54 protein-coding genes (2 of these 54 running past the window's edge) are annotated in these 55,733 nt (G+C 63.7%); 33 read left to right on the top strand and 21 right to left on the bottom strand.

All coding sequences use genetic code 11. The features are described from left to right. Both AC1DYC_RS16020 and AC1DYC_RS16025 read right to left on the bottom strand, forming a co-directional pair. Positions 1-405, bottom strand: the 5' portion of a protein-coding gene (locus AC1DYC_RS16020; protein ID WP_477407748.1) for a hypothetical protein. The gene continues 12 nt to the left of window position 1, outside the view; the window shows 405 of its 417 coding nt (coding positions 1-405); the start codon lies at positions 403-405; the stop codon falls past the left edge of the window. A 41-nt stretch (positions 406-446) separates the two neighbouring features. Continuing rightward, positions 447-2,003 (bottom strand): winged helix-turn-helix domain-containing protein, encoded by a 1,557-nt coding sequence (locus AC1DYC_RS16025; protein WP_477407750.1) that lies wholly within the window; start codon positions 2,001-2,003, stop codon positions 447-449. A gap of 220 nt (positions 2,004-2,223) precedes the next feature. Between AC1DYC_RS16025 and AC1DYC_RS16030 the strand changes: the two genes are divergently transcribed. From AC1DYC_RS16030 to AC1DYC_RS16050, 5 genes are all read left to right on the top strand, one after another. Next, on the top strand, positions 2,224-2,934 hold the full coding sequence (locus AC1DYC_RS16030) for an alpha/beta fold hydrolase (RefSeq protein ID WP_477407752.1): 711 nt from the start codon (positions 2,224-2,226) through the stop codon (positions 2,932-2,934). Positions 2,935-3,121: 187 nt separating this feature from the next. Continuing rightward, positions 3,122-3,298, top strand: a complete 177-nt coding sequence (locus tag AC1DYC_RS16035; protein WP_477407754.1) for a hypothetical protein — start codon at positions 3,122-3,124, stop codon at positions 3,296-3,298. 132 nt (positions 3,299-3,430) lie between these two features. Then, entirely contained in the window at positions 3,431-6,031 is a 2,601-nt protein-coding gene (locus AC1DYC_RS16040) for a caspase family protein (RefSeq protein ID WP_477407756.1), read from the top strand. A gap of 14 nt (positions 6,032-6,045) precedes the next feature. Then, a complete protein-coding gene (locus tag AC1DYC_RS16045; RefSeq protein WP_477407758.1) occupies positions 6,046-7,182 on the top strand; it encodes a hypothetical protein in 1,137 nt (378 codons plus the stop codon). Between the two features lie 160 nt (positions 7,183-7,342). Next, the gene (locus AC1DYC_RS16050) at positions 7,343-8,332 is read left to right on the top strand and encodes a GlxA family transcriptional regulator (RefSeq protein WP_352559622.1); all 990 of its coding nucleotides are present in this window, start codon (positions 7,343-7,345) and stop codon (positions 8,330-8,332) included. Here the strand turns inward: AC1DYC_RS16050 and AC1DYC_RS16055 are convergent. From AC1DYC_RS16055 to eglC, 3 genes are read right to left on the bottom strand one after another with little or no spacing between them, the layout of a single operon-like run. Continuing rightward, positions 8,319-9,638 carry an HlyD family type I secretion periplasmic adaptor subunit gene (locus AC1DYC_RS16055; protein ID WP_477407760.1) on the bottom strand — a complete coding sequence of 440 codons (1,320 nt, stop codon included), beginning with the start codon at positions 9,636-9,638 and terminating at the stop codon, positions 8,319-8,321. The genes AC1DYC_RS16050 and AC1DYC_RS16055 overlap by 14 nt on opposite strands. Before the next feature lie 3 nt (positions 9,639-9,641). Then, the gene (locus AC1DYC_RS16060; RefSeq protein ID WP_477407762.1) at positions 9,642-11,393 is read right to left on the bottom strand and encodes a type I secretion system permease/ATPase; all 1,752 of its coding nucleotides are present in this window, start codon (positions 11,391-11,393) and stop codon (positions 9,642-9,644) included. 31 nt (positions 11,394-11,424) lie between these two features. Continuing rightward, positions 11,425-12,849, bottom strand: coding sequence for an endo-1,3-1,4-beta-glycanase EglC (gene eglC / locus AC1DYC_RS16065; protein ID WP_477407764.1), 1,425 nt, complete (start codon positions 12,847-12,849; stop codon positions 11,425-11,427). Positions 12,850-13,266: 417 nt separating this feature from the next. On the opposite strand from eglC, the gene AC1DYC_RS16070 reads away from it, so the two are divergent. Next, positions 13,267-13,710, top strand: coding sequence for an SRPBCC family protein (locus AC1DYC_RS16070; RefSeq protein ID WP_477407766.1), 444 nt, complete (start codon positions 13,267-13,269; stop codon positions 13,708-13,710). Positions 13,711-13,781: 71 nt separating this feature from the next. Here the strand turns inward: AC1DYC_RS16070 and AC1DYC_RS16075 are convergent, their stop codons facing one another. The 3 genes from AC1DYC_RS16075 to AC1DYC_RS16085 all read right to left on the bottom strand — a co-directional run bounded on the left by AC1DYC_RS16075 (position 13,782) and on the right by AC1DYC_RS16085 (position 17,143). After that, complete coding sequence (locus AC1DYC_RS16075; RefSeq protein WP_477407768.1) at positions 13,782-14,747, bottom strand: hypothetical protein; 966 nt, start codon at positions 14,745-14,747, stop codon at positions 13,782-13,784. Between the two features lie 113 nt (positions 14,748-14,860). Continuing rightward, positions 14,861-16,363, bottom strand: coding sequence for a helicase HerA domain-containing protein (locus AC1DYC_RS16080; protein ID WP_477407770.1), 1,503 nt, complete (start codon positions 16,361-16,363; stop codon positions 14,861-14,863). 138 nt (positions 16,364-16,501) lie between these two features. Continuing rightward, positions 16,502-17,143, bottom strand: coding sequence for a glutathione S-transferase family protein (locus tag AC1DYC_RS16085; RefSeq protein ID WP_477407772.1), 642 nt, complete (start codon positions 17,141-17,143; stop codon positions 16,502-16,504). A gap of 147 nt (positions 17,144-17,290) precedes the next feature. Between AC1DYC_RS16085 and AC1DYC_RS16090 the strand changes: the two genes are divergently transcribed. Together AC1DYC_RS16090 and AC1DYC_RS16095 are read left to right on the top strand one after the other, a co-directional pair. Then, entirely contained in the window at positions 17,291-17,521 is a 231-nt protein-coding gene (locus AC1DYC_RS16090) for a hypothetical protein (RefSeq protein ID WP_477305286.1), read from the top strand. Between the two features lie 132 nt (positions 17,522-17,653). Further along, positions 17,654-17,908, top strand: coding sequence for a DUF982 domain-containing protein (locus AC1DYC_RS16095; RefSeq protein ID WP_477407774.1), 255 nt, complete (start codon positions 17,654-17,656; stop codon positions 17,906-17,908). Between the two features lie 17 nt (positions 17,909-17,925). Here the strand turns inward: AC1DYC_RS16095 and AC1DYC_RS16100 are convergent, their stop codons facing one another. Further along, on the bottom strand, positions 17,926-18,411 hold the full coding sequence (locus AC1DYC_RS16100) for a hypothetical protein (protein ID WP_477407776.1): 486 nt from the start codon (positions 18,409-18,411) through the stop codon (positions 17,926-17,928). 187 nt (positions 18,412-18,598) lie between these two features. Here AC1DYC_RS16100 and AC1DYC_RS16105 point away from each other — a divergent pair, with 187 nt between their 5' ends. Then, positions 18,599-18,964 (top strand): RidA family protein, encoded by a 366-nt coding sequence (locus AC1DYC_RS16105; protein ID WP_477407778.1) that lies wholly within the window; start codon positions 18,599-18,601, stop codon positions 18,962-18,964. Between the two features lie 43 nt (positions 18,965-19,007). After that, positions 19,008-20,234, top strand: a complete 1,227-nt coding sequence (locus AC1DYC_RS16110) for an amidohydrolase/deacetylase family metallohydrolase (protein ID WP_477407780.1) — start codon at positions 19,008-19,010, stop codon at positions 20,232-20,234. A gap of 169 nt (positions 20,235-20,403) precedes the next feature. Here AC1DYC_RS16110 and AC1DYC_RS16115 read toward each other — a convergent pair whose 3' ends face one another. Beyond that, on the bottom strand, positions 20,404-22,194 hold the full coding sequence (locus tag AC1DYC_RS16115) for an NAD(P)/FAD-dependent oxidoreductase (RefSeq protein WP_477407782.1): 1,791 nt from the start codon (positions 22,192-22,194) through the stop codon (positions 20,404-20,406). Between the two features lie 403 nt (positions 22,195-22,597). Here AC1DYC_RS16115 and AC1DYC_RS16120 point away from each other — a divergent pair, with 403 nt between their 5' ends. The 7 genes from AC1DYC_RS16120 to AC1DYC_RS16150 all read left to right on the top strand — a co-directional run bounded on the left by AC1DYC_RS16120 (position 22,598) and on the right by AC1DYC_RS16150 (position 30,798). Beyond that, on the top strand, positions 22,598-22,687 hold the full coding sequence (locus AC1DYC_RS16120) for a K(+)-transporting ATPase subunit F (RefSeq protein WP_023669708.1): 90 nt from the start codon (positions 22,598-22,600) through the stop codon (positions 22,685-22,687). A gap of 24 nt (positions 22,688-22,711) precedes the next feature. Continuing rightward, positions 22,712-24,415: a potassium-transporting ATPase subunit KdpA gene (kdpA, locus tag AC1DYC_RS16125; protein ID WP_477407784.1), complete on the top strand. Its 1,704-nt coding sequence runs from the start codon at positions 22,712-22,714 to the stop codon at positions 24,413-24,415. An 8-nt stretch (positions 24,416-24,423) separates the two neighbouring features. After that, positions 24,424-24,639: a hypothetical protein gene (locus AC1DYC_RS16130; protein WP_477407786.1), complete on the top strand. Its 216-nt coding sequence runs from the start codon at positions 24,424-24,426 to the stop codon at positions 24,637-24,639. Then, complete coding sequence (gene kdpB / locus AC1DYC_RS16135) at positions 24,636-26,729, top strand: potassium-transporting ATPase subunit KdpB (RefSeq protein ID WP_477407788.1); 2,094 nt, start codon at positions 24,636-24,638, stop codon at positions 26,727-26,729. Before AC1DYC_RS16130 ends, kdpB begins: the two co-directional genes overlap by 4 nt. Positions 26,730-26,741: 12 nt before the next feature. After that, complete coding sequence (gene kdpC, locus AC1DYC_RS16140; RefSeq protein WP_477407790.1) at positions 26,742-27,305, top strand: potassium-transporting ATPase subunit KdpC; 564 nt, start codon at positions 26,742-26,744, stop codon at positions 27,303-27,305. A 68-nt stretch (positions 27,306-27,373) separates the two neighbouring features. Continuing rightward, on the top strand, positions 27,374-30,109 hold the full coding sequence (locus tag AC1DYC_RS16145) for a DUF4118 domain-containing protein (RefSeq protein WP_477407792.1): 2,736 nt from the start codon (positions 27,374-27,376) through the stop codon (positions 30,107-30,109). Continuing rightward, the gene (locus tag AC1DYC_RS16150; protein WP_477407794.1) at positions 30,106-30,798 is read left to right on the top strand and encodes a response regulator transcription factor; all 693 of its coding nucleotides are present in this window, start codon (positions 30,106-30,108) and stop codon (positions 30,796-30,798) included. Before AC1DYC_RS16145 ends, AC1DYC_RS16150 begins: the two co-directional genes overlap by 4 nt. Before the next feature lie 15 nt (positions 30,799-30,813). Here AC1DYC_RS16150 and AC1DYC_RS16155 read toward each other — a convergent pair whose 3' ends face one another. Continuing rightward, positions 30,814-31,392 (bottom strand): invasion associated locus B family protein, encoded by a 579-nt coding sequence (locus AC1DYC_RS16155; protein WP_477305263.1) that lies wholly within the window; start codon positions 31,390-31,392, stop codon positions 30,814-30,816. A gap of 226 nt (positions 31,393-31,618) precedes the next feature. Between AC1DYC_RS16155 and AC1DYC_RS16160 the strand changes: the two genes are divergently transcribed. Further along, positions 31,619-31,891 (top strand): hypothetical protein, encoded by a 273-nt coding sequence (locus AC1DYC_RS16160; protein ID WP_477407796.1) that lies wholly within the window; start codon positions 31,619-31,621, stop codon positions 31,889-31,891. A gap of 123 nt (positions 31,892-32,014) precedes the next feature. Continuing rightward, the gene (locus tag AC1DYC_RS16165; RefSeq protein WP_477407798.1) at positions 32,015-32,491 is read left to right on the top strand and encodes an NUDIX hydrolase; all 477 of its coding nucleotides are present in this window, start codon (positions 32,015-32,017) and stop codon (positions 32,489-32,491) included. A gap of 3 nt (positions 32,492-32,494) precedes the next feature. Here AC1DYC_RS16165 and AC1DYC_RS16170 read toward each other — a convergent pair whose 3' ends face one another. The 5 genes from AC1DYC_RS16170 to AC1DYC_RS16190 form a co-directional block, all read right to left on the bottom strand. Then, a complete protein-coding gene (locus AC1DYC_RS16170; RefSeq protein ID WP_477407800.1) occupies positions 32,495-33,340 on the bottom strand; it encodes a citryl-CoA lyase in 846 nt (281 codons plus the stop codon). Continuing rightward, positions 33,337-34,515 (bottom strand): CaiB/BaiF CoA transferase family protein, encoded by a 1,179-nt coding sequence (locus AC1DYC_RS16175; protein WP_477407802.1) that lies wholly within the window; start codon positions 34,513-34,515, stop codon positions 33,337-33,339. The genes AC1DYC_RS16170 and AC1DYC_RS16175 overlap by 4 nt, the downstream gene beginning before the upstream one ends. A gap of 15 nt (positions 34,516-34,530) precedes the next feature. Further along, positions 34,531-36,054 carry a tripartite tricarboxylate transporter permease gene (locus tag AC1DYC_RS16180; RefSeq protein ID WP_477407804.1) on the bottom strand — a complete coding sequence of 508 codons (1,524 nt, stop codon included), beginning with the start codon at positions 36,052-36,054 and terminating at the stop codon, positions 34,531-34,533. 4 nt (positions 36,055-36,058) lie between these two features. Further along, a complete protein-coding gene (locus AC1DYC_RS16185) occupies positions 36,059-36,595 on the bottom strand; it encodes a tripartite tricarboxylate transporter TctB family protein (protein ID WP_477407806.1) in 537 nt (178 codons plus the stop codon). A gap of 127 nt (positions 36,596-36,722) precedes the next feature. Continuing rightward, complete coding sequence (locus AC1DYC_RS16190) at positions 36,723-37,700, bottom strand: Bug family tripartite tricarboxylate transporter substrate binding protein (protein ID WP_477407808.1); 978 nt, start codon at positions 37,698-37,700, stop codon at positions 36,723-36,725. A gap of 306 nt (positions 37,701-38,006) precedes the next feature. Here AC1DYC_RS16190 and AC1DYC_RS16195 point away from each other — a divergent pair, with 306 nt between their 5' ends. Together AC1DYC_RS16195 and AC1DYC_RS16200 are read left to right on the top strand one after the other, a co-directional pair. Beyond that, the gene (locus AC1DYC_RS16195) at positions 38,007-38,759 is read left to right on the top strand and encodes an IclR family transcriptional regulator (protein WP_477407810.1); all 753 of its coding nucleotides are present in this window, start codon (positions 38,007-38,009) and stop codon (positions 38,757-38,759) included. Between the two features lie 333 nt (positions 38,760-39,092). Next, positions 39,093-41,579, top strand: coding sequence for an EAL domain-containing protein (locus AC1DYC_RS16200; protein ID WP_477407812.1), 2,487 nt, complete (start codon positions 39,093-39,095; stop codon positions 41,577-41,579). A 15-nt stretch (positions 41,580-41,594) separates the two neighbouring features. Here the strand turns inward: AC1DYC_RS16200 and AC1DYC_RS16205 are convergent, their stop codons facing one another. Together AC1DYC_RS16205 and AC1DYC_RS16210 are read right to left on the bottom strand one after the other, a co-directional pair. Beyond that, positions 41,595-42,695, bottom strand: coding sequence for an OmpA family protein (locus AC1DYC_RS16205; protein WP_477407814.1), 1,101 nt, complete (start codon positions 42,693-42,695; stop codon positions 41,595-41,597). Positions 42,696-42,831: 136 nt separating this feature from the next. Further along, positions 42,832-43,371, bottom strand: coding sequence for a GNAT family N-acetyltransferase (locus AC1DYC_RS16210; protein WP_477407816.1), 540 nt, complete (start codon positions 43,369-43,371; stop codon positions 42,832-42,834). Between the two features lie 248 nt (positions 43,372-43,619). Here AC1DYC_RS16210 and AC1DYC_RS16215 point away from each other — a divergent pair, with 248 nt between their 5' ends. The 5 genes from AC1DYC_RS16215 (at position 43,620) to AC1DYC_RS16235 (ending at position 48,113) form a co-directional block, all read left to right on the top strand. After that, entirely contained in the window at positions 43,620-44,075 is a 456-nt protein-coding gene (locus tag AC1DYC_RS16215) for a DUF2214 family protein (protein WP_477407818.1), read from the top strand. 178 nt (positions 44,076-44,253) lie between these two features. Then, positions 44,254-45,231, top strand: a complete 978-nt coding sequence (locus AC1DYC_RS16220) for a tripartite tricarboxylate transporter substrate-binding protein (RefSeq protein WP_477407820.1) — start codon at positions 44,254-44,256, stop codon at positions 45,229-45,231. 89 nt (positions 45,232-45,320) lie between these two features. Continuing rightward, positions 45,321-45,800: a tripartite tricarboxylate transporter TctB family protein gene (locus AC1DYC_RS16225; RefSeq protein ID WP_477407821.1), complete on the top strand. Its 480-nt coding sequence runs from the start codon at positions 45,321-45,323 to the stop codon at positions 45,798-45,800. 4 nt (positions 45,801-45,804) lie between these two features. Further along, a complete protein-coding gene (locus AC1DYC_RS16230; protein WP_477407823.1) occupies positions 45,805-47,313 on the top strand; it encodes a tripartite tricarboxylate transporter permease in 1,509 nt (502 codons plus the stop codon). A 152-nt stretch (positions 47,314-47,465) separates the two neighbouring features. Beyond that, positions 47,466-48,113: a glutathione S-transferase family protein gene (locus AC1DYC_RS16235; RefSeq protein ID WP_477407825.1), complete on the top strand. Its 648-nt coding sequence runs from the start codon at positions 47,466-47,468 to the stop codon at positions 48,111-48,113. A 31-nt stretch (positions 48,114-48,144) separates the two neighbouring features. On the opposite strand, the gene nth is transcribed toward AC1DYC_RS16235, so the two are convergent. Beyond that, positions 48,145-48,951 carry an endonuclease III gene (gene nth / locus AC1DYC_RS16240; protein WP_477407827.1) on the bottom strand — a complete coding sequence of 269 codons (807 nt, stop codon included), beginning with the start codon at positions 48,949-48,951 and terminating at the stop codon, positions 48,145-48,147. Positions 48,952-48,973: 22 nt separating this feature from the next. On the opposite strand from nth, the gene AC1DYC_RS16245 reads away from it, so the two are divergent. Then, on the top strand, positions 48,974-49,468 hold the full coding sequence (locus AC1DYC_RS16245) for a DUF2244 domain-containing protein (RefSeq protein ID WP_477407829.1): 495 nt from the start codon (positions 48,974-48,976) through the stop codon (positions 49,466-49,468). Between the two features lie 8 nt (positions 49,469-49,476). On the opposite strand, the gene AC1DYC_RS16250 is transcribed toward AC1DYC_RS16245, so the two are convergent. Beyond that, the gene (locus AC1DYC_RS16250; RefSeq protein WP_477407831.1) at positions 49,477-50,292 is read right to left on the bottom strand and encodes a class I SAM-dependent methyltransferase; all 816 of its coding nucleotides are present in this window, start codon (positions 50,290-50,292) and stop codon (positions 49,477-49,479) included. A 115-nt stretch (positions 50,293-50,407) separates the two neighbouring features. Here AC1DYC_RS16250 and AC1DYC_RS16255 point away from each other — a divergent pair, with 115 nt between their 5' ends. The 6 genes from AC1DYC_RS16255 (at position 50,408) to AC1DYC_RS16280 (ending at position 55,356) form a co-directional block, all read left to right on the top strand. Beyond that, a complete protein-coding gene (locus tag AC1DYC_RS16255) occupies positions 50,408-51,313 on the top strand; it encodes a methylated-DNA--[protein]-cysteine S-methyltransferase (protein WP_477407833.1) in 906 nt (301 codons plus the stop codon). A 153-nt stretch (positions 51,314-51,466) separates the two neighbouring features. After that, complete coding sequence (locus AC1DYC_RS16260; RefSeq protein ID WP_477407835.1) at positions 51,467-52,375, top strand: ribokinase; 909 nt, start codon at positions 51,467-51,469, stop codon at positions 52,373-52,375. Between the two features lie 5 nt (positions 52,376-52,380). Beyond that, positions 52,381-53,832: an amidase gene (locus AC1DYC_RS16265; protein ID WP_477407837.1), complete on the top strand. Its 1,452-nt coding sequence runs from the start codon at positions 52,381-52,383 to the stop codon at positions 53,830-53,832. Between the two features lie 115 nt (positions 53,833-53,947). After that, complete coding sequence (locus AC1DYC_RS16270; protein ID WP_477407839.1) at positions 53,948-54,562, top strand: LysE family translocator; 615 nt, start codon at positions 53,948-53,950, stop codon at positions 54,560-54,562. Between the two features lie 136 nt (positions 54,563-54,698). Beyond that, positions 54,699-54,971 (top strand): hypothetical protein, encoded by a 273-nt coding sequence (locus AC1DYC_RS16275; protein ID WP_477407841.1) that lies wholly within the window; start codon positions 54,699-54,701, stop codon positions 54,969-54,971. Positions 54,972-54,984: 13 nt separating this feature from the next. Continuing rightward, positions 54,985-55,356, top strand: coding sequence for a hypothetical protein (locus AC1DYC_RS16280; RefSeq protein WP_477407843.1), 372 nt, complete (start codon positions 54,985-54,987; stop codon positions 55,354-55,356). Positions 55,357-55,419: 63 nt separating this feature from the next. Here the strand turns inward: AC1DYC_RS16280 and AC1DYC_RS16285 are convergent, their stop codons facing one another. Then, positions 55,420-55,733: the 3' portion of a nucleoside hydrolase gene (locus tag AC1DYC_RS16285; protein WP_477407845.1), read on the bottom strand. 628 nt of this gene lie beyond the right edge of the window; the window shows 314 of its 942 coding nt (coding positions 629-942); its start codon lies beyond the right edge, outside the window; its stop codon occupies positions 55,420-55,422.

Consider the following 55,733-nt stretch of genomic DNA (forward strand, 5'->3'; position numbering starts at 1 on the left):
AGGGTTTTTCTCGCGTCGAGCGACGCGGATCAACTCCGCTAGCTCAACTGCAAAATCCCGCACATCGGGATCGGGGCTCGATACGATGATCTTTAGTTCGCGCTCAAGTTCACCGAAGCCAGGCTCCTCGATAACATCTCCGCAATGACTGCCGGAATAAAGCACAAGCCGTTCCAAGGCCGATCCTTCACCGATATTGTCGGCTATCCGCTCGCGCAGGTAGCCGACTTGGGCGATGTTTCCGACACGGAAATGGCAAGCCTTGACTGCGTCGAGGGTAAGATTCACACCCTCCGGATGGATCACTTCGCATTCGCCCGTCATCGGCTCTCGTTGAAAGCGGTAACCGGGAAACTCCCGCTCCATCGTCGGGACACTTTTGAAAACCGCTGCGTCGAGACCCATTCCGATCCTCCTGGCTACCCATCAAGCCGAGCAGGGGCCGCCTACTCCGGCAACCCCGCCAGCCGCATCGCGTCGGTCACCTCGCCGGCAATCTTCGGCGCCAGTCCGACCGCCGCCGACCAGCGGCCAATGGAAAAATGCGGGTCGAGCGCCATCAGGCGCGCGGCCGACGCCTTGGCCTCGTCGAGCCGGCCGAGCCTGGCCAGCGGCGCAGCCAGCCAGCCATGCAGCATGCTGAAGCCGGGGGTCATCTCCACCGCCCGCCGGCCTGCCGCGACCGCTTGCTCGTGGCGGCCGTTGAGAAAATTGCCGAAGCCGATAATGCCTTGCGGCACGCAGTTCATGGCATCCAGCGGGGAGAGCCTGATCGCCTGCTCGCCCCAGTCGATGGCGCGTGCCGCATCGCCGCCATAGGCCACCGACACGCAGCCAAAGGCGTAGACGAAGGAGCAGGAGGCGTTGAGCGAAAGCGCCGTCGCGAATGCCGCGTCGGCGAGCTTGCGGTCGTGCTCGACCATGCCGATGGTGAAGCCGGCGAGCGCCATCGCCATGGCGTCGCCCGGACCGTGCTCGATCGCCGCATGGGCATGGCGGGCTGCCTTGTCGCGATGCTCCGGCAGCAAGCCGCCGCGTAGGTAAAGGGTCTGATGCGCCCAGGCGGCAAAGCCGTGCGCTAGCGCGTAGTTCGGCTCGATGGCGAGTGCCTGGTCGAGCAGCGGCAAGCCCTTGGCGGCGCCCTGCGGCATGAAGGTGTAGACATCCGGCAGCGCGCGCAGCAGCAGATCGTAGGCATCGAGACTGTCGGGGCGCGTGCGCTTGACGCGCTCGATCTCGGCGCGGCGCAGATTGGGTTCGATCGCCGCGACGACGCTGACGGTGATCTCGTCCTGCAGCGCGAACACATCGGTCAGCTCGCGGTCGTAGCGTTCGGCCCACAGATGGCTGCCGTCCTCGGCGTCGATCAGCTGGCCGGTGATGCGCACGCGGCTGCCCACCTTGCGCACTGAGCCTTGCAGCACATAGCGCACGCCGAGCTCCTGCCCGACCTGCTTCACGTCCACCGCGCGGCCCTTGTAGGTGAAGCTCGAGTTCCGCGCGATCACGAACAGCCAGCGGATACGCGACAAGCCGGTGATGATGTCCTCGACCATGCCATCGGCAAAATAATCCTGCTCAGCATCGCCGCTCATATTGGCGAAGGGCAGCACGGCGATGGAGGGGCGGGCGGGAATGCCGTGGTCGGGCTTTGCTTGCTGCACCGGTGCCGATGCGGTCGTCTCGGCACCGCCTTCCTCGCGCACGGTGCCGACGAAACGAAAGCCCCGGCGCAGGATCGTGCGCACGAGACGCTGCTCCTCGCCGCTGTCCTGAAGCGCATTGCGCGCGGCGTTGACGCGGCTGGCAAGCGTTGCGTCGGAAACGATCCGCCCCTGCCAGACCGCATCGACCAGATCGTCCTTGCTCACCACCCGCTCGCGGTTGCGGATCAGAAACTGCAGCAGGTCGAACACTTGCGGCTCAACGGGGACCAGCTCATTGCCGCGGCGCAATTCGCGCCGCTCGCCATCCAGAGCAAAATCCTCAAAACAATACGACAAATTGCTGTCTCCAAATCGTCCGGAAATGGCCAGTCAGACACTTTAGCCGCGTCTTGAGCGCAAAATCAAAGCGATCTCAAGGGAAAATCAAGCGGTCCTGAATGTCCCCTCAAAGCACGCCCGCTGCTGCCGGCGCATAGTCCTCCTGCAACAAACGTTTACCGAACCCGACCAAACAACCAACCAACCCGCAACAACGCTTTTGAAAAGGAGAACTCAAATGTCGAACAACGCAGCAAATTCCGTCGTCCTCGTGCATGGCGGCTTCGTCGATGGCTCCGGCTGGGACGGCGTCTACCAGATCCTCAAGAAGGACGGCTATGACGTCACCATCGTCCAGAACCCGACGACTTCGCTCGCCGACGATGTCGCCGTCACCAAGCGCGCCATTACCGAAGCCAAGAGCGACGTCATCCTGGTCGGCCATTCCTATGGCGGCATCGTGGTGTCGGAAGCCGGCACCGATCCCAAAGTGGCCGGTGTCGTCTATATCGCGGCCTTCGCCGGCGATGCCGGTGAATCGGTTTCGACCCTGATCGCCAACCCGCCTCCCGGCGCTCCAGTGCCGCCGATCCTGCCGCCCGTCGACGGCTTCCTGATGCTCGACAAGGAGAAGTTCGCCGCGTCCTTCGCCGCTGACGTGCGCCCCTCGCTCGCCGCCTTCATGGCCGACTCGCAGGTTCCGTGGGGCATCCCGGCGCTCGAAGGCAAGGTCACCGCTCCGGCCTGGAAGGTGAAGCCGAGCTGGTATCTCGTCGCCAGCGACGACAAGATGATCCCGCCGCCGGCGCAGCGCCAGATGGCAACCCGCGCTGGAGCAACGACGGTCGAAGTGCCCGGCAGCCACGCCGTCTACGTCTCCGATCCCGCCGCCGTCGCCAAGCTCATCGAACAGGCCGCCGCCGGCGTCGCCAAGAAGCGAGCCGCGTAACACGAAACGGATTGCCCGGGCGCCTTACGGTGCCCGGGCTTTTTGCGTTGCGGAGTGGCTGCTAGCCGCGGGTGTCTTCTTCTGATCGTTCCCAGCCTTGGCCGGCCATTTCTACCATATTCAACTATATTGCCTGCGTATCTCAATCCAATATGGACGTTGATTGCTCAGGAGGCGAAGTCGGTGAATGCAGCCATCCAGCCGAAGAGGCTTGACCAGTCAAGCTCTGACCGCGCCTGCGCGCTTGTTGACCTATCGGGCTTCCAACATCCAGTTCATCGGTGGCTCATTGCAAAAGCTCGAAGCCGCCAATGAAAATTGCCTGAAATTTCTTCGTTACTTGGAGAATTACCTGCTTCCCTGAAGTCAAACCGAAGGGTATTGTTCAATCGCTTGGGTATTGATGACGTTCTGTCTCAGCGAACGCGGTGAATCAAATCGATCGTGTGTCGACGCGGTCGACCAGTTGCCATTCGCGTGACAATCGAGGGGGTGCATGAGTCAGCGAGCGATCTTGATCGGCGTGCAGGGCTATGACTTGAATCCGCTCACAGCTCCCGCCAAGGACGCTCGTGACGTGTGTGCCGCGCTGGTCTCCAACGGGATATTCGCGCCGCATGACATCACGGTGCTCATTGACGACGGTTCGAATGCAGATGGCCCGGCTTCGAGGGAGGCCATACTCGCCGCTCTGGAGCCTCTCTACTACCAGGAAGAACCTTGCGACCGTCTTCTCGTCTATTTTTCCGGACATGGTGCCAGCTGGCGGGTAAGCCCCGGAGCGTCGTCCTTAAAGCCGGTCTTGCTGTGCCATGGCATGCGCAATTTCGGGCGCGACGGCGGAAAAATGATCGACGTCGAGGAATTGCTGGAACGGTTCCGGATGCGCGGCCCGACTGAGCAGATCTGGATCATCGACGCATGCAGAAACTTGCCGGATGCGCCGGTTCGCCCGGTCGTGCCGCCGACGGCATGGGGCGACTTGGCAGCGATTGAGGTTCGACGCCGCGCCCTTCTTTACGCGGTAGCACCGCTGGCCCAGGCCGCGGCCATCAAGGGCCAGAACAGCGTGTTTACACGAGAGCTTCTCGAGGGGCTCACCGGCCAGGGACGAGCTGCGGTGTATGATCCGGAGGCAGGCTCGTGGGTTGTGACGCATCGTTCGATTTGCGACTACGCACGGGCCAGGCTCGAAGGCGGAATGGCGGAATGGGAAAGGGAGTTCAAGCTCCCGCGCATCGAGTTTGAATCGCATCCGCCTCCGCGACCCATCCAGGCGCTCACAGGCGCCCGTGCTCCTCAGCCCCGTGAAGTCTCGTTGAAAGTCGACCCTGCGGAGGCCCTGCAGGCGATTTCGGCGCGACTTGAACGGGAAGGAATGGTTGCGGCGCAATGGCCGCCTCACAGCAAGTCTCGCCCGCTTCCGCCAGCCGCGTTCCGTTTCGAGGCGAAGCTCACAGACACTGGAGACTGGGAGAGGCTTACACCGGCAAGCACCGTGATCGATACGCGAGAGGTGGACGAAATCACGGTCGCGGTCAGCCCGCGGCAGGCGGTGCTTGAATCGCTGTCAGAAGAGAATACCGCGCTCCTGGAGGACATCCCCGAACGGACGGGGCTGGTGGAGATCAAGCGCCGAGAAACGTCGATTTCGTGGATCAAGATCGAATGCGGAGAACCCACCATATCCTTTTCGGCGAGCCCATATGTCACTTCCATGGCTCCAATGACCCTTAGGCCTAGCGCGTTGGCAGGGGGGCGCAGTTGGCAGGCCAAAGCCAAATTTCAACCGGGCCTGTGGAAAGTCGAAGCGGAACTGGCAGGAGAACGGCTCGGCTCCATCGACGTTGATCTGCCTGCGCAGACCACGGTGACGCTGCGCCTGATCGCCTCCATGCCCGCCGCGCTTCAGGGGCAAAACTGGTCGCCGGCAGCACTGGTTGCCCCGTCGGCGAAGAACCCCGCTTTGGATTTGTCCGGAACAATGGGCCCGATCCAGGGAGCGGTTCTGACCAGCCTGCTGCCGTTGGTAGCGCTGAAGGCCTTCGATACAAACGCCCTGGAGAGACTTCGCATCCCGTGGCTAAGAACCACACCCATTGAAAGGAACCATACTCCAATCAGTGTCGCATTGGCCACCGACGGCAACTGGGGGGATTTACAGAGGCCGAGCATCAGGTCTGCGAGGTTGACAATCACGGAAACATCGACGGCAACCAGATATTTTGCGGAAAGCGAAGATCTCGCCGTCTTCTCGGTGCCTCATGTCGTGGAAAGAGACCATGATATCTTCAAGGGCGTACCCGACAGAAATCTCGCGCGGCTTCGGGTCCCGGGTTGGGGCGCACTCGAGTTTGCCGTTCCTCTCATTCCGAACCGCGTAGCGTGCGTTGGAATTGTTGTTCGGGCCGGCGGCCGTTTCGAACTCTCGATTGCCTCGCTGTCCCCCGGCTTCGACCGGACATATCATGGCCGGAGCGCCACTTCGCGTGCCATTGCGATCGGCGCCCGCATGCTAAATGCGGCGGCTTCTCCGGACGTTCACCTCATCCGCGAAGCTGCCTACGGCAAATGGATCGACCCGGTTCTTGGCGCGCTTGCATGGCATGCGATCGCGAGCCGGGAAACCGACTTCGGGGACCGAAATCGAGAGACCATTGCGCGAAACATGTACGCAGCATTCCCGAGTCTGTCCGACAGCGTTCTTTTCCTTCATTGGTTGACCGGGAGAGCGGATGCCGAGCGAGCCTTGCCGGTGCCACGGGCCAGCGCTCTGCATTTTCGGCTGAGCCGGAGATTGTTGGACGCAGGCCTGACTCCCATTGAAAGCAGCCTGGCATCGGTCCACCAGCGGCTTGTTGGTGCGTTGCCTCATCAGGAGCAGGAGCCTGCGTTACATCTCTGGCGGCCCCGCCGGCTTGGATCTGTTTTCCGAGATCAGCCGGTGCTTGCCGCCTCGGTGGATATGGTGGCGACATTCGCCCAAGAAATTGGAGCCAAAGATCATTGGGCTCTGCGGCGGCGCGCTGTGATACCGCCGGGAATGGTGTGGAATGCGGCATATTTCCACGAGAAAAACGATCGGAAAGACGACTGAACCAGGAGGAAACCATGGCAGGCATTGATCTATTCGGCATCCTCAAACGCTTGTTTGCCCGCGACGGGAAGTCTCTCGGGCATGTGTGGATACTTGATGGCCATGTGGTCGATCAGAACCACCAGCCCGTAAAATTCGCAGACTCGTATGCGGTCGAAGACGCCTATGTGATGATAAGCTTGGCGGAGATGTTCCTGAAACGAACCAGGGTGCTCTGGAGGGAGTTCTATCCGGTCGTTCATTCCTTCATTACCTACGGAAATCCGCAGGCGCCCCAAACGGTCGGCACAGTTGCAGGTCCGGGCCAACTGAAAGATCTCGGCACAGCGAATTTGGACAAGGTCATTCCGCTGGCTTTTCCCCTGGCCGGGCCAATCGTGTATGATGGCCAGAACATCGAGGCTCTCCTTGGCCTGTACGCCGTTCCCGCAAAAGACGGTGCTGCGATCCTCATCAACACCCTCTCGCAACTGTCCAGCATCGTACCGCAGCTCGCGGCGGCAACACAGGTTGCCGGCGTCCTGAAGACAGGCACGGAGCAGATGCTCGGAATTGATGGAACGCTGTTGAAATTGGGGCTTCACAACAGCTTCTTTCCAGTCACCGGCGGTCAAGGCTTCATCGCCCGACCGGGATTTGCAGTTGCCGTCAGCAAGCCTGCGAATGAAGTCGACCCCAAGAAACTATGGGTCGTGAGCGGCAGGCTGGTTGTCGGCGACAATCCTGTTTCAGCGCAGGCGCCCGACGACTTCGACTATATGCTCATCCAGTTCTACGCCGGTCCGCCACGGGTCAACATATGGGGCACCATCCCCAGCCTGGCGGAACACACGACAGCCTTCGAGAATGCATTAAAGGCCGATGCGGCGGGCCGCAGGGCAGCTATCGACCTTGCGTTCCACGTGTTTGAGAACGCGTTGGACAAAAGCCGCGATCTCACCAAAAGCGACAAGGCCGCGGTTCGCGCGCTGGTGGCCGAGGACCTGAAGAAGAGGGTCTTAGCGCTTGAAACAGGCAGTCTCTTTGAAACAAAGTCGATCGCAAACGATGCGTCGGAGAGAAGCGACCCGACCGCTTTCCGCCCGGCGGCGATTGAACTTCCCGAGGGTCAAATGCCGCAACGACCGTCCGGACTAGCGCTTTGGAAATAACGACGCGGTTTGGCAGCCTTCGCTCCGTCGAGCGAAGGCTGCCAAACCGATCTCATCTCCGACATCCGGCGGCCGCTCCTGGGGAGCATGGCGCGCAAGCTTTGTGCGAACCTTTGGCAATAATGGCTCCATCCATCTGAGGGACGGTTCCGGAACGACAATGGCCAGGCGGTTTGCGTTTCTCTTGGTTCGCGACTTCACTTTGTCGCCGCTGTCGCTGTTCATCGACACGCTGCGCCTGGCAGGCGATGAGGGCGACCGCAGCCGCAGGATCGAGTTCGACTGGGAGATCGTCGGCGAACGCGGCCTGCCGATCCGGGCGAGCTGCGGTGTCGAACTGCTGCCGACCAAGGCGATGGGCAATCCGGAGGAGTTCGACAATGTCGTCGTGGTCGGTGGCCTGCTCGACACCAACCGGTCACTCAGCTCCGAAAAGGAGGCCTTCCTGTTGCGCGCCGCCGAAAAGGGCGTGCCGCTGACGGCACTCTGCACCGGCAGCTTCGTGCTCGCGCGCTACGGCCTGCTCGACGGCTACAGCGCCGCTGTGAGTTGGTTCCACATCAAGGATTTCCGCAACCAGTTCCCTGACGTGAACGCCCATGCCGACAGCCTGTTTTCCGTCGACCGCGGCCGCTCGACCTGCGCCGGCGGCACCGGTGCGGCCGACCTTGCCGGCCATTTCGTCTCGCAGTTCATCGGCCGCAAGGCGGCGGAAAAAGCCGCCAAGATCCTCGTGCTCGACCGCATCCGCTCGAGCCGGGACGTGCAGCCCGTCGGCGACCTCTTTCCCGCGGCGTCGAGCCGCGCCGTGAAGCGGGCCTTGCTGCTGATGGAAAGCAATCTGCAGGAGACGCTGTCGGTCGCCGAGATCGCGAGCCGGCTGAATTTATCGCGGCGCCAGCTCGAGCGGCTGTTCGGCGCCGAGCTCGGCATCGGCCCGATGGCGGCTTATCTTGCGCTGCGCGTGCATCAAGCGAAGTCGCTGCTGGAAGGGAGCGACTTGGCAATCGGCGACATCGCCTACCGCTGCGGCTTTCCCAATGCCGGCCATTTCAGCCGCGTCTTCCGCCAGCAGACCGGCATCACGCCGACCCATCTCAGGCATCCCGGCCGAATGTCCGGTGGGGCACCCTCGCCTACCGCTCCGTGAACGCCCGCGCGAACGAATCCAGCATCGGCCGCGCCAGATATTCGAAGAAGGTCCGGTCGCCGGTGCTGATAAACGCCTCGACCGGCGTTCCCGGGTAAAGCTGCTCGGCTTTCACACCTTGCGGCAGCGTGTCCGTGATCTTCAGCCTGGCGCGGAAATACGCCTCATGCGTTGTTTCATCGATCAGCCGGTCGGCGGAGATTTGTGTCACCGTCGCAGCGACCTCAGGCGTGAGGCGCGCGTTCAGGGCCGACAGTCTGAGCTTTGCCGGCTGGCCGACGCGAACCAGATCCACGTCTTTCGGCCGCAGCTTTGCATCGACGACAAGGCCTGACGCGGTGGGCAGGATCTCCATGATCTTCTGCCCGGGCGCAATCACGCTGCCCTTGGAATTATAGGTCGACGACACCACGATGCCGGCCGCCGGCGCCTTGATCGTCGTGCGCCCCAGCACCGCTTCGGCCGCGGTGATCTGTTCGCCGATGTCGGCCAGCTTGGTGCGAACCTCGTCGAGCTTGGTCAGCGCCTCCTCGACGCGTTGCGTGGTCGCGCGCTCGACCTGCGCCTGGGCTTCGACGATCTGTGTCTTGGTCGCCGCAAGGTCGGCCTCCAGCGCGCCGGCCTGGCCGACCAGATCGGCCTCGCTGCGCAAAAGCTGCGAATATTCGCTGCGGTTGGTGAGGCCCTTGTCGAGCAGGCCGGCCTTGATGCCGAGCTCCTTCTTCACGATGGCGGCTTGTTGCTGGATGGCCAGTTTCTGCGCGTCCAGTCCCAGTGCCGACTCGCGATGCATGGCCACGCGCTGGCCCAGGATCGACTCCTCGGACTGGAACCGGGCAAGCCTGGCGTCGAACTCCTTCTGTTGTTCGCGCACCAGATCGTCGAAGTCGCGCTGGAACAGCGCGGGTGCGGCCTCGGTGATTGGCGCCAGCCTGTCCGACCCATCGCGCTCCGCTTCCAGCCGCGCGGCACTTGCCCTGAGCGCGATCGACTGTCTGGTCAGCCGGTTCAGGTCGGCCTCGGCCGCCGTGCGGTCGAGGAGGACCAGCGGCTCGCCTTGTTGCACGCGGTCGCCTTCGTGGACCAGCAATTGTTCGATGATGCCGCCCTCAGGGTGCTGGATGAGGATGTTGCCGCCGGTCGCCGAGATCGTGCCGGACGTGATCACCGCGCCCGAGAGCGGCGCACTTGCCGCCCAATAGCCGAAGCAGCCGGCGAAAAGCGCAATCGCCGCGTAACCGACAACGGCGGTGCGCCGGACGTCGGTGCGTGGTCGGCTGTCGAAGGCAAGGCTCTGCTGCATCATCGTCTATGACCCGAAGCGGACGCTGTGCGGGCGCACGGTCGGCACGAATGAGCCCGTTACCATGGCGCTCGCGGCGACGCCCTTGCCGGTTGCGGGTTGCCGCAGCACCTCGCTCGCCGAGCCGAAGGCTTCGATCGCGCCATTGCGCAGCACCATCACGCGATCGCAGGCCGCCGCGATCGACGGGCGATGCGTGATGACGAGCACCGTGACGCCCGCGCCGCGCGCGGCCGACAGCATCGCTTCGAGCGCCGCTTCGCCACTGCCGTCGAGATGGGCGTTGGGCTCGTCCAGCACCAGCATGCGTGGATTGCCGTAGAAGGCGCGCGCCAGCCCGATCCGCTGCCGCTCGCCGCCCGACAGTACGGTATGCGACGGGCCGATCATGGACTGATAGCCGTCGCGAAGCGTCAGCACCAGCTCATGCGCTTCGGCACGCCTCGCCGCTTCGACGATCGCTTTGTCATCGGCATCCGGGTCGAAGCGGGCGACGTTTTGCGCGATCGATCCGGGGAAAAGTTCGACCTCCTGCGGGAGATAGCCGATATGCCTGCCAAGCTGGGTTTCGTCCCAGCTCCTCAGGTCGGCGCCGTCGATCCTGACCGCGCCGCCAGTCGGCTGCAGTGCCCCGACGAGCAGTTTCGCCAGCGTCGATTTGCCGGCGCCGCTCGGGCCGACGATCGCCACCGCTTCGCCGGCGCCGATGGCAAAATTCAACCGCTTGAGGATGGGCTCCGTGCCAAAGGACGCATTCGGCGCGATGAAGAACAGATCCTGCACCGAAATCGCGCCGGATGGATCAGGCAGGACGAGTTTGCGCGCCTCAGCCGGTTGCGCCGCAAGTGCTGTGTCCAGCCGCTTCCAGCATCGCCTGGCGTCGACGAGCTGCCGCCACGATCCGATCAGCTGGTCGAGCGGCTGCAGCGCGCGTGACGACACCAGCGAGGACGCGAAGATCATGCCGGCGGTCATCTGCCCTTGCAGCACCAGCCACGCGCCGGCGCCGAGGATCGCCAGTTGCAGCATCATGCGCAGCGACCGCGAAGTCGCGCTGAAGATCGCGTTGGCGCTTCCGGAACGGTCGTGCAGCGTCAGCGCTTCGGCGACATGCTGTCCCCAGACCGCGGCGGCATTTTGCACCATGCCCATGGCGCGCAGAGTGTCCGTGTTGCGGACAAAGGCCTGCTCCGCCTGGCTGGCCAGGGCCGAGCGTTCCGCCGACAGGGCATCGTTCCTGCCGATGGCAGACTGGTTGGCGACGACCAGGAGAAACAGAAGCACGGCGCCGGCGAGCGTCAGCCAGAACAGAACGGGATGGATGAAATAGAGCAGGACGAGAAAGACGGGAGCAAACGGCAGGTCGAACAGCACCGCCACGCCGCGCGACCTGATGAAGGCGCAGGCCGTGGCAAGGTCGCTCAGCGGCGACAGCGCGCTGCCGGCATATCTGGCGCTGAGCGAGGCGGCGAATGTCCACGCACCGAGTTTCTGGTCGACGGTAGCCGCAACACGCTGCGCGTAAACGGCGCGGACAGCATCGAGCAGGCCGAGGAAGGCTAGCGCCACGACCGCCATGGCTGAGAGATAAAGCAGCGTCTCGACGCTGGAGGACGGCAGCACCCGGTCATAGACCTGCAGCAGATAGAGCGGGATCACCAGAAGCAGGATGTTGATCAGAAGCGAAAAGATGCCGATATCGGCGATGCCACGCAGGAAGACCGGGCGCAGGCCGGGTCGGATGGGCGCATCCCTCAATGGCGAATGGTCTCGCGGCATCGCGTCGGCCCTAGACAGCGTGCTCGGCTGTTGTGCTCAGATGGCTCTGCTGCAAATCGTTCAGCGTGTAGGCGTGGATATAGTCGATCTTCATCTGTGCGGGCGTGGCGAGATGGTCGGGCGGCGCGCCGGCTTGGCCGCCGACTGCAAGGTCGACCAGCATATACATGGGCTTGTTCATATCCGACGGCGTCGCCGCTTCCGCGACCTGTACGCCATCATAGGTCCAGACCAGCTTGTCCGGCGTCCACAACAGGCCATAGGTATGATAGCCGTCGGTGTTCGAGACATTCACCGTTGACCCGACCGTGGTGTGGGTTCCGGTCTCATTCGTGTGCGCCGTCATGAGAAGCGCATTCGGGTTCTGGCCATACATTTCGATCACATCGAGTTCCGGGGGCCAGGAACCGTCTTCGGGCAGAAGCCAGAAGGCCGGCCACGCGCCGGCGTTTTCCGGCAGGTCGGCGCGCATTTCGAAATAGCCGTAGGTCTGCGAGAAGGTGTCGTGCGTCGTAAGCAAGCCGGAGGTGTATTCGTAATTGTTGATGAGCGGCTTGATATCGTCCGCCGCCTGCGCGGCGGTGATGGTGAGCACGCCGTTTGTCACGCTGAACGGATGGACCGAGCTGGTCGGCGCATAATTGGCGTCGATATACCATTGCAGCTCGCCGTTCTGGGACTGCGAGCTGCCGTTCTGCGCCCCCCACCAGAAATTGGAATCCCAGGTGCCGCTCTGGCCGTTCCACAGGCTCAGCGTGTTGAAATCGTCGTTGAAAGACAGCGTCATGCCTGTCTTGTCGATCGGCAGCTCGAACTGGGCGGGCTGAAACTTGTCGATCGTGGTGTTGTTGAACACCAGCACCTCGCTCGAGCCGAGGTTCAGCTGCACGTTCGATCCCACCTGGACCATATTGGCCTGGACGGCCTCGAACGAGGTGAAGGCGTAGCCGTTGAGGCGCACCGTGTCGGTCGCGTCGAAATCGGAGATCAGGTCGCTGCCGTTGCCCTTGGTGATGATGAAGGTGTCGGCGCCGGCGCCGCCGATCAGCACGTCATTGCCCTTGCCGCCGTCCAGCGTCTGACTGCCGGCGCCGCCGGTGATGATGTTGTCCTGACCGTTGCCGAAGGCATAGTGGCCGTCGCCGGTGACGACCAGATTCTCGAAATTGGCGGGCAGCTTGTAGCTCATCCAGGTGTCGATGGTGTCGACGCCCGCGCCGTAGTTCTCGACCGCTTTGTTGATCGTCGAATAGAGATGGTAATAGTCGTCGCCCGCGCCGCCATACATGGTGACCTTGACGCCGGTGTCGCCCCAGAAGGAATCGTTGCCCGAGGTGCCATAGAGGTAAGGCGCGCCGCCGGCCCCGGAGAACCAGTGGGTGGAGGCGCCGGTGTAGGGAAGTGGAATGCCCTTGGCGTTCAGGACGGTGGTCATTCGGACGCTCCTTGCGCGTGCTGCCTTGGCCGCTCGACAGCCTCGAGAGACCACTCAGGATCAACTTTTAAATTAATCCATCGTTCCAGGGAATCATCCTATAGTACACGAAGAAGATCGTTGCCCATCATTTAATAGATCAGATCGAAGCTAATAAGCGGATCCTAATACAATTTAAGGGCGAGACTTTAAGAATTTTAATAAATATTGTGAATTATGTGCCAAAAGATTGGGCAGATTGTCAACAATGCATGCAATTTGTCGCGCCGCGGCTGCCTGCCTGAGGCAGCGGTTTGAAATCGCGGACCTATGGTCTCAGGCAAAGGGCCTAAAAAATTTGACAGGCTATGTCGGACCGGGTGAAGTCCACCCGTCCTTGGGGCATCGATCAACGATACCAAAAAGGATACCGAAGACATGCCCAGCACTGTACGTTTGCACCGCGTTCTGACGACCAGCCCGGAGAAAGTCTACCGCGCATTCACGGAAGCCGATGCGCTGGCGAAATGGCTTCCGCCGAACGGCTTCACCTGCACGGTGCACAGCCTCGACGCCAAGGTCGGCGGCAGCTTCAAAATGTCGTTCCGCAACTTCACCACGGGCGGCAGCCATTCCTTCGGCGGTGAATATCTCGAGCTCGTTCCCGGCGAGCGCCTGCGCTACACCGACAGGTTCGACGACCCCAATCTGCCCGGCGAGATCGAAGTGACCGTGATCTTGAAGAAAGTCTCGGTCGGCACCGAACTCGACATCACCCAGGCCGGCATTCCCGACCTCATCCCGGCCGAGGCTTGCTATCTCGGCTGGCAGGAATCGCTGCGCAATCTGGCAAAGCTCGTCGAACCCGAGATCAATCAGTAGAGCCGCCCGAAGCACCGTCGGCGGCGCGGCCTAGCCGGCGCCGCCGACAACGCCGAACCGCGCTCATCGCCTCACGGCCCGCTGCAGATCGGCAGCGGCTGCGGCGGCGGTGGCGGGTTGTCCTTCTTGTATTGCGCGATGATCGGCTCGAGGCGCTGGCGCGGCCAGAATTTCGGCTTGCCGATCTCCCTGAGGCACGACGCATTCCAATAGGCGCCAGATTTGCCGACCGCCGCGATATCACGCGATTCCGGATAGATGTAGAGCGTCGTCGGATTGCCCTTCACCATCGAAATGATCTGATCGGCGTCCGCCGGCGACCAGCTGGTGCAGCCATTGCTGCGGCCGCCGGCATAGTCGACCAGCTTGCCGTAAGGCACAAAGCCGTCATGGTCGGCGTAGGAACTGTTCGGCTTCTTGCGCAGGCACATGCCGCGCAGCAGACGCGCCGCGTGGCCGCCGATCACCCGCTGTCGGGCATTCGCCGTCTCGCCCTCGCCGTCGAACTGGATGAAGGTGCGTTGCAGAATCTGATCCTGCTTCGCGCCGACGCGATAGAAACCCTTGAATGACGTCTTTGCCTCGCTGGTCATATAGGCGCCGCCCATCGTCAACGACGAGTCCAGGGCGTTGCCGAAGTTTTTCGCGCAGCGTTTCCCGTTGGAGAAATCGACCACGCCCTTCAAATTGCGGCCGCCGCCATGCCCCGACGATATCGCGCGAAACGATTGTTTGGCTTCGCAGATGACGTAGTAACGCCGCCCCAGCGCACCACCGCCGAGATCGCCGGGGCGCGTCGCATCCATTGCGAAATAGCAACCATTGTGGACCGCGCCCTGCGACACCTTGTTCTGATAAAGCGCGCGCGCCCGCTCCAGCACCACTTGCGAGATTTCGCCGTCACCGTCGCCGACATGAGCCTGCAGCCAGTCCGGTATAGCGGAGGACGCGGCAAAGGACCGGGCCGACACCGTTATCGCAATGGCAACAACGGCGAGGATGCCAAGGACAAAGACAGCCAGAGATTTCAACCGCACCGGAGCAACCCTCCTGCCCAACCGTTCCGCGATTCTCGGGAACGATCATAAATCGCCGCGCGCCGAACGGCGAAACACATCTTGTTCAGCAGCGCCTACACCTATCGCGCCAGTTACAGCGCAAGGCTCCCCTGCTCCGCCTCCACGGCATTGGGGTCGCCCGGCGCCGTTGCCCAGGCGAGTTCGACCAGCGTCACGGTGCGGCGCCCGGTGCCGTCAAGCTGGCAGACGATGAGGCCTTGCTCCTCGATATAGGTGAGCAGCCGCCGGGCCCGGCGCAGCGAGTGCGAGCCGTAGGCGCGCGCGATCGCCGCGTCGCTCGGGCACGGCCAGCCTTCCTTCGCCGCGCGCGCAATCATCATGAAAACGCCCTGCATGTCCTCGGGCAGCAGCGAGGCGCGGACGGAAACGTCCTGCCAGGCGTCATCGCCTGCCATGTCGGCGCCCAGCCCGGCGCGGGCGCGCGTCAGCATGCGGCGGAATTCGGTCAAGTCCGGCACCACCGAACCGAGGCCCTCAATGCGGCAGCGGACCACGAACTCCTGGTAGAGCACGCCGATGACGCGAAAGCCGGCATCGGGCTCGGCCAGCACGGCGCGCAGCACGCGGTCGACACGGCCGCGCCGCTCGGCCAGATCCTCGGCGCTGATTTCCGGTTCCGCCGGTTCGGGGCGAATTTCCATCGCCGCCGACTTCGCCGCCATCAGCTGGTCGAGCAGGTCGGGCGATGCGACGCGGCGCGGCGTCCGCATCGTCTCGGGCGGCGGCGCCGCCAGGATGATGGCGCGCGCGTCCTCAAGCGCCGATTCCGGCATCGCCATCAGCCGCGGCGTGCCGTTGCGCGGGCTTGTCTCGGTCTGGCCGATGCGCACGCCGAGCGGACGGCGCGACAGCGCCGGGCCAAGCGCCATGAAGTGCCCGCGCTCCAGGTCGCGGAACGCCTCCGCCTGGCGCCGCTCCATGCCGAGAAGGTCGGCGGCGCGCGCCATGTCAATGTCGAGGAAGGTGCGGCCCATGAGGAAATTGGAGGCTTCGGCCGCGACATTCTTGGCGAGCTTGGCCAGCCGCTGGGTGGCGATGATGCCGGCCAGGCCGCGCTTGCGGCCGCGGCACATCAGATTGGTCATGGCGCCGAGCGAGAGTTTGCGCGCCTCGTCGGAAACTTCGCCGGCCACGGCGGGTGCAAACAATTGCGCTTCGTCGACCACCACCAGCATCGGGTACCAGTGCTCGCGGGCGACTTCGAAGAGGCCGCCGAGAAAGGCGGCGGCGCGCCGCATCTGGTTCTCGGCGTCGAGCCCTTCGAGATTGAGCACGGTGGAGACGCGGTGGATGCGCGCCCGCTCGCCGGCCGCCTGCAGACCGCGCTCGGTGTGCTCCTCGGCATCGATGACGAGATGGCCATAATGGTCGCCCAGCGAGACGAAATCGCCTTCAGGGTCGATGATGGTCTGCTGCACCCAGGGCGCGCTCTGCTCCAGGAGCCGGCGCAAAAGGTGCGATTTGCCGGAGCCGGAATTGCCTTGCACCAGAAGGCGGGTGGCCAGCAGCTCCTCGAGGTCGAGCGCCGCCGGCGCACCCGCCGTCGTCTGTCCCATCTCGATGGCTACGGTCATGTCACGACTCTCCTTGAGGAGAGGGCTTATCAACCTGACTGCAAGCCGTCGAGCGCGCGAAGGCAACAGTCCCGGTGTTCCACACCTATGCTGCCAAAGCGCCACACCTGACCCTGCCTGCCCCAGGGGGAGGTTGCATCAAGCAGGCTTCACCGGCGGCAGATGCGGCGCATCCAGCCCTTCGAAGGGATCGCGCCAGGCGTCGATGGCTTCGAGCCGGCGATACCAGCCGAGAACGGCAGGATAGTCAGCTAGCGGCAAGCCGGCGACTTCGTTGAAGGGCAGGAACGTCGCCATGCGGAAATCGGCATAGGAAGGCGACTTGCCGACCAGCCATTGCCGTAGGGACAGCTCGGCCTCGAGAATCCCTGCCGCCCTGCGGAACTCCGCCAGCCCTTCCTCAACCTTGGCCTGGTCGATCGGGCCAATACCGTAGCGTTGCTTGGTGCCGCGCTCGAAATGGACTGTGTCGCAGGCCCGGACGAAATTCTCCTTGCCCCAGCTCAGCCAGCGGATCATGTCGGGCTGGTCGTCGCCGCTGCGCCAGAAATCCGAACCCGACTCGCGCGACAGCTTGCAGGCTATGGCGTCGGCTTCCCACAAGCTGCCCCATGATCCCGTCAGGATCGGGATGGAAAGGTTCGGGTTGAGCGACCGGAAACGCTCCGCCTGCCCCGGTGCGAAAGGTGCCGCGAACTCAAACTCGACCTTGGCCTGGAGATGGCGCGCCGTTGCGACCGCGAGGCGCGGATTGGGATTGCGGCTGAAGTACAGTTTCATGTCGGTCCATGGACGCTGTTGGCTCGATCCCCATCAAACACGCAAACGTGCCCGCTCGGCAATCTGGTCGGACCACGATTCCGCTGGCGCAAACCGCCGTTCGGCGTATCATTCGCTTGGGAGAGGGTTCTTGGCAGGAGGAAGCCAATGAACGCAGTATCGAGCGTACCTGTCATCGATCTGACAGCACAAAATCTTGTTTCCTCAGTGCTTTCAAAATTCCGAGCCGGCGATACCGTCTCGACCAGAGCAGCGCTCGACGCCATCCGTCGCATGGATCCGACCTGTGTCGACAGCGACGACGATCTGGTCGAACTGATCGTCATGGCCGCAATTGGTAAGACCATGGCGGTTGTGTTCGACCACCGCCAGCAGTGACGCTGGAACGAAACGGGCATTGCGCCGTTTCTGACGTCTTCAAGTTCGAGCAACTCCAGGAAGCGGTTTTCCGTCCGGAATTGCGTCAAAACAAAGAGTCAAAACAAAGAGTTGAGTTCAGGAGTAGCGTCAATGCGCGATGAACAATTCGACGTTCCCGTGACCATAGAAAGTGAAGGCAGCGGTCTCACCGTTACCGGAACGGTTCAGGCAGCCTCCATGCTGGTCGACGGATGGCCGGACGAAGAGCGCGGCCCGAAATACCGGTCCGCCCTCAAAGCGATGATGGATGCGATGGAACAGCGCCGCGCGGTTGGCACGGCGCGCCGCGCCTTCACCGCCGCGGCCCGGGAAGCGCATTTGGTCGTGCGGGAAGGGCGGCATTAGGCGCACCTGGCTGCGCCTTAACTCCCCAAGGGGTGTGGCATGTAGCCGACGAAGCCGGCAATCCTCCAGCGTCCCGACACTTTCCGGCAGAAATACAGCGTCTGCCACTTCAGCCTGTCGACGCTGCCATCGGCCTTGGTCACTGAACCATTAAACTTCTTGTGCAGCACCGCGCGGTCGCCATCGACATCGATGTCGCGCATGTTGGTGACGCGAAACAGCGCCTCGCGCAGCGGCTCGGCGAACTTTGTCGCCGCCGTCTCCTTGGCCTGGCGCAACCACTCGTCACGATAGACGCCAAGCGACGGGAATTGCAGCCGCCAGGCGTCGGCATCGCTCAGGAAATGCGCGTGCATGCCGAAGAAACTGTCGGCGATGAAATCATCCTCGACCATCGCCCAGTCCTGGCCGATGAAGGCGTCGATGTCGCGCCGCACCAGCATTTCCCACAGCGCGTGACGATCGGCGTCGCCTTCCGGAAACGGGTTCTTGTCGAAGGTCATTTAAAAAATCTCCTGTCGGGAAAATGCGAGGCGCAAGATGCTGGCCGTCCCCCGATAAAGCAACACGCATCTGGAAAAATCTTGCTTTCCCAAAAGCCCCCTATGAGGATCACGGGGAGAGGCGTAGAGCGGTCGGCTGAAATTGAACCGCAGGCGTGATCCGCCAAGTCAGAACAGGAGCTTCCCCTTGCCCAAAGAGTGTTTTGGAACATCGCATGTGCCGCTGTCTCCGGCGGTGCGCGCTGGCGATTTCGTCTACATCTCCGGCCAGGTGCCGGTCGATGCCGACCGCATCGTGGTCACGGGCGGCATTACCGAGCAGACCGAGCAAGTGCTGCAGAATGTGAAGGCGGCGCTGGCATTGGCCGGCTGCACCATGGACGATGTCGTCAAGACCACAGTCTGGCTCGAGGACGCGCGCGACTTCGGCGCCTTCAATGCCGTCTATGCCAAGCATTTCCCGAAAGATCCGCCGGCCCGCACCACGGTCGAATCGCGGCTGATGATCGACATCAAGATCGAGGTCGAGGCCGTCGCCTACCGGCCGCTTTGATAAGCCGAGGCATATCCTAGACAAGACACGGAGGCAGGCGCCGATGCAGTTCGATCTCCTGATCAAGGGTGGCCGCCTGATCGATCCGGCCTCGGGCGTGGACGCGGTGCGCGATGTCGCCATCGCTGACGGCCGCGTCGCGGCCATCGAGGCCGCCATCGATGCCGAGCACGCCACACAAGTCGTTGACGCCAGGGATTGCATCGTCACCCCCGGCCTCATCGATTTGCACAGTCACGTCTACTGGGGCGGCACGTCGCTCGGCGTCGACGCCGACCGGCTGGCGGCCAAGAGCGGCACCACCACCTTCATCGACGCCGGCAGCGCCGGCGCCGGCAATTTCCTGGGCTTTCGCCGCCACGTCATCGAGCGCTCGAAGGTGCGCATCCTGGCCTACGTCAACATCTCCTTCGCCGGGATATTCAGCTTCTCGCAGACGGTCTCGGTCGGCGAATGCAGCGATCTCAGGCTCTGCGAGCCGCGCGAGACGGTGGCCGCGGTGCGTGAGCACGCCGACGTCGTCGTCGGCGTCAAGGTGCGCTCCGGCAAGCACGCCGGCGGCACCAGCGGCATTGCGCCGGTGGACCTTGCGCTGGAGGCGGCCGATCAGGCCGGCCTGCCGCTGATGGCGCATATAGACGAGCCGCCGCCCGGCCGCTCTGAAGTGCTGCCGCGCCTGCGCCGCGGCGACATCCTCACCCACTGTTTTCGCCCGTTCCCCAACGCACCGGTCTTCGCCTCAGGCGCCGTGCGCCCGGACATGCGGCTGGCGCGCGAGCGCGGCGTCATCTTCGACATCGGCCACGGCATGGGTTCGTTCGACTTTGCGGTGGCGAAAGCGATGCTGGCTGACGGCCTGGCACCCGACGTGATCTCGAGCGACGTGCATCTCTACTGCGTCGACGGCCCCGCCTTCGACATCCTGGTCTGCATGTCGAAACTGATGGCGCTCGGCATGCCGCTGACCGAAGTGCTACGCGCTGCCACGCAAAGGCCGGCCGAGGCGATCGCCAGGCCGGAGCTAGGTACGCTGAGGGTGGGCGGTGTCGGCGATGTCGCGGTGCTGCGGTTAACCTCCGGCCGCTTCACCTTCGTCGACGCCGTAGGTGCGGCGCTCGTCGCCAATCAGCGGCTGACCTCGGACGGCATCGCCATCGGCGGTGTCTGGTATCCGAACGAGGCGCCAGACCACAATGAGACGGAGAGGTTCGAGCCGCATGCGCCGCATACGCATGTCGAGGTTGCGGCACGGCATTTCGGGCGTGGGTGATGAACTGCGCGGCCTTCCCTTCTCCCCTTGTGGGAGAAGGTGGCCGAGCGAAGCTCGGTCGGATGAGGGGTGTTCCAGCTTGGCAAGGACGGCGATCCTTCGCGCACCCCTCATCCGTCTCGGCGCTGCGCGCCGATCCACCTTCTCCCACAAGGGGAGAAGGGAGAACCTACTGTCCCGAATTACTCACCGCCCCAAACACAGGCGTTTTGATCCCCTCCATCCGCGCCTTGATCTGCAGCGCCACATATTTCGAATAGAACCGCGACAGCGCCAGATTGCCGCCGTGGAACCACAGCGCGTCCTGCGCGGTCGGCTTCCACATGTTGCGCAATTCGCCTTGCCACGGTCCGGGGTCGCCCTTGACACCGGAGCCCAGGCCCCAGCATGGGCCGACCTTGTCGGCGACCTCGCGCGAGACGATGGCCGCCACCGTCTCGTTCATCGACTGGTAGCCGGTGCACGAGACGATCGCATCGACCGCCAACTCGCTGCCGTCGTCGAACAAAATACCCATCGGTGCCAGCGACTTGATGCCGACGCCGCTTTTCACCTTGATCTCGCCGCTGATGATCAGCTCACAGGCGCCGACATCGATGTAGAAGCCGGAGCCGGTGCGGTAGGCCTTCATCAACAGACCTGTCTCGTCCTCGCCGAAATCGATGGCGAAGCCGGTCGCGCGCAGCCGGTCGTAGAAGTCGGCGTCGCGTTCCTTGATCACCGCGTAGAGGTCCCGCTGGCCCTTTGGCACCAACGCGAACGGTGTCGAAGCGACGATCAAATCGGCTCTGTCGGTGGTGATGCCGCGCGCCAAGGCCTTCTCCGAAAAGATCTCGAAGCCGACTTCCATCAGCGTATCGGATTTGACCACCGTCGTCGGCGACCGCTGGATCATGGTGACGTCGGCGCCGCTCTCCCAGAGGTCGACGCTGACATCGTGCCCCGAGCTTGCCGCGCCGATGACGGCGACTTTTTTGCCTCGGAATTTCTCGCCGCTAGCATACTGGCTGGAGTGCAGCAGTTCGCCCTTGAAGGTCTCGGCGCCGGGCAGCGCGATCTGGCGTGGCGGGCCGTAGGCGCCGGTGGCAAAGACAATGTGCTTCGGCTTCAGCGTGATGTGCCGGCCGACGCGGTCGACCACCACCGTCCACACCTTCTCGGCTTCGTCATAGCTGGCGCTGACGCATTTGGTGGCGACCCAGTAGTTGAGCTCCATCACCCTGGTGTACATCTCCAGCCAGTCACCCATCTTGTCCTTGGGCGTGAACACCGGCCAGTTCTCGGGGAACGGAATGTAGGGCAGATGGTCGTACCAGACCGGATCATGCAGCACGAGCGAGCGGTAGCGGTTGCGCCAGGAATCGCCGGGCCGTGCGTTCTTCTCGATGATGATGGTGGGCACGCCGAGTTGCCTGAGCCGCGCGCCGAGCATGATGCCGCCCTGGCCGCCGCCAATGACCAGGCAATAGGGCTGCTCGGTGGCGCCAAGGTCGCGCGTCTCGCGCGCCCGCCCCTCCGCCCACGTCTCGCGCTCAGGATCGGCCTTGTGGCGAATGCCCAGCGGGCGCGCCGGACCCTTTTGTTCCTCGAACCCCTTGAGCTCGCGCATCGCCGTGAACAATGTCCGGCAACGGCCGTCCCTGAGACGCAGGATTCCTTCGCCGCGCGCGACAGACGTTTCGAAGGTGAACCAGGCTTCGACGGTGCCTTCGTGCGAGGTCGCATCTCCTGAAAGGGTCCAGTGTGAAGGCTTCGCAACCGCCAGCGTGGCCTGCAGCATGTCGCGGATGGCGTCGCGGCCCTCCATGGTCGTGATGTTCCAGGTGAAGGTCAGCAGATCGCGCCAGTAGCAGTCGTCGACGAAAAGGTTCGCGGCCGCCACGGCGTCATCAGCCTCAAGCGCCCGTTCAAGGGCGGAAAGCCATGTCTCCGCCTGTTTCGATGGGGCCATGTCGAGCATCTGTTCTTCCCTTGTTTTGCGCTCTCATTGTTTCGAAAGACGGCGCGACCGCAAGGGGGGTCGCGATATCAAGGCATCGGTTTTTGAGCGACCCGGAATCGAGGCTGCTGGCGCGAAATCTTTATAGGAATTTTATATCTTTCCTCCGCGGCCCGTCTCGAACCTTTATGGCGATCGGGTCCATATTCCACCACGAGCAAAACGCTCCGGCCGTCGTGACCGATCGAGGTACGGCGGGTCGTTCTCATGGAATTTCGGGCTCGCCAGTCGCTGGCGCCAAATACAGCAGAAGCAAGGACCCACACAATGGACATTGTCGTCATCGGGATAGACGTTTTGTTTTTCGCTCTTTCCCTAGCCTACATCAAAGCCTGCGACGCTCTTTAAGAGGAAGGATCACACCATGCTTGTCGATTACATTCTCGGTGGCGGCGTGACCTTGTTCCTGCTCGTCTACCTGACATACGCCCTCGTTCGTCCAGAACGCTTCTGACGCAAGGCACGGAAAGCTATTCTCATGACACTCAACGGATGGATACAGATCCTCGTCTATTGCGGGATCGTCGTTTTGCTGGTGAAGCCGCTCGGCGGCTACATGTATCGCGTCTTCAACGGCGATCGCACCTTTCTCTCGCCCATTCTCGGCCCGGTTGAGCGCGCCCTTTATCGCATCTCGGGAACCAGTGAACGCGAAGAGCAGCACTGGACGACCTATTCGGCAGGCATCATCTTCTTCAGCCTCGCCAGCTTTCTGGTGCTTTATGTCCTGCAGCGCCTGCAAGGCGTCCTGCCTTACAATCCGGCGGGCATGACCGCTGTCGAGCCCAATCTCGCCTTCAACACCGCCGTCAGCTTCGTCACCAACACCAACTGGCAGAATTACGGCGGCGAAAGCACGATGTCCTATCTCGTGCAGATGGCCGGCCTGACCGTGCAGAACTTCATGTCGGCGGCTGTCGGCGTCGCAATTGCGGTGGCGCTGATCCGCGGCTTCGCCCGGCACTCGGTCAAGTCGATCGGCAATTTCTGGGTCGATATGACCCGCTGCACGCTCTACATCCTGCTGCCGCTCTGCATCGTGCTCACCCTCGTCTATGTCTGGCTCGGCATGCCGCAGACGCTCGGGCCGTATGTCGACGCCACCACGCTGGAAGGCGCCAAGCAGACGCTGGCGCTCGGCCCCGTTGCCTCGCAGGTCGCCATCAAGATGCTCGGCACCAATGGCGGCGGCTTCTTCAACGCCAATGCCGCGCATCCCTTCGAAAACCCGGATGCTATCTCCAACCTGATCCAGATGGTGACGATCTTCGCGCTGGGCGCGGCGCTGACCAACGTCTTCGGCCGCATGGTCGGCAACCAGCGCCAGGGCTGGGCGATCCTGGCCACAATGGGTGTGCTGTTCATCGCCGGCGTCGCCGTCTGCTACTGGGCCGAAGCCGCCGGCAATCCGCTGGTTCACGCGCTTGGCATCGACGGCGGCAACATGGAAGGCAAGGAGAGCCGCTTCGGCATTGCCGCTTCGGCCCTGTTCGCGGTCATCACCACGGCCGCCTCGTGCGGCGCCGTCAACGCCATGCATGACTCATTCACGGCCCTTGGCGGCTTGATCCCGATGGTCAACATGCAGCTCGGCGAGGTCATCGTCGGTGGTGTCGGCGCCGGCTTCTACGGCATCATAATGTTCATCGTCGTCGCCGTCTTCGTCGCCGGCTTGATGGTCGGCCGCACGCCGGAATATCTCGGCAAGAAGATCGAAGCCAAGGAGGTCAAGATGGCGATGCTCGCCATCCTGTGCCTGCCGCTGGCGATGCTGACCTTCACGGCCATCGCCGTGGTGCTGCCAAGCGCCGTGGCCTCGATGGCCAATGGCGGGCCGCACGGCTTCTCCGAGGTTCTCTACGCCTACACTTCGGCGGCCGCGAACAACGGCTCGGCCTTTGGCGGCCTTTCCGGCAACACGCCCTGGTACAACATCACGCTCGGCATCACCATGCTGATGGGCCGCTTCCTGGTCATCATCCCGGCGCTGGCCATTGCCGGCTCGCTGGTGGCCAAGAAGACCGTTCCTGCCTCGGCCGGCACCTTCCCGACCGATGGTCCGCTGTTCGTCGGCCTGCTCGTCGGCGTCATTCTGATCGTCGTTGGCCTGACCTTCTTCCCGGCACTGGCGATCGGACCGATCGTCGAGCACCTGGCTGCCATCAACGGGCAGACCTTCTGAGGCTTGTCATGTCCTGGTTCAACCTCAAGCGCAGGAAGGGCCGGCCGCGAGCCGGCACCGAGGGGGAGGAAACTCCCCCTCCCTTCCCCAGCGTGTCCACCTTCCTCGGCCTCGCGGCAGTCATGATCGTGATCTGGCTGCTGGCCTATGGGCCGCCGCATCTCTTTTCGGCATCCGACCACTCGGTGCCGCCCAACACTTCAGATACTGGAGCCACCAAATGAGCCAGTCCAAATCCGCTGTCATCATGGATGCCAGCATCCTGTGGCCCGCCATCGGCGGCGCCTTCAGGAAACTCGACCCGCGCACCCTGATCAAGAACCCGGTGATGTTCGTCGTCGCCATCGTCTCAGCTCTGACCACGGTCCTCTTCGTCAGGGATCGCTTCACTGGTGGCGGCGATTTCGGCTTCACCCTGCAGATCATCATCTGGCTGTGGTTCACCGTGCTGTTCGCCAACTTCGCCGAAGCCGTTGCCGAAGGCCGCGGCAAGGCGCAGGCCGACTCGCTGCGCAAGGCGCGCACTGAAACCCAGGCCAAGCTGCTTGCCGGCGACGACCGCTCCAAATTCAAGCTGGTGCCCGGCACCAGCCTGAAGGTCGGCGACATCGTGCTGGTCGAAGCCGGCGACATCATCCCGTCCGACGGCGAAGTGATCGAAGGCGTGGCTTCGGTCAACGAGGCGGCGATCACCGGCGAATCCGCACCTGTCATCCGCGAATCCGGCGGCGACCGTTCGGCCGTCACCGGCGGCACGCAGGTCCTGTCCGACTGGATCCGGGTGCGCATATCGGCCGCTTCCGGCCACACCTTCCTCGACCGCATGATCTCGCTGGTCGAGGGTGCTGCCCGCCAGAAGACGCCGAATGAAATCGCGCTCAACATCCTGCTCGTCGGCATGACGCTGATCTTCGTGCTCGCCACCGCGACGATCCCGAGCTTTGCCTCCTATTCCGGCGGCTATATCTCGGTGACCGTGTTGGTGGCGCTGTTTGTCACCTTGATCCCGACCACCATCGGCGCCCTGCTGTCGGCCATCGGCATTGCCGGCATGGACCGCCTGGTGCGCTTCAACGTGCTGGCCATGTCGGGTCGTGCCGTGGAAGCCGCCGGCGACGTCGACACGCTGCTGCTCGACAAGACCGGCACCATCACGCTTGGCAACCGCCAGGCGACCGAGTTCCGCCCGGTCAAGGGTGTCACCGAACAGGAACTGGCCGATGCGGCGCAGCTCGCTTCGCTCGCCGACGAGACGCCTGAGGGACGCTCGATCGTCGTGCTGGCGAAGGAGAAATACGGCATCCGCGCTCGTGACATGGCGACCTTGCACGCCACCTTCGTGCCTTTCACCGCCCAGACCCGCATGAGCGGCGTCGATATCGATGGCTCGTCGGTGCGCAAGGGCGCCGTCGACTCGGTTCTCGCCTATGTCAACCAGTCGACATCGGCCACCCACAGCACGCGCCCCGGCACCGATACAGTCAAGGATCTCCAGGCAATCGCCGACGAGATCGCCAAGTCCGGCGGCACGCCGCTGGCGGTCGAGCGTGACGGCCGCCTGCTCGGCGTCGTCCACCTCAAGGACATCGTCAAGGGCGGCATTCGCGAGCGCTTTGCCGAACTGCGCAAGATGGGCATCCGCACCGTGATGATCACCGGCGACAATCCGATGACGGCGGCGGCGATCGCGGCCGAAGCCGGCGTCGACGACTTCCTTGCCCAGGCAACGCCCGAGGATAAGCTGAAGCTGATCCGCGACGAACAGGCCAAGGGAAAGCTGGTCGCCATGTGCGGCGACGGCACCAACGATGCGCCCGCCCTTGCCCAGGCCGATGTCGGCGTCGCCATGAACACCGGCACGGTTGCCGCCCGCGAGGCCGGCAACATGGTCGACCTCGATAGCGATCCGACCAAGCTGATCGAGATCGTCGAGATCGGCAAGGCGCTGCTGATGACGCGCGGCTCGCTGACGACCTTCTCGATCGCCAACGACGTCGCCAAATACTTCGCCATCATCCCGGCGATGTTCGCCGTCTTCTACGTCGCGCCGGGGCAGACCACCGGCCCGCTGCAGGCGCTCAACATCATGCATCTGGCGACGCCGCAGAGCGCCATCCTGTCGGCCATCATCTTCAACGCGCTGATCATCATCGCGCTGATCCCGCTGTCGCTGAAAGGCGTCAAATACCGCGCCATCGGCGCCGGCGCCCTGCTCAGCCGCAACCTGCTGGTCTACGGCCTCGGCGGCATCATCGTTCCCTTCGTCGGCATCAAGGCGATCGACATGATCGTCACCGGCCTCGGCCTCGCTTAAGGAAAAACCTCCATGCTCACCCAGATACGACCCGCGATCATCATGATCGTCTTCTTCACTGTCCTGACCGGCCTGATCTATCCGATCGGCATGACCGGCATCGCCCAGGCGCTGTTTCCGCACCAGGCCAATGGCAGCCTGATCGAGAAGGACGGCAAGGTTATCGGTTCCGAACTGATCGGCCAGGGCTTTGCCGGCGACAAATATTTCCATGGCCGCCCCTCGGCTGCCGGCGACGGCTACAACGCCGCGGCATCCAGCGGCTCCAACCTCGGGCCGACCAACCCCAAGCTGATCGAGCGCATCAAGGGCGACGTCGACAAGCTGAAGGCTGAGAACCCGAACCAGCCTGTGCCGATTGATCTGGTGACGACCTCCGGCAGCGGCCTCGACCCTCACATCCGCCCTGAGGCCGCCTACTTCCAGGTCGCCAGGGTGGCCAAGGCCAGGGGCTTTGACGAGGCCAAGGTCAAGGCGCTGGTCGACAGTCATGTCGAAGGCCGCGAACTCGGCTTCCTCGGCGAGCCGGTCGTAAATGTGCTGGCGCTCAACCTGGCGCTGGACGATACCAAGTGAGACACAGTCTTTTGAAGCCTGACGCCGGGGATCGACACTATCCCCGGCGCCGTTCATGATCGAGCCTGATGCCGGACGCCAGAAGCAACGACGCCAGACCCTCTCCGGACGCACTGCTCGAGCATGCGGAGCGGGAAGAGCGCGGCCGTCTGCGGATATTTCTCGGCGCCGCCCCTGGAGTCGGTAAGACCTATGAAATGCTGATGGCCGGTCGTGCCAGGCTGGCGGATGGCGTCGATGTGGTGATCGGCATTGTCGAAACCCACGGCCGCAAGGAAACCCTGGCGCTGGTCGAAGGCTACGAGGTCATTCCGCGCCAGAAGGTCAGCTACAAGGACCGCGTCCTCGACGAGATGGACATCGACGCCATCCTCGCCCGCCGTCCGGCACTGGTGCTTGTCGACGAGCTCGCCCACACCAACGCGCCCGGCAGCCGCCATCCCAAGCGCTATCTCGACGTCCAGGAACTCCTGACGCGCGGCATCGACGTCTACACCACGCTCAACATCCAGCATGTCGAGAGCCTGAACGACGTCGTTGCGCAGATCACCCGCGTCAGGGTGCGCGAAACGGTCCCGGACTCCATCATCGACCAGGCCGACGACATCGAGATCATCGACCTCACCCCCGACGACCTGATCAAGCGGCTGAAGGAAGGCAAGGTCTATTTCCCCAACACCGCCCAACGCGCGGTCGAGAACTATTTTTCGCCCGGCAATCTGACGGCGCTTCGCGAACTGGCGCTGCGCCGCACCGCCCAGCGCGTCGACGAGCAGTTGCTCAACCATATGCAGTCGCACGCCATCCAGGGTCCGTGGGCGGCGGGCGAAAGGGTGCTCGTCTGCGTCGACGCGCGCCCGGGCGGCGCGGCCCGCATCCGCTATGCGCGCCGGCTGGCCGACCGGCTGCGCGCGCCCTGGACGGCTCTGCATGTCGACACGCCGCGTTCGGCCGCCATGTCGGAGGAGGACAAGGACCGGCTGGCGGCATTGCTGCGGCTGGCCGAGCAGCTCGGCGCCGAGGTGACGACCATTCCGGGCCAGAACGTCGCCCAGGACATTGTGCGCCATGCGACGGCCAACAACTTCACTCATATCGTGGTCGGCAGGCCGACGCGCTCGCGCTGGCGCGAGCTGATCGAAGGCTCGCTCACCTACGATCTCATCCGCAACGCCGGCGACATCAGCGTCCATGTCATTTCGGGAACCGAGCGCGGCAATGAGGCGGCTTCGCGGAACGTCAAGGCGGCGGACGAACAGTGGCAGTTCGATGTCTGGCCCTATCTCAAGGCCACGGCCTTCGTTGCCGGCTCGCTCGGCTTCGCCGTGCTGCTCGACCAGTTTCTCGACGTTCGCAATCTCGCGATCATCTTTCTTATCGGCGTGCTGACTTCGGCAGTAGCCGGTGGTCTATGGCCGGCCTTGTATGCCTGCGTGGCCAGCGCCCTTGCCTTCAACTTTTTTTTCCTTGAGCCGCGCTACACGCTGACGATCCGGGATCCGGAGAGCATCGTCGCGCTTGCCGTCTTCCTCGTCGTTGCCGTCATCGCCAGCAATCTAACGGCGCGCGTGCAGCGCCAGGCGGTCGCTGCCCGCTCACGCGCCCGGGCGACGGAAGACATCTACCTCTTCTCCAAGAAGCTCGCCGGCGCCGGCACGCTCGATGATGTGCTGTGGGCGACCGCCTTCCAGATCGCCTCGATGCTGAAGCTGCGCGTGGTTCTGTTGTTGCCGGAGGACGGCACGATCACCGTCAAGGCTGGTTATCCCCCTGACGACACGCTGGCCGAGGCCGACATCGCCGCCGCTCGCTGGGCCTGGGAGCACAACCGTGCCGCCGGTCGTGGCGCCGACACGCTGCCCGGCGCCAGGCGCCTTTACCTGCCCTTGCGGACCGGCCGCACGGCCATCGGCGTCGTCGGTCTCGACAACGACAAGCAAGGGCCGCTGCTGACGCCTGAGCAGCAGCGCCTGCTCGATGCACTGGCCGACCAGGCGGCGGTCGCCATCGAGCGCATCCAGCTGGTCGCCGATGTCGACCGCGCCAAGCTCGCGGCCGAGGCCGATCGGCTGCGCTCGGCACTGCTGACCTCGATTTCCCATGATCTGAAGACGCCGCTGGCAGCCATCATGGGCGCGGCCGGCACGTTGCGGGAATTCGCACCGTCATTGCCCGAGAACGACCGGGCGGAGCTGCTAACCACGGTGCTCGACGAATCCGAACGGCTGAACCGCTTCATCGCCAATCTGCTCGACATGACCAAGATCGAATCCGGCGCCATGGAGCCGAATTTCGCTCTCCACTATGTCGGCGACATCGTCGGCTCGGCCTTGCAGCGGGCGCGCAAGATCACTGCCGGGCACAAGACCGAGATCGACATTCCAGCCGACCTGCCAATGCTGAAGCTCGACCCCGTCCTGTTCGAGCAGGCGCTGTTCAACCTTCTCGACAATGCCGCGAAATACGCTCCGATCGGATCGACGATCCGGCTGCAGGGCTGGGTCGACAATGGCTCCGTCGTGCTGCAGGTCATGGACGAAGGACCGGGCATTCCACCCGCCGATCTGGAGCGGATCTTCGACAGCTTCTACCGGGTGCGCAAGCGCGACCAGGTCCAGGCCGGCACCGGGCTCGGCCTGTCGATCTGCCGCGGCTTCATCGAGGCGATGGGCGGCACGATCACGGCAGCGAACCGCAGCGACCGGCCGGGCGCCGTCTTCACCATCCGCATGCCGAGGCCGTCACAATCGCCCGGCATGGACGAACAGAGTGCGGACGGGCAAACATCTGGTGATCCGGCATGACAAATTCCAATGTCAGCATATTGGTGGTCGATGACGAACCGCCGATCCGCAAACTGCTGCGCGTCGGCCTTGGCAGCCAGGGCTATGCGGTCAGCGAGGCGCCCAACGCCAGGGCCGCGATCGAGATCGTCGATACGCAAAAGCCGGATCTGATCCTGCTCGATCTCGGCCTGCCCGGCATGGGCGGCCTCGACCTCTTGCGCAAATGGCGCGACGACGGGCTCGACGTCCCCGTGGTCATCCTGTCCAGCCGCACCGACGAGGCCGGCATCGTTGCGGCGCTCGAACTGGGCGCTGACGACTATGTCACCAAGCCGTTCGGCATGAACGAGCTGGTCGCCCGCATCCGCGTCGCGCTGCGCCACAAATTCCAGCAGCAGGGCGAGAAGCCGGTCTTCCACACCGGCGATCTCTCGGTCGATCTGGTCAAGCGCGTCGTCAAGGTCGAGGGCAAGGAGATAAAACTGTCGCCGAAGGAATACGACATATTGCGCATTCTGGTGCAGCACGCCGGCAAGGTTCTCACCCACCATTTCCTGCTCAAGCAGGTGTGGGGCGATTCGACCGACGTGCAGTATCTCCGGGTCTATGTCCGCCAGCTCCGGCAGAAGATCGAAAAGTCGCCCGATCAGCCACGCTACATCACCACCGAAACCGGCGTGGGGTATCGGCTGCGCGAAGTTGAGTGACCGGGCGGGCGCTGCTCAGTCCGCCGACAATTCAGCTGTCCGGGCCAGCGCGCCGCCAAAGCCGTTGAGCGGGATGGTGAAACTCACCGCCTGGCCGGTGTCGGCCGCAAACGCGTCGATCTTCAGCGTCGTGCCTGCCTTGAGCAGTGGCGTCAGGCTGGCGTCGAATGCCACCGGCACCAGGCAGCCGACGGCCTGGCAGGTGTTGAAGGGCAGGCTGCCATCCAGCTTCTGGTCGTCGATGGTCAGGCTGACGCCCTTGGCCAGCGCCAGGCCGAACGGCAGCGCCAGCGTCCCGGCGGCATCCTCGCCGCTCTTGCTCGACAGCTCTATCGCCAGCAGGCGCTGGTTGGATTGCTTGTTGAACTGCTGATGCGACAGGCTGCAGGCCTTATTGGTGCCCGTTATCTGGCAATTGACCGTCCAGTCGCCATGGGTTTCGGACAGCGCCGACGCGCCGCCAGGCAGCGTCGGGCCGGCGGCAGCGGCGGCAGGTGCCGCCTTGTCGGTCTTGGTCTGCGCCGCAACCGCCGCCGGGCCAACAATACAGATGCTGCCCAGTAGCGCTGCGAAATATACTTGCCTGCTTTTCATCAATATGCTCCCGATTCTGCCTCGAGCCGCCCGCCATTGAACCCGAGGACCGCGCCCGATAGAGCGGTCATCAGGTGTTTTCTGTCAAGTGCGAGCCGGCCGCTTCGGCTCCTGGTTCTGCTGATTTCGACGGCATGGCAGATCGGGACGAACGCCCTATATAAGGAACGGTCATGTTTTGAACGGGAATGAACGGATGTTGGCGCTTCGCCTATCGACAGTTCTGATGTCGGCTATGCTGGCGGCGGTGACGCTGCCCGGCATGGTGCAATCTGTCGCGGCGCAGGCCGTCAATCCCAGCGCCAACCGGATGATCCAGCAGAACCAGCTACAGCAGTTGCGCAACAGCCTGGAGCGGCAGCAGTTTCAGCAGCAGCAGCAGCAATACCGCGACCAGGACCGCCGGATCGTGCCGCAGCCGCGCCCCGACGTGCCCGTCGTCAGGCAAGCTTGCCCGATTCAGATCGTCAACAACCAGATTGTGCGTGTTTGCCGTTGATATCGGTCGCTTGCGATTTACTTAGTCGACTTATCTACTAAAAATGCTTCATTGCCTCGCGGGCATTTCTAGGGGTTTGCAGGCGGCGTGCGGCGGTGCGCCCGTCGACCGGGTTTTCAGCAGATGGCAACGACGAAGAAAAAGGCGGTGCGCAAGGCAAGGCGAGGCGAACGCATTCGCCAGGTCGCCGCCATCCCGTTTCGCCTGGACGTTGACGGCAATTTCGAAGTCATGCTGGTGACGTCGCGCACGACGAAGCGCTTCATCGTGCCCAAGGGCTGGCCGATGAAAGGCAAGAGCGGCCGCAAGGCCGCCACCATCGAGGCGCGCGAAGAAGCCGGCGTGCTCGGCAAGACGCGCAAGGCGCCGGCCGGCAGCTATTCCTACTGGAAACGGCTGGAAACCAATTTCGTTCGCGTCGACGTCGTCGTCTATCTCCTCGAAGTGCACGAAGAGCTGGCCAACTGGCAAGAGGCCAAGAGCCGCCAGCGCGCATGGCTCAAGCCGAAAGACGCGGCATTGCTTATCGATGAGCCCGATCTTTCCACACTGATGGCAAACCTGGCGACTACGCAGCCAGCGGTGCCAGACCTGGACTGAGCCTCACTTGCCCTCGTCATCCGCTACTGGAAACGGCCGCACGGGCGTGCCGGTATAGGCCCACAGCCATTCGCGCGGCAGCGGTCCCTTGTTGCGGTCGCTCTGCTGCGACTGCTCCCAGGCATGCGCGAGGATGCCGACCGACCGTGACAGCACGAACAGCCCGCGCGTCAGCGGCGGCGGAAAGCCAAGCTCGCCATAGATGACGGCGGTGGCGCCGTCGATGTTGAGCGGTATCGTCTTGCCCTTGCGCCGCGCGACCTCCGCCTCGACAGCCTCGGCGATGTCGGCGAAGCGCCCGCTGACGACGCCGCGCGCCGCAAAATCGCGGGTCACTTCGATGAGGCGCGGCGCGCGCGGATCGACCGGATGGAAGCGGTGGCCGAAGCCCGGCACATAGCCTTTCTCCTCGGCGAAGAAGCGATCGAGCCGCGCCGAGACCGCCTCGTCCAGCGTCGCACCCGTGTCGAGCGCCACGGCGATGTCGCCATAGAAGGACAGCGCCTGTTCCCCGGCGCCGCCATGCACGTCGCCGAGCACGTTGACCGCCGAGGCCATGGCGCTGTTGATGCCGACGCCGCAGGTGATGGCCATGCGGGCAATGGCGATCGATGGCGCCTGCGGCCCGTGATCGACGGCAGCCCCGAGTGCAATGCCGAGCAGCGCCGCCTGATCCTCGCTCGGCAGCTCGCCGCGCAGCATCAGCCAGATCGTGGCCGGGAAGCTGACGCGGCCGATCAGATCCTGGATTTCATAGCCGCGCAGCCGGATGATGCCGGGGCTCATCTCGATGATGCCGGTCTGCCACCACTCCTCGCCGCGCTCGTGGCCGGTTTTTTTCTCGCTCACGCGCTTCTCCTAGCGCGCGGCGGCAAGGTGGAAAAAACCTCGTCCATATGCTCGCCGAGCACCGGCGGCGGCAGGACCGGCAAGGGTGCCGTGCCATCGACCAAAAAGCCGCCGCGCACCACGGTCAGCGGCTCACCCATGCCGGGCAGACCCTGGAAGCTGGTGGTCATGTCGCGCTCGACCACCTGACGCTCCTCCAGCACCTGCGGGATCGTCAGCACCCGGCCCGCAGGCACACCGGCGCGGTTGAACTTTTCTTCCCAGGCGGCGGCCGAAGCGCTGGCAAGCGCCGTCTCGATCAGTGCCTTCAGTGCGGCACGGTTCTGCTTGCGCGTCTCGCGTTCGGCAAAGCGCGGGTCCGATGCCAGCTCCGGCTGGCCGATCAGCTGGCAGAGCGTGACGAACTGTTCCTGCTTGTTGGCGGCGATGTTGAGCAGGCCGTCACCGGTGCGGAACGCGCCGGAGGGCGCAGCCGTCATGTTCTCATTGCCCATCGGCTTCGGCTCGACCCCGGCCGTCAGATAGTTGGAGACCGGCCAGCCGAGCGCCGACAGCGTGCATTCGAGCATGGAGACATCGAGAAATGCGCCCTCGTCCTTGGTCTTCTGCTTCACCAGCGCGGCGGCAATGGCAAACGCCCCGACCAGCCCGCCCAGCGTATCGGCGACGGGATAGCCGACCCGCAAGGGCGCCGTCTCCGGCGTGCCGGTGATGCTCATTATGCCGGACAGCCCCTGGATGATCTGGTCGTAGGCCGGATTGTCGCGCATCGGCCCGGTCTGGCCGAACCCCGATATGGCGCAATAGACCAGACCGGGGCGGACCGCCTTCAATGCTTCATAGCCGAGGCCGAGCCGCCCCATCACGCCGGGACGAAAATTCTCGACCAGCGCATCGGCCGAGGCGACTAGATCGAGAAAACGCTCGCGGTCTGCCTCTTTCTTCAGATCGAGCACCACCGATCGTTTACCGGCGTTCTGCGCCAGGAACGATGCGCCCATGCCGGCTTTGTTGAGCGCCGGCGAGGCGCCGAGCTGGCGCGCCAGATCACCGCCTTGCGGCGCCTCGACCTTGATCACATCGGCGCCGAGCAACGCCAGCTGGTAGGCGCAGTAAGGACCGGCCAACACATTGGTCAGGTCGAGAACGCGGATGCCGGCAAGCAGATCGGTCATGATGCTCCAGATCGCTCAGGCATCGCCCGGCACATGCTCCGGTCCACGCCGGCGCCGATGCTCGATAAAGGCCCAGATATGCGGCCCAGCCAACCCAATGAAGGCGAGGATCAGCAGCACCAGCGACAGCTTGTGGGTGTAGAACACCGACCAGTCGCCGTTCGAGATCGTCATCGCCCGGCGGAACTGGGTTTCGGCGAGCGGCCCGAGGATCATGCCGATGATCACCGGCGCGGTGGGGAAATCGAAGCGCCGCATCAGGAAGCCGGCGGCCCCCAGGAGATAGAGGATGACGAGATCGATCGGCGATTGCGAGATGCCGTATGTGCCGACGGTCGCGAACACCAGGATGCCGGCATAGAGCTGCGGCGCCGGAATTTTCAACAGCCGCACCCAGAGCCCGATCAGCGGCAGATTGAGGATGACCAGGATGACGTTGGCGATGAACAGGCTGGCGATCAGGCCCCAGACCAGATCAGCCTGCGTCGTCAGCAGCAGCGGCCCAGGGTTGATGCCGTAGCTCTGGAAGGCCGACAGCATGATCGCGGCTGTCGCCGAGGTCGGCAGGCCGAGCGTCAGCATCGGCACCAGCACGCCGGCGGCAGAGGCATTGTTGGCCGCTTCCGGGCCGGCGACGCCCTCGATGGCGCCGACCGTGCCGAACTCCTCCTTGTGCTTCGACAGCTTCTTTTCGATGGCATATGACAGGAAGGTCGGGATCTCGGCGCCGCCCGCCGGCATGGCGCCGATCGGGAAGCCGATGAAAGCGCCACGCAGCCATGGCTTCCACGAGCGCCCCCATTCGGCGGCGGTCATGTAGAGCGAGCCCTTGAGCGGCACGATCTCGTCCTTGCCGGCATAGCGGCGCGAAGCCATGTAGAGCGTCTCGCCGACGGCAAACAGGCCGACCGCGGCAATGATGACATCGACGCCATCGAGCAGTTCGTTCGTGCCGAAGGTAAAGCGCGGCTGTCCCGTCTGCAGGTCGACGCCGATCATGCCGATGACAAAGCCGATGAACAGGCTGGTGAGGCCGCGCACCGACGACGATCCGAGCACGGCGGACACCGTGATGAAGGCGAGCACCATTAGCGAGAAATATTCGGCCGGCCCGAACGCCAGCGCGAACTTCACCACCACCGGCGCCAGGAAGGCGACACCCATCGTGCCGATGGTGCCGGCAACGAAGGAGCCGATTGCCGAGGTCGCCAGCGCCGCGCCGCCGCGGCCGGAACGAGCCATCCTGTTGCCTTCCAGCGCGGTGACGATGGTGGCGCTTTCGCCGGGCGTGTTGAGCAGGATCGATGTCGTCGAGCCGCCATACATGGCGCCGTAATAGATGCCGGCGAACAGGATGAAGGAGGCTTCCGGCGCCACCTGGTAGGTGATCGGCAGGAGCAGCGCGATGGTGAGTGCCGGTCCAAGGCCGGGCAGCACACCGATGGCGGTGCCGAGCGTGGTGCCGACCAGGCACCACAGCAGGTTCATCGGCGAGAAAGCGACGGAAAATCCGTGACCGAGATGACCGAGCGTCTCCATGGCGTCAGCCCCTCACTGCGGTGATGATCGCGTCGATCACCGTGTTCAGCTGGTTTTCGATGAAGCCGGCGCCGATGTTGACGCCGAGCGCCCTGGCAAAGCCGAAATAGGCGGCAAGCGCCAGGATCAGCCCAGTCAGCGCATCACGCAGCGTGTGCTTGCTGCCGAAGCCGTAACAGACGAGCACGAACATGATGACGGAGGCGGCGGTGAAGCCGAGCGGCTGGATCAGCACCAGATTGGCGACCAGACCGGCAACGACGATGCCCATCGCCTTCCAGTCGGTCGGTGTTTCCTTTTCCTCCTGCGGCTGCCAGCCACCACGCACCGCGGCGACGATGAGCAGCAGCGACAGCACGATCATGCCGGTCATGGTGATGTAGGGAAAGACGGTCGGCCCGACCTTGGAATAGAGCGGCGACACCGGGATCGCCAGGGTCTGCCACGCCACCGCCGCGGCGCAGGCGAGAAGCCCGACGCCGATCAACAATTCGGGCATGGCAAGGCGCGTTGGCGCCGGCTGCTGGTCGCTGCTGCTCATCAATGTCCTCCCAATATGGCCGGCATCCTCCCGCCGGCCGCATCCGCAGTTTCACTCCCACCGCATGATATGTCCATGCCGCAGGCGAAAGTCGGAAGGGGCGGTGTTGGCCGCCCCTCTTGGAATGTTAAGCGAGGCCGAGATCCTTGAGGATCGCGGTGATGCGGGCGGTGTCGTCGGCGAGGAATTTGGCATAGTCGTCGCCGGTCAAGAGGATGGGCGTCCAGTTGCGGTTCTTGCACTCGGTTGCCCAGGCATCGCTCTTGGCCATGGTCTCGATCATCGTGACCATCGCAGCCTTGTCGGCATCCGAGACGCCGGGCGGTGCGAAGACGCCGCGCCAGTTAAACAATTCGACATCGATGCCGGCTTCCTTCATCGTCGGCGCGTCGATGCCGTCCTGGCGCTTGTCGGCGGAGATCGCCAACAGCCGAAGCGCGCCCGCCTTGATCTGCTCGGAGAACTCGCCGAAGCCGGAAATGCCGGCCGCGACCTGGTTGCCGAGCAGCGCCGACAGCGCCTCGCCACCGCCGGCGAACGGCACATAGGAGAGGTTGGTTGCCGGAACCCCGACCGTTTTTGCGATCAGGCCGAACAATATGTGGTCGGAGCCGCCAGCCGAGCCGCCGGCAACCGGCACCTTGGTCGGATCCGCTTTAAGCGCGGCAACGAAATCGCCGGCCGTCTTGAACGGCGAATCCGCCGGTACCACCAGCGCCTCGAACTCGCCGGTAAGGCGGGCGATCGGCGTCACTTCGGAGAGGTTGTTGGCGGATTTGTTGGCGATGATGGCGCCGACCATGACCATGCCGGCCACCATCAGCGAATTGCCCTTGCCCTTCCACTGGCTGATGAACTGCGGCAGGCCGACCGTACCACCGGCGCCGCCGACATTTGTGATCTGCGAGCCCGAGATCAGTTTTTCACTGCGCAGCACCTGGTCGATGGTGCGCCCTGTCTGGTCCCAGCCGCCGCCGGGCGCGGCCGGCACGAAAATCTGGATCTGCGGTGCATCCTGAGCGAAGGCGGGCGTCAAATGCGTTGCGACGAAACCGGCAGCGCCTGCGGCCGCGGTGCTCATCAAAAAATTGCGTCTGTTCAGCATGGGGATTCCTCCAAATCACGACACCTCCTCCGGTGCCTGCCAGAAACGTAGCCTGAAAACAGACCCGCTCGGCAAAAATTCATGCCGATTTCGATACGTTCTGTCAACAGGAACGGCGTTCTACTAGACAGAACACTTAATATGCGCCACAATCGCTCCGATCGGCCTAGAGCAATTCCAGGAAAAGTGTGATCGGTTTCCGTCCGGAATTGCGCAAAAACAAAGAGATAGAGTGGTTCGCCGTTTCCGTGAAACGGTGAAACGCTCTGGTCCGAGCGAGTAAACTGGAATGAAACCGTCCGTGAGATGACCGAAGCGCGATCCCAGCCGTTACAGGCCGATGGCGTTGCCGCGCTCGATCGCGCGATCGCCATTCTCGACGCTTTCGCGACCGCCGACCGCTCGCTCAGCCTGGCCGAAATCGCGTCGCGGACCGGGCTCTACAAGAGCACCATATTGAGGCTGGCGAACTCGTTGCTGCGCGGCCAGTTGCTGGAGCGGCTCGACGATGGCCGCTACCGCATCGGGCCGGCCACCTTCCGGCTTGGCGCGCTCTACCAGCGCTCGGTGGTGGCGGTCGACGTCCTGTTGCCGATCATGCGTGACCTAGCCGAAAGAAGCTGGGAAAGCGTGGCCTTCTATGTCCGCTCGGGTGACGCCCGAACCTGCCTCTATCGTGTCGAATCCAAGCATCCGATCCGCTACACGATCCGAGAAGGCGACCTGCTGCCCCTGCTCGCCGGTTCCGGCGGCCGCGTGCTCGCTGCCTTTTCCGGCCAGCAGGGCGAGCCCTACGAGACCATCCGCCAGACCTGCCACTATCTGTCGATCGGCGACCGTGACCCGGAGACCGCGGGCGTGTCAGCCCCGGTGTTCGGGCCCGGGCACATTTTGCTTGGGGCATTGACCCTTGCCGGTCCGTCGACGCGTGTCGACGCGGCGTTCCTGCGGCGCATGACGCCGACCCTTCTGGAAGCGGCGGCCCGTGCCACGCGTGCCTTCGGCGAGGATGCGTCAGCCCTTGAACGCGCAGGCGTGCAAGCAGGCAACCTCACCTAGCGCAATCGAGCCCCGAAACGCAATCAAGCCTGCGGTCATGGAGTGTTTCCACCGCTCTTGCAGGCCCCCGACCGCGGATGTATTCTTCTAGCTCACTCGAATACAATGCAGCTTTTGCGAAAGATTTCGCTCCTGACGCCGCGTAAGCACATTTTACAGAAATCGGGGCCAATCCGGAAGCAAATATCCAAAGAATTTATTGGCTGTTAATGCCGGCAGGCTAGTCAAACAAGCGTCGCCAGATATAGGCGACATAGAGAGGGGGCGTCGCTTGGCCAGCATCTGGTCGGCAGGCAATTCGCGAGGAGCCATGGCTATTCCCATGGAAGCTTGATGAGGCCGTCACCAACAGACACCAGCCCCCGTCTTCTCGGGCTGGTCTGGCCATTCATCCTCGTGGTTCTTGTCCAGGCCCTGGTTGCCAGCGGCAGCCTTTACACGCTCTCGGCGGTACGCGCCTATGTCGGCGGCGAGAGCCACTGGTCCAAGGGGCAGAAGCAGGCCATCTATTTTCTCAGTCTCTACGCCGAAACCGGCAAGGAAGAATTCTTCAACGAGTATCGCGGAGCCATCGCCGTTCCGCTCGCCGATCGTTCGGCTCGACTTGCCCTCGAGCAACCCGAACCCGACATCAGCGCCGCCCGCGCCGGCTTCCTGCAAGGCGGCAACCACCCTGACGATCTGACCGGATTGATCTGGCTGTTCCAGAACTTCCGGAACGTGAGCTATCTCGACATTGCCATCCAGCACTGGAGGGCCGCCGACAGCATGATCCTTGAAATCGATCGGCTCGGGACCACGATCCATCGAGGATTTGCGGAAGGGGCAGTTTCGGCTGCGCAAATCAACATCTGGAAAGCGCAGATCCATCAACTCAACCATCTGATCGGTCCCCTTTCCAAGGCCTTCTCCGACAGCCTCGGCGAGGGATCCCGCTTCATCAAAATGGTGCTGACGCTCGCCAACCTGGTTACCGCCGCCTTGCTCATCCTGCTCGCCGTGTGGCGCACCCGCAAACTGCTGGCGCAGCGCCGGGCTTTCCAATCCGCCCTCAACGCCGAACGCGAGCGCGCCCAGATCACCCTCGCCTCGATCGGCCAGGCTGTCATCAGCACGCAAGCGGACGGACTGGTGGACTACATGAACCCCGTCGCCGAGCGGCTGCTGGCACACTCGCTTCACACGGCCAGGGGCAAGCCGATCGCCTCGCTGTTCCGCTTGCTGGACAAGGACACCGGTATCGAGGAATTCGGGTTGGCGGAACGCCTGGTGGCTGGCGAGCCACGCCGCCCCAACGTCCGCCCGCAACTGCTGCAGCGCGCGGACGGCTCGGTCATTCCCGTGGCGCTGACCGGCGCGCCACTGCTCATTTCCGGCCATGTGGTTGGCGCGGTGCTGGTTTTCCACGATATGACGCGCGAGCAGGACTACATCGAGCGGCTATCCTGGCAGGCCTCGCATGACGCGCTGACAGGACTCGCCAACCGCCACGACTTCGAAAGCCGGCTGGAGTTGGAAGTCGCCGAATTGCGTCACAAGCCCCGCCAGCACGCGCTGATGTACCTCGATCTCGACCAGTTCAAGCTGGTCAACGATACCTGTGGTCATGCGGCCGGCGATCAGTTGCTGCGGCAGATTTCCGTTCTCCTCGGCAATGCGCTGCGGCCGGGTGACATGCTGGCGCGGCTGGGTGGCGACGAGTTCGGCGTTCTGCTGTTCGATTGCAGCCCGGATCTCGCTGCCGACATCGCTGAACGCCTGCGTGCAACCGTGCAGGACCTGCATTTCACGTGGGAAGCGAGGCCTTTCAACAGCAGCGTCAGCATCGGCATGGTTCAGATCACCAATGCCGAAATCACGCTTGAAGAGACCCTGCGGGCGGCGGATGTCGCCTGTTACATGGCCAAGGAAAAAGGCCGCAACCGGGTTCAGTTGCACAGCGACAGCGATGTCGCCTTGCGCGAACGCTTCGGCGAGATGGCCTGGGTTCAGCGCCTGCATGCCGCGCTGGAAGAAAACCGCTTCACGCTTCATGCCCAGGAGATCTGGCCGCTGAACGAGGCGGCCACCGAAGCCGGCGCACATATCGAGATCCTGCTGCGGCTGACCGACGAGGACGGTCTCGTCGTCTCGCCTGCCAGCTTCATTCCGGCGGCCGAACGCTATGGGTTGATGCCGTCGATCGACCGTTGGGTCGTGCGCAACACCTTCCGCGTCCTGGCGGCGCGCCTCGCCGATCCAACGGCCCCTCCCATCGCCACCTGTGCCATCAACCTTTCCGGCGCCAGCTTCGGCGACGAGACCTTCCTCGGCTTCCTGCGCGAGCAGTTTCTTGCCTATGGCATTCCGCCGAAAATGATTTGTCTGGAGATCACCGAGACCAGCGCCATCGCCGATCTCACCAATGCCATGCGCTTCATCGCCGATCTGCGCGGCTTGGGTTGCCGCTTCGCCCTCGACGACTTCGGCTCCGGCATGTCTTCCTTCGCCTACCTGAAGCACCTGCCCGTCGACTATCTGAAAATCGACGGCAGCTTCGTCAAGGACATGCTGGAGGATCGGATCGACCGCGCCATGGTCGAGATGATCCATCATATCGGCAAGGTGATGGGCAAGCGCACCATTGCCGAATTCGTCGAAAGCGACGGCATCATCGCGGCACTGAAGACCATCGGCGTCGACTATGCGCAAGGCTATGCGATAGCCAGGCCGCAACCTTTCAACGCTTCCACGACGCTGTTGAATTCGCCGGCTCCAGCACAGGGTGCCGACAAAGACCGCTGGAACGGCCTTGCGCGAAAATTGCGCAAGGCCGGATGACAGGAAAAGCCGTCGTCAGTTCGCCTTGACCAGCACCACGCGCCGGTTCTTGGCCCGGCCGGTTTCGTCGTCATTGCTGGCGACCGGCGCCATCATGCCGGCGCCGGCGGCAGTCAGCCGCCCGCCGTCTATGCCATATTTCGAGACCAGCGCTGCCTTCACCGACTGGGCGCGGCGCGACGACAGGTCGATATTGTAGTCGAAGGCGCCCTGGTTGTCGGTGTGGCCGACGACGATCACCGCCATGCCGGGTTCGTTGGTCAAAAGCGTCGAGATCTCCTTCAGCGTCGCTTCCGATTCCGGCTTGATGTCGGCCTTGTCGGTGTCGAAGAAGATGCCGTAGAGCGAGATCGACCCGGTGGCCGAGAGCGAATCCGCCATCTTGGCGGCCTCGACCACCACCATCTTCTTGTCGCGCGCCTTGGGCTCCAGCACCTGGACGACGGCGATGGTGCGGCCGTTGAGTTCCTTGCAGTAGAGGTCGTTGATCAGCGAATAGGCCTGCACGGTGACATAGGCGTCGCCGCCATCCTGCGGCACCTTGGCGGCGAAGAAGCGCTGGTCATTGATGCCCGAGGTCAGCGCACAGGCGCCGTTGGAAAAGGCGGCATCCTTGACGTCACTTTCGTGGAAGAAATACATCGTCAGGCTCATGTCGCCGCCGCCGCCGCTCGACGACCGGTCGGCCGCGCCACCGCAGTCTTCCTTCTTGCACTCGAACAGGACTTCGCCGCCGGCCGCTTCGACCACATCCTGGTAGTTGCGCAGCACTTCGAGCGGCGAGCGCTCGGCCGGCAGCACATAGGCGATGCGGGTGAGCGCGCCCTCGACCTCGGCCTTCTTCTCCGGCGCATAGATGCGATTGTTCATCGCATCGCGTGCATCCGCGTCGGCACTGGGCTTCAGCGGCGACAGCGGGACGGTGAAATCGGTGTAGGCGAATTTTTCGTAGGAGACGATGAACGACCCCTCATAGCGCTTGGCCAGATGATTGTCGGCGGCACCCTCTATGTCGGCGGTCGGCACCGTCGCATCGGCGCTCGCCAGCCGCACGGCTGCAAACAGCAGCAGCCCCGCCCAGACAAGCTTTGCAAACATCGCATTGATCGTACGCATGGTCAGCCTCCCCCAAGAGCAATTCCAGGAAACAAGCGCAATTCCAGGAAAAGTATGACCGGTTTCCCACGGAATTGCGCAGTTGGATCAGGATGGCAATTTTTCCGGAACGAGGCAATTGCGTCGATGAAGTGCTTCACACCCGCCGTTCGAGCAGGATCGTCGGCCCATCGTGATAGGTGGTTTCCAGCACTTTGGTGTAGCCGCACTTTGCCGCGACGTTCAGCGAGCCGGTGTTCTCCGGATCGATGATGCAGACAGTTCTGGCGCCGGCAAAGGTTTCGTCGCCCCAGGCCAGCGCCTGCCTGACGACTTCGCTGGCAAGACCCTTGCCATGCGCCTGCGGCGCCAGCGCCCAGCCGGCTTCGGGAATGCCCTCGAGCGACGGCTCGATATCGCGCTTGAGATCGTGAAAACCGGCTTCGCCGATGAAGCGGCCGCTGGCCTTGTCCTCAACCGCCCAGAAGCCGTAACCGAGCAGCGACCACAGGCCGGCATGCCGCAGGAACCGCATCCAGCTTTCCTCGCGCGTGCGCGGCTTGCCGCTGATGAAGCGAGTGGTGACGGGATCGGCCCACATGACGGCGTAGTCGTCGAAATCATCGATCCGGTGCGCCCGCATGATGGTCCGCTCCGTTTCGAGAACCGGAACGCCGGCCGCTTTTGGACTGCCCATGAAACTCTGCCTCCGTTGACGTGGCAGCGCTTAGCAAACCAGCGCGTCCGGACAAGGGCCAGGCGGTATCATCGTACGGCCAGGCAAACTATCTCGATCAAATCAAAGCCAGCTGTCAGGATGGGCGTCAGTGACACTGATGAATGGACCAGAAGCAGCCCGCCTCTGGGAATTCTGTCGAACGATGCTACCTTCCGCAACCGTCCGGCAAGCGCCGGTCTCGATACCGCCAATGGGAGGAGAACACCGTGGACACCACCGATCTTGTGCTTGCCATTTTCCATCATCTTCTGGTGTTCTCGCTGGCCGGCATCATCGGCGCCGAATTTGTCCTGATCCGCGGCGATCTGTCCGCCGCCACGCTCAAGCGGCTTGCCAACATCGACCGCCACTATGGCATCCTCGCCACGCTGATCATCATCATCGGCATCGGCCGCGTCATCTACGGCCTGAAGGGCTGGGAGTTCTACGTCTACAACTGGGTGTTCTGGGCGAAGATGGCGGCGTTCGGCATCGTTGGCCTGCTGTCGATCGTGCCCACCATCCGCTTCATCTCCTGGAACCGGCAGGCCAGCGCCAGCCCCGGCTTCCAGGTGCCGGCGGCGGAGCTCGCCTCGGTGAAGACCTGTGTGCGTGCCGAAGCCTTCATCTTCCTGCTGATCCCGGTCTTTGCGGCTGCGATGGCGCGCGGCTACGGTTATTGAAGCAACGCCAACACCAAACCCATCTTCGCCGGGCATACTCCGCGCTGATCGCCATGGTTGCGGACGGCTGTATTTAACAGTTTGCGTCAGGCGACAATCTGTTAGCTTGCTTTTGTTGCGCCATCGCTGCCTGACCTGCACAGCGATCGGAAATTGATATCCTGGGAGGAGAATTACGATGAGGAAATTTGTTGTCGCCCTGGCCGCCGCCGCGGCCGTCACACTCTATTCGTTCACCACCAGCGCTCAGACCTATCCCGAACGCACCATCACCGTCGTGGTGCCGTTTGCGGCCGGCGGTCCGACCGACACGGTCACGCGCCTTGTCGCCGAGGCCATGTCGAAGGATCTCGGCCAGCAGATCATCGTCGAGAATGTCGGCGGCGCCGGCGGCACGCTGGGCGCGGGCCGCGTCGCCAACGCCGACCCGGACGGCTACACGCTGCTCCTCCATCACATCGGCATGGCGACAAGCGCCACACTCTACAGGAAGCTCGCCTACGACACGCTGAACGCTTTCGAGTATGTCGGCCTCGTCACCGAGGTGCCGATGGCGATCGTCGCCCGCAAGGACCTCGAGCCGACAGACCTGAAAGGGCTGGTCGAATACGCCAAGGCCAACAAGGACTCCATCACGGTTGCCAATGCCGGCATCGGGGCGGCCTCGCATCTGTGCGGCATGCTGTTCATGAGCGCCATCGGCACGCCGCTGGTCACCGTGCCCTACAAGGGCACCGGCCCGGCCATGACCGACCTTCTCGGCGGCCAGGTCGACATCATGTGCGACCAGACCACCAACACCACCAAGCAGATTCAGGGCGGCACCATCAAGGCCTATGCCGTCACCACACCGGAACGCCTCGATGTTCTCAAGGACGTCCCGACGACCATCGAAGGCGGCCTGCCCGCGGTGCAGGTCGGCATCTGGCACGGCCTCTATGCGCCGAAGGGCACGCCGGCCGCGGTCACCGAGCGCCTGTCGAAATCGCTCCAGGTGGCGCTGAAGGACCCCAACGTCATTGCCCGCTTCGCCGAACTCGGCACCAAGCCGTCATCCGAAGCCGACGCGACGCCGGCGGCGCTGAAGGCCAAGCTGGAAGGCGAGATCACGCGCTGGAAGCCGATCGTCGAAGCCGCCGGCCAGTACGCCGACTGATGGCTTGAACGGGGCGCTTCCGGCGCCCCGTTTTCGCTTCGACCCGTTTCCATTCGCAACGGCAGGCCCGAAGGCCTGGGAGGACCGTCATGAAACCTTTCGCTATCGACAGGACAAATGGCCTGTGCGCCGCGCTGTTCATCTTTTTCGGCGCCTTTTTCGCCATACAATCGCTCGGCCTCGAAATCGGCACCGCCTTCCGCATGGGACCCGGCTATTTCCCGCTGGTGCTGGCGATCGTCCTGATCGTGCTCGGCGCCATCATCCTGGTCCAGGCGGTGCGCATCGAAGGCGAGCCGATCGGCCCCATCGCCTGGCGCGGCATGCTGTTCATCCTACCGGCGCCGATCTTCTTCGGCCTGACGGTGCGCGGCCTCGGCTTCGTCCCGTCGATCTTCCTGACGGCGCTGATCGCCTCTTTCGCCAGCGCCCGCATGAAGCCGCTGACGGCACTTCTGCTGTCGGCCGGACTGACGCTGTTCTCGGTGCTGGTCTTCAGCTACGCGCTCGGGCTGCCGTTCCAGCGCTTCGGCCCCTGGCTTGCCCCAATGGCCGGCATTCTGAGGTGACGAGATGGACCTCCTCAAGAACCTCGAACTCGGCTTTTCGACGGCCACCACGCCGGCAAATCTCGGTTTCTGCCTGATCGGCGTCCTGCTCGGCACGCTGATCGGCGTCCTGCCCGGCATCGGCGCCACCGCAACCATCGCCATGCTGTTGCCGATCACCTTCCAGATCGGCGACCCGGTCTCCTCGCTTATCATGCTCGCCGGCATCTACTACGGCGCCCAGTATGGCGGCTCGACCACCGCCATTCTGATCAACATGCCCGGCGAATCCTCCTCGGCTGTCACCGCAATCGACGGCTACCAGATGGCCAAGAACGGCCGTGCCGGAGCGGCGCTCGCCATCGCCGCGATCGGCTCGTTCTTCGCCGGGACAGTGTCGACCTTCCTGGTCGCCGTCTTTGCACCGCCGCTGACGGCGATCGCCCTGCAATTCGGCGCAGCCGAATATTTTTCGCTGATGATCGTCGGTCTCGTCTCGTCCATCGCGCTCGCCCATGGCTCGATCGTCAAGGCGCTGGCGATGGTCGTGCTCGGCCTGTTGCTCGGCATTGTCGGCACCGACATCTACACCGGCACGCCGCGCTTCACGCTCGGCATTCGCGAATATGCCGACGGGCTGAACTTCGTCGCGGTGGCCGTCGGTGTCTTCGGCGTCGCCGAGATTTTGCGTAACCTCGAAAACGAGCACGAGCGCTCGGTGCTGATCAAAAAGGTCTCCGGGCTGATGCCGACCCGCGAGGATTTCAAGGCGATGGCGGCGCCCATCGTGCGCGGCACCATCATCGGTTCGGCGCTCGGCATCCTGCCGGGCGGCGGCGCGGTGCTGGCCGCCTTTGCCTCCTACACCGTCGAGAAGCGCGTCTCGAAACATCCGGAGGAATTCGGCAAGGGCGCCATCGCCGGCGTCGCCGGACCGGAATCGGCCAACAATGCCGGCGCCCAGACCTCCTTCATTCCGATGCTGACGCTGGGCATTCCGGCGAACCCTGTCATGGCGCTGATGATCGGCGCCATGATCATCCAGGGCATCGTGCCCGGCCCCAATGTCGCGACCGAACAGCCGGCACTGTTCTGGGGCATCATCGCCTCGATGTGGATCGGCAATCTGATGCTCATCGTGCTCAACCTGCCGCTGATCGGGCTCTGGGTGAAGCTGCTGACGATCCCCTACTACGTGCTGTTCCCGATCATCATGGCGTTCTGCTCGATCGGCGTTTACAGCGTCAACACCAACGCCTTCGATCTGCATGCCGTCGCCTTCTTCGGCCTGCTCGGCTACGTCCTGACCAAGCTGCGTTGCGAAGCCGCTCCGCTGCTGCTCGGCTTCGTGCTGGGACCGCTGCTGGAGGAAAACCTGCGCCGCGCCATGATACTGTCGCGCGGCGACCCCTCGACCTTCGTGACAAGGCCGATCAGCGCCGGTCTGCTGCTCGTGGCACTGGCCGTGCTCGTCGTCGTCTTCCTGCCCTCGGTCAAGAAGAAGCGCGAAGAGGTATTCGTGGAGGAGAACTAGATCGTAGCCCTGGTCGTAGACCCTGGGCGCGGCCGTGCGGAGTTGGCCTCCGAGCAGCGAAATAGTTCAGGACCGCTGTCGTTTTTCGGCAGGCTCATTCGTCTTCATGTCAGGGGGCGGAAGAAATTCGCCCAGGCAAGGACGCAGAGACGATGACGATCACCATCACAGCCTTTGAACGATCGCCCGATGGCGGCAAGGGACTGGCGCGCGATACGCGCGTTCGCTGGGCGCTCGAAGAGGTGGGGCAGCCTTATGAGGTTCGTCTCGTTTCCTTCGCAAAGATGAAGACGCCTGACCATCTGGCCATCCATCCCTTCGGCCAGATCCCCACCTATGAGGACGGTTCCCTCTCGCTGTTCGAGACCGGCTCGATCGTCTTTCATCTTGCCGAACAGCATGCGGGCCTGCTGCCCAGGGATCGCGACGCGCGAGCGCGTGCGATCACGTGGATGTTTGCCGCACTCAATACCGTCGAGCCACCGATCCTCGACCTGACGACGGCTAGAATATTCGAAGCAGACAAGCCTTGGAGCGAGGAGCGCTTGCCGCTGGTAAAGGACCGTGTTCGCGCTCGGCTGGACCCGCTCTCGGCTCACCTGGGCGCCGCCGACTGGCTCGATGGTGCGTTCAGCGCCGGCGATCTGTTGATGGTATCGGTGCTGTTGCGCCTGAGAATGTCCGGCATTCTGGACGAATATCAAAACCTGGCAGCCTATGTCGCGCGCGGGGAAGCCCGGCCCGCTTACATCAGGGCGTTCGCCGCGCAATTTGCGATCAACGCCGCATCGATCAGCTGAAATCACCACGCGATCGGGATCAAGGTCCTCGCTACGGCGCTTGCTCACCAACCGGGCCGGGCGCCGCGATCTCCACCAGCGGCGCCGGCACATCGGTGGTCTTCTCCGCCGCCTTGCAGATATCGGCGATGACGCAGGCCGGGCAGTCCGGCTTGCGCGCCTTGCAGACATAGCGGCCGTGCAGGATCAGCCAGTGATGGGCATGGCGCATATACTCGTCCGGAATGATCCTGAGCAGCCCTTGCTCGACCTGTTCCGGCGTCTTGCCCGGCGCCAGTCCGAGCCGGTTGCCGATGCGGAAAATGTGGGTGTCGACCGCCATCGTATGCTGACCGAACGCCATGTTGAGCACGACATTGGCGGTCTTGCGTCCGACGCCGGGCAACTTGACCAGCTCGTCGCGCTCGCCGGGCACCTCGCCGCCATAATCGCGGATCAGCGCCTCCGACAGCGCAATCACGTTCTTGGCCTTGTTGCGCCAGAGCCCGATGGTTTTGATGTACTCGCCGACCCTGGCCCCGCCCAGCCCCAGCATCTTGTGCGGCGTGTCGGCGATCTTGAACAGCGCCCGCGTCGCCTTGTTGACGCCGGCGTCGGTCGCCTGCGCCGACAACACCACCGCCACCAGCAGGGTGAAGGCGTTGACATGCTCGAGTTCGCCCTTCGGCTCCGGCCGCTGCATCGAAAACCGCCGAAAAATCTCGTGTACTTCGGCCCCGCTGTAGAGCGAGCGAGCGCGTGCCGGCCGCGGTCGCGGCATCGCGTTCGGGCCGTCGCGCCGCCCGGGCGGCAGTTCACTTTTGGGTAGGGAAGAATCTTTGGACTTGGGGCTCGCCATTTCCCTCCTATAATATCCCGCCATGAGCGACACAAACGCCTCGTTTCAGGCTGACGAGCCCTTCTTTCACGCATTGCTGACCCCACACCGGTCGCTGGGCAGGACGGGCTTCCTGATCCTGATGGGCGCGCTGCTGTTCGGCTGGGTGGTGACGGGCGCATTTTTCCTGTCGCGCGGCGCCTGGCCGGTGTTCGGCTTCTTCGGCCTCGACGTCATCGCGGTCTACATCGCCTTCCGCGTCAACTACCGCGCCGCCCGCGCCCGCGAGGAAGTCTCGGTGTCCCGCACCAGCCTCGACATTCGCAAGACCGCGCCTTCGGGCAAGTCGGAAGCGCATCGCTTCAACCCGTTCTGGGCGCGCTTTTCCGTCGCCCGTCATGCCGAGATCGGCATCACGACAATGGCGGTGGAAGCACAGGGGCAGAAGGTTTCGATCGGGTCTTTCCTGGATCCAGAATCCCGCGAGAGTTTTGCCACCGCCTTTTCGCGTGCGCTGACAAAAGCCAGGACGCGCTAGAGCCGGCGTTAGAACCGGAAGCGCAGAATCCTGCCGACCTTGCGCAATGCGGGAATGTTTCTCCATAGCCCGATGAACAGTCGCGCGGACCAGCCCATGTGAGTGGTGCGTTCGGCGCTGTAGGCCGAGATGTCATCGACAAACCTTAGCTTCGGAACGGCGCGTTCCAGTTCGTGCGGGTCGTCGATCGCCCAATGGACCTCGGCACCCGTCGCCCTGATCGTCGGATTGAGGCGCAGCAGCTTCAGGCCGAAGCGGCTGTAGGCGTCGAAAATCAGCTCGCCGCCGGCGAGATGCGAGACGAGGCGCGACAACAGCCGCGGCCCCTCCTCTTCAGGGAGATAGGGCGTCAGCCCCTCCATCACCACGACTGCCGGGCGGTTGCGCGGCACTTGCGCCAGCCAGTCCGGTTCAGTGACCGATGACGCCACGAGATGATAATTGTCCCGGGACGGGTAGAGCTTGCGCCTGAGTTCGATGACGTCAGGAAAATCGACATCGAACCACTCGACGCCGTCGGGCGGATCGACGCGAAAAATGCGCGTATCGAGCCCGCAGCCGAGATGCAGCACGATGGCGCCGGGATTTCTGGCGACAAAATCCTGGACGCGGACGTCGTACGTTTTCGCCCGGATCGCCAGACCGATGCCGAGATTGCTGTCGACCTTCAGCCGTGAGAAATCATAGTCGATGGCGCGCACCGCCTCATCGGCGAATCGGTCTTTGAGCAGCGAATACGGCAGCCGGCTTTCCAGCGCCTTGCCATAGAGCGTCATCAGCAAGGTCTCCCTTGCCCCGGTCAGGGTTACCTTTTCGCCGGCCATCGGCATCTCCTGGCTCGCAATCCAGTCTCTATTTGGGAACGGGCGGCAACAAGGCAAGTTTCGGGTGGTTGCAAAGGGCGGAAAGACCGATATTCGCGGTCAAGGAGATATTGCCATGAACGCCCAGATGACCATGAATACGCAGATGAAACCGACAGCGATCCTGCAGCACGACATCACGCCCGAAGGCAGCGACTACGAGGTGGTCCGCCGCGCCATCGAGAAGATCAGCCTCGACTATCGCGACCAGCCCTCGCTGGAAGCCTTGGCCGCCGATGTCGGCGAGACGCCGACCGGGCTGCAAAAGCTGTTCACCCGCTGGGCCGGCCTGTCGCCAAAAGCCTTCCTGCAGGCGGTCACGCTCGACCATGCGCGCAAGCTGCTCGATTCCGGTATGCCGCTTTTGGAAACATCGTTCGAGCTCGGCATGTCCGGCCCCGGCCGGCTGCACGATCTGTTCGTCACCCATGAGGCGATGTCGCCGGGCGACTACAAGACGCGCGGCGCCGGGCTCACCATCCGCTACGGCTATCACATCTCGCCTTTCGGCATCGCCTTGATCATGGTCACCGACCGCGGCCTTGCCGGGCTCGCCTTCAACGATCCGGGCGGCGAGCGGGCAGCCTTCGCCGACATGTCGGGCCGCTGGCCGAACGCGACCTATGTCGAGGACATGAGCGCCACCCAGCCCTATGCCGCGCGCATCTTCGATCCCGCGCTGTGGCGCGCCGACCAGCCGCTGCGCGTGGTGATGATCGGCACCGACTTCCAGCTGCGCGTCTGGGACGCCCTGCTGCGCATCCCGATGGGCAAGGCCTGCACCTATTCCTCGATCGCAGCCCAGATCGGCGCGCCGAAGGCCAGTCGGGCGGTGGGCGCGGCGGTTGGCGCCAACCCGATGTCCTTCGTCGTGCCCTGTCACCGGGCGCTCGGCAAGTCCGGTGCGCTCACCGGCTACCATTGGGGCCTGACGCGCAAGCGCGCCATCCTCGGCTGGGAAGCGGGCCAGACCGCCTCCTGATGAAGCACCCCGCGTAAACAACACCGGCGAAAACCCTTCGCCGGTGTTTTTCTTTTCTGCGAGCTCCCGGAAATCGCGCAAAAATTCTGCCTGCTCTGGCAAGCCGCCGGCTTACAGGTTAGCTTCCCGCGCATTCCCGCAGGAGGCATTTTCTTGATCATCGTTGTCGGCTCGATCAACCTCGACCTTATCGCCAATGTCGACCGCTTGCCCTCGCCGGGCGAGACGGTTCGCGGCTCCGGCTTCACCACCGCGCCCGGCGGCAAGGGCGCCAACCAGGCGCTGGCCGCGGCGCGCGCCGGCGCCAAGGTGCGCATGGTCGGCGCGGTCGGCAAGGACAACTTCGCCACCGATGCGCTCGCCCTGCTTGTGGCCGGAATGGTCGATCTCTCCGGCGTCGGCCAGAGCTTCGCCTCCACCGGCACGGCGCTGATCCTGGTTGGCGCCGACGGCGAGAATGTCATTGCCGTGGTGCCGGGCGCCAACGATTCGGTACTGCCCGGCGATCTTGCCAAGGCGTTCCTTGCGAAAGGCGACGTCGTCCTGCTGCAACACGAAATCCCGCTGCAGACGGTCGATGCCGCGCTTGACGCCGCGCGCGCTGCCGGCGCCATCACCGTGCTCAACACCGCGCCCTTCCGCGGCGAGGCGGCGGCGTTTCTCGGCAAGGCCGATTACGCCGTCGCCAACGAGACCGAATTCGACCTTTACGGCGAGGCGCTGTCACTGAAGGGCCGCGACCGCCCGGCGCGCATGCGCGACTTCGCCGGCAAGACCGGCCGCACCATTGTCGTCACGCTCGGCGGCGACGGCGTGCTGGCGGCGACGCCGGACGATTTCCTGACCGTGCCGGCGCTGAAGATCACCCCGGTTGACACAGTCGGCGCCGGCGACACGTTTTGCGGTTATCTTGCGGCCGGGCTGGCGTCCAACCTGCCGCTCGAACAGGCTCTAACCCGCGCCGCCGCTGCCGGTTCGCTCGCCTGCCTGAAGCCCGGCGCCCAGCCGGCGATCCCGCTGGCTGCGGATGTCGATGCCGCCCTGCGCAGCAACGCCGGTTGACAGAAATGCGCCCCACGACAAAACACGCCGTGCCACCGGCCGGCGACATCTGCCGCCTGTCCGCCGTCGACCTTGCCGAAGCGATCCGGCTTAGCCGCCTGTCCGTGCGCGAGGTGGTGACCGCCTTCCTCGACCGCATCGACGCGGTGAACCCGCTGGTCAACGCAATCGTGTCGTTGCGCGAGCGCGCCGACATTTTGCGCGAGGCCGACGAGGCTGACGCGCATCTGGCGCAAGGAAAGCCGGCCGGCACCCTGTTCGGCCTGCCGATGGCGATAAAGGACCTCGCCATGACGCGCGGCTTGAGGACCAGTTCCGGCTCGCCGATCTTCGCCGATTTCGTGCCGCAGGAAGACGATTACTTCGTCGAGCGCATCCGCAAGGCCGGCGCCATCATCATCGGCAAGACCAACGTTCCCGAATTCGGGCTGGGGTCCAACACCTATAACAACGTGTTCGGCCCGACGTTGAACGCCTTCGATCCGGCGCTCACCGCCGGCGGCTCGAGCGGCGGCGCTGCGGTCGCCCTTGCCCTCGACATGGTTCCTGTCGCCGACGGCAGCGATTTCGGCGGCTCGCTGCGCAATCCGGCCGCATGGAACAATGTTTATGGCTTCCGCCCGTCGCAAGGCCTTGTCCCCGGCGGGCCGGACGTCGAGGTCTTCCATGCCCAGATGGGTGTCGACGGGCCGATGGGCCGCAGCGTGCGTGACATGGCGCTGCTGCTCGACGTGCAGGCGGGCTATCACCCTCAAGCGCCCTTGTCCTGGGAAAAGCCAGGCTCCTTCCTCGAAGGCCTGGCCACGCCGGCAAGCGGCGGCCGCATCGGCTGGCTTGGCGATCTCGGCGGCCATCTGCCGATTGAAGCAGGCATCCTCGATCTGTGCGAGGCCGCGCTCGGCCGCTTCGCCGAGGCCTCCTTCGTGAGCGAGCCCTTGCTGCCGGATGTCGATTTCGAGGCGCTGTGGCAAGCCTTTGTGTCGCTGCGCCAGTCGACCAGCGGCTCAGCGCTCAAAATCCACTATGACGACCCGCACAAGCGCGCCCTGCTGAAGCCGGAAGCCGTCTGGGAGGTCGAGAACGCCATGCGGCTGACGGCGCCGCAGATCCGCGCGGCATCGGTTATCCGCACGTCCTGGCACCGCACGCTGCTGTCGCTGTTCGATCGCTTCGATCTCATCGCGCTGCCGACGGCGCAGGTCTTTCCTTTCGACGTCGGAACGCACTGGCCGCATGAGGTCGCCGGACGCGCGATGGATAGCTACCACCGCTGGATGCAGGTTTCCGCCTTCGCCACGCTCGGCGGCTGTCCGGCGCTCAACGTGCCGGTCGGCTTCGATGCCAGAGGCCGGCCAATGGGCATGCAGCTGATAGGCCGGCCGCGCGGCGATCTTGCGGTGCTGCGTGCGGGCGCAGCTTACGAAGCGACGCTGCCGTGGCAGCCCGGAGCGTCCTGAAGTCAATTTGCGATCGCAGGTGACCTGTCCTGCCGGCTTGCACCGGCGTCGCTGTCGTGCATGATCAGGCCCTGACGCGCCCGTGCGAGGCGCATCCTGCCTGAGGAAATCCCCAATGTCGCTGGAACTCTACGCCGCCTATGTCCTTGCCTGCATCGTCATCATCCTGGTGCCCGGCCCGACCGTCACGCTGATCATCGCCAACAGCATCCGCCACGGCGCACGCGCCGGGCTTGCCAATGTCGCCGGCACGCAGGCCGGCCTTGCCGTGATGATCGCCATCGTCGGCATCGGCCTCAACACGCTGATCGCGGGCATGGGCCACTGGTTCGAATGGGTGCGCCTGATCGGCGCCGCCTATCTGATCTGGATGGGCGTGCAGATGTTCCGCTCCAAAGGCACGCTGAATGCCGACGGCACGGCGAGGAAGCCGCGCGGCGGCTTTTTCCTGCAAGGCCTGCTGGTGGCGCTGAGCAACCCGAAGACGCTGGTGTTCTTCGGCGCCTTCTTCCCGCAGTTCATCGCCCCGCAGGGCAACTACACGCTGCAGATCGTGGTCATGGGCTTCACCGCCATGATCTTCGCCGCCGTCTCGGATTCAACCTACGCGCTCGCCGCCAGCCGCGCCGGGCGCCTGCTCTCGGCCAGCCGCATCAAGCTGATGTCCAGAATCAGCGGCAGTTTTTTGGTCGGCGGCGGCCTGTGGCTGGCGTTCTCAAAGGCGAAGTAACAACCTCGGACGGGCGTTCTCAATGGAAAATGAGGGCTGATTGACAGTCAGCCTTCACGCCACCACATGAATCCGCATTGGGGGGTTCATGTCGATGTCTTGGACTTACGCTGACATAAAAAGGGACGCGCCCGGCGTGGTCCTGATCGTCGCCATGTTCGCGGCGATGGTTCCTTCGGCTGTCTACAGATGGACGAATGATGCGAGCCCTATCCGGTCGGTCGAGCCAATCGACGCAATAGTCAAAAGCGCCCATTCGGACGATGGCCGCACCCTCTATCTGGTTTCTCTCGAAAACGGATCGTCCATTCTTGTCGATGACGATCGACCGCATTTGATCGGCGCGCCGGCAATCATGGAGCGTGTCACACGCGAAAATAGCGTCGTCTTTTATCGATTTGCAGAGTGAACGGCGACGCGTCATGGCCAATGCCCGGCATTCACTTGCCTGGATAACCCTGCAGGAGAACCTCAGGGGCATCCTCATCACAATCCTTGTCTTGGGCGTCTGCGCCCTTGCAATTGGCATCCCGATTGCAAGGCAAAGCAGCCCCATCGTCAGTGTGGAACGCCTGACTGGTGCTGTGGTCAACGTTCTCAACACCACTCCGCACCCCGAAAGCTCGGCGGGCAGAGGGTTCACCTATTTGTATGGTATCCGCCTCGACGAAAATGACCGCCTGGTCTTCGTCTATGGCGACGCGGCGTCGCCGCGAGCCATCGGTGCAAAGATCTCGGTCGAGCGACAGCATCGCCGCAACGACACCGAAACATACCGCCTGCTGCGTGAATAGGCGCACAGGTATCGCCCGGAAGCGCTACGCCTCCAGGCGATGAAGTGCATCAAGGCATGGGTTTTACAGCCGCGCCAACCGCTCCACCAGCAGCGCGAAAAACGCGTCATGGTCGATGTCGCGCATCACCATGGCGTTCTTCGGCCGCTTGGTCACGCCCCACCAGTCGATGACGGTCATGCCCATGGTGAGTTCGGAGGCCGTTTCCACCGTCACGTTGCAGTTGCGGCCGGTGAACAGCTCCGGCTTCAGCAGATAGGCGATGACGCACGGATCGTGCAGAGGCCCGCCATCGGTGCCGTATTTCTCCTCGTCGAAGCGCTCGAAGAATTCCAGCATCTCGGCCGTCGCGGTGCCGACCTTGGTGCCGAGCTGGC

It is taken from the genome of Mesorhizobium sp. P2_E7, assembly GCF_056403855.1.

Coding starts and splice junctions, on each gene's coding strand:
- AC1DYC_RS16040 (WP_477407756.1), top strand. CDS start 3,431: ATGAGTCAGCGAGCGATCTTGATCGGCGTGCAGGGCTATGACTTGAAT.
- AC1DYC_RS16245 (WP_477407829.1), top strand. CDS start 48,974: ATGAGCGACACAAACGCCTCGTTTCAGGCTGACGAGCCCTTCTTTCAC.
- AC1DYC_RS16095 (WP_477407774.1), top strand. CDS start 17,654: ATGCGCGATGAACAATTCGACGTTCCCGTGACCATAGAAAGTGAAGGC.
- AC1DYC_RS16270 (WP_477407839.1), top strand. CDS start 53,948: ATGTCGCTGGAACTCTACGCCGCCTATGTCCTTGCCTGCATCGTCATC.
- AC1DYC_RS16085 (WP_477407772.1), bottom strand. CDS start 17,143: ATGAAACTGTACTTCAGCCGCAATCCCAATCCGCGCCTCGCGGTCGCA.
- eglC (WP_477407764.1), bottom strand. CDS start 12,849: ATGACCACCGTCCTGAACGCCAAGGGCATTCCACTTCCCTACACCGGC.
- AC1DYC_RS16030 (WP_477407752.1), top strand. CDS start 2,224: ATGTCGAACAACGCAGCAAATTCCGTCGTCCTCGTGCATGGCGGCTTC.
- AC1DYC_RS16200 (WP_477407812.1), top strand. CDS start 39,093: ATGAGGCCGTCACCAACAGACACCAGCCCCCGTCTTCTCGGGCTGGTC.
- AC1DYC_RS16045 (WP_477407758.1), top strand. CDS start 6,046: ATGGCAGGCATTGATCTATTCGGCATCCTCAAACGCTTGTTTGCCCGC.
- AC1DYC_RS16255 (WP_477407833.1), top strand. CDS start 50,408: ATGAACGCCCAGATGACCATGAATACGCAGATGAAACCGACAGCGATC.
- AC1DYC_RS16070 (WP_477407766.1), top strand. CDS start 13,267: ATGCCCAGCACTGTACGTTTGCACCGCGTTCTGACGACCAGCCCGGAG.
- AC1DYC_RS16050 (WP_352559622.1), top strand. CDS start 7,343: ATGGCCAGGCGGTTTGCGTTTCTCTTGGTTCGCGACTTCACTTTGTCG.
- AC1DYC_RS16155 (WP_477305263.1), bottom strand. CDS start 31,392: ATGAAAAGCAGGCAAGTATATTTCGCAGCGCTACTGGGCAGCATCTGT.
- AC1DYC_RS16055 (WP_477407760.1), bottom strand. CDS start 9,638: ATGATGCAGCAGAGCCTTGCCTTCGACAGCCGACCACGCACCGACGTC.
- AC1DYC_RS16150 (WP_477407794.1), top strand. CDS start 30,106: ATGACAAATTCCAATGTCAGCATATTGGTGGTCGATGACGAACCGCCG.
- AC1DYC_RS16210 (WP_477407816.1), bottom strand. CDS start 43,371: ATGGGCAGTCCAAAAGCGGCCGGCGTTCCGGTTCTCGAAACGGAGCGG.
- kdpC (WP_477407790.1), top strand. CDS start 26,742: ATGCTCACCCAGATACGACCCGCGATCATCATGATCGTCTTCTTCACT.
- AC1DYC_RS16110 (WP_477407780.1), top strand. CDS start 19,008: ATGCAGTTCGATCTCCTGATCAAGGGTGGCCGCCTGATCGATCCGGCC.
- AC1DYC_RS16180 (WP_477407804.1), bottom strand. CDS start 36,054: ATGGAGACGCTCGGTCATCTCGGTCACGGATTTTCCGTCGCTTTCTCG.
- AC1DYC_RS16185 (WP_477407806.1), bottom strand. CDS start 36,595: ATGAGCAGCAGCGACCAGCAGCCGGCGCCAACGCGCCTTGCCATGCCC.
- AC1DYC_RS16220 (WP_477407820.1), top strand. CDS start 44,254: ATGAGGAAATTTGTTGTCGCCCTGGCCGCCGCCGCGGCCGTCACACTC.
- AC1DYC_RS16080 (WP_477407770.1), bottom strand. CDS start 16,363: ATGACCGTAGCCATCGAGATGGGACAGACGACGGCGGGTGCGCCGGCG.
- AC1DYC_RS16120 (WP_023669708.1), top strand. CDS start 22,598: ATGCTTGTCGATTACATTCTCGGTGGCGGCGTGACCTTGTTCCTGCTC.
- AC1DYC_RS16190 (WP_477407808.1), bottom strand. CDS start 37,700: ATGCTGAACAGACGCAATTTTTTGATGAGCACCGCGGCCGCAGGCGCT.
- AC1DYC_RS16160 (WP_477407796.1), top strand. CDS start 31,619: ATGTCGGCTATGCTGGCGGCGGTGACGCTGCCCGGCATGGTGCAATCT.
- AC1DYC_RS16265 (WP_477407837.1), top strand. CDS start 52,381: ATGCGCCCCACGACAAAACACGCCGTGCCACCGGCCGGCGACATCTGC.
- AC1DYC_RS16230 (WP_477407823.1), top strand. CDS start 45,805: ATGGACCTCCTCAAGAACCTCGAACTCGGCTTTTCGACGGCCACCACG.
- kdpB (WP_477407788.1), top strand. CDS start 24,636: ATGAGCCAGTCCAAATCCGCTGTCATCATGGATGCCAGCATCCTGTGG.
- nth (WP_477407827.1), bottom strand. CDS start 48,951: ATGGCGAGCCCCAAGTCCAAAGATTCTTCCCTACCCAAAAGTGAACTG.
- AC1DYC_RS16090 (WP_477305286.1), top strand. CDS start 17,291: ATGAACGCAGTATCGAGCGTACCTGTCATCGATCTGACAGCACAAAAT.
- AC1DYC_RS16250 (WP_477407831.1), bottom strand. CDS start 50,292: ATGGCCGGCGAAAAGGTAACCCTGACCGGGGCAAGGGAGACCTTGCTG.
- AC1DYC_RS16205 (WP_477407814.1), bottom strand. CDS start 42,695: ATGCGTACGATCAATGCGATGTTTGCAAAGCTTGTCTGGGCGGGGCTG.
- AC1DYC_RS16235 (WP_477407825.1), top strand. CDS start 47,466: ATGACGATCACCATCACAGCCTTTGAACGATCGCCCGATGGCGGCAAG.
- AC1DYC_RS16145 (WP_477407792.1), top strand. CDS start 27,374: ATGCCGGACGCCAGAAGCAACGACGCCAGACCCTCTCCGGACGCACTG.
- AC1DYC_RS16130 (WP_477407786.1), top strand. CDS start 24,424: ATGTCCTGGTTCAACCTCAAGCGCAGGAAGGGCCGGCCGCGAGCCGGC.
- AC1DYC_RS16280 (WP_477407843.1), top strand. CDS start 54,985: ATGGCCAATGCCCGGCATTCACTTGCCTGGATAACCCTGCAGGAGAAC.
- kdpA (WP_477407784.1), top strand. CDS start 22,712: ATGACACTCAACGGATGGATACAGATCCTCGTCTATTGCGGGATCGTC.
- AC1DYC_RS16225 (WP_477407821.1), top strand. CDS start 45,321: ATGAAACCTTTCGCTATCGACAGGACAAATGGCCTGTGCGCCGCGCTG.
- AC1DYC_RS16175 (WP_477407802.1), bottom strand. CDS start 34,515: ATGACCGATCTGCTTGCCGGCATCCGCGTTCTCGACCTGACCAATGTG.
- AC1DYC_RS16035 (WP_477407754.1), top strand. CDS start 3,122: ATGCAGCCATCCAGCCGAAGAGGCTTGACCAGTCAAGCTCTGACCGCG.
- AC1DYC_RS16100 (WP_477407776.1), bottom strand. CDS start 18,411: ATGACCTTCGACAAGAACCCGTTTCCGGAAGGCGACGCCGATCGTCAC.
- AC1DYC_RS16195 (WP_477407810.1), top strand. CDS start 38,007: ATGACCGAAGCGCGATCCCAGCCGTTACAGGCCGATGGCGTTGCCGCG.
- AC1DYC_RS16115 (WP_477407782.1), bottom strand. CDS start 22,194: ATGCTCGACATGGCCCCATCGAAACAGGCGGAGACATGGCTTTCCGCC.
- AC1DYC_RS16165 (WP_477407798.1), top strand. CDS start 32,015: ATGGCAACGACGAAGAAAAAGGCGGTGCGCAAGGCAAGGCGAGGCGAA.